The sequence below is a fragment of the Armatimonadia bacterium genome (genome assembly GCA_039679385.1).
Classification (GTDB): Bacteria; Armatimonadota; Zipacnadia; order Zipacnadales; family JABUFB01; genus JAJFTQ01.
Genome location: JBDKVB010000178.1, coordinates 1 through 57,671 on the forward strand (window position 1 = coordinate 1; position 57,671 = coordinate 57,671).

At 65.5% G+C, this 57,671-nt stretch carries 41 protein-coding genes (1 of these 41 running past the window's edge); 19 read left to right on the forward strand and 22 right to left on the reverse strand.

Going from position 1 to position 57,671, the window contains the following annotated elements; all coding sequences use genetic code 11:
* Window positions 1-393 precede the first annotated feature (393 nt).
* Window positions 394-2,865, forward strand: a complete 2,472-nt coding sequence (locus ABFE16_20175; GenBank protein ID MEN6347618.1) for a DNA translocase FtsK — start codon at window positions 394-396, stop codon at window positions 2,863-2,865.
* 380 nt (window positions 2,866-3,245) lie between these two features.
* Here ABFE16_20175 and ABFE16_20180 read toward each other — a convergent pair whose 3' ends face one another.
* Window positions 3,246-4,076: a sugar phosphate isomerase/epimerase family protein gene (locus ABFE16_20180; protein ID MEN6347619.1), complete on the reverse strand. Its 831-nt coding sequence runs from the start codon at window positions 4,074-4,076 to the stop codon at window positions 3,246-3,248.
* A gap of 121 nt (window positions 4,077-4,197) precedes the next feature.
* A complete protein-coding gene (locus ABFE16_20185; protein MEN6347620.1) occupies window positions 4,198-5,067 on the reverse strand; it encodes a thioredoxin family protein in 870 nt (289 codons plus the stop codon).
* Between the two features lie 342 nt (window positions 5,068-5,409).
* Here ABFE16_20185 and rpsF point away from each other — a divergent pair, with 342 nt between their 5' ends.
* From rpsF to ABFE16_20235, 10 genes are all read left to right on the forward strand, one after another.
* A complete protein-coding gene (rpsF, locus tag ABFE16_20190) occupies window positions 5,410-6,018 on the forward strand; it encodes a 30S ribosomal protein S6 (GenBank protein MEN6347621.1) in 609 nt (202 codons plus the stop codon).
* 163 nt (window positions 6,019-6,181) lie between these two features.
* The gene (locus ABFE16_20195) at window positions 6,182-6,673 is read left to right on the forward strand and encodes a single-stranded DNA-binding protein (GenBank protein MEN6347622.1); all 492 of its coding nucleotides are present in this window, start codon (window positions 6,182-6,184) and stop codon (window positions 6,671-6,673) included.
* A gap of 63 nt (window positions 6,674-6,736) precedes the next feature.
* A complete protein-coding gene (locus ABFE16_20200; protein MEN6347623.1) occupies window positions 6,737-7,711 on the forward strand; it encodes an ROK family protein in 975 nt (324 codons plus the stop codon).
* Between the two features lie 164 nt (window positions 7,712-7,875).
* Complete coding sequence (mfd, locus tag ABFE16_20205) at window positions 7,876-11,517, forward strand: transcription-repair coupling factor (GenBank protein ID MEN6347624.1); 3,642 nt, start codon at window positions 7,876-7,878, stop codon at window positions 11,515-11,517.
* A gap of 21 nt (window positions 11,518-11,538) precedes the next feature.
* On the forward strand, window positions 11,539-13,053 hold the full coding sequence (gene ricT / locus ABFE16_20210) for a regulatory iron-sulfur-containing complex subunit RicT (protein MEN6347625.1): 1,515 nt from the start codon (window positions 11,539-11,541) through the stop codon (window positions 13,051-13,053).
* A gap of 376 nt (window positions 13,054-13,429) precedes the next feature.
* Window positions 13,430-15,382, forward strand: a complete 1,953-nt coding sequence (metG, locus tag ABFE16_20215) for a methionine--tRNA ligase (GenBank protein MEN6347626.1) — start codon at window positions 13,430-13,432, stop codon at window positions 15,380-15,382.
* A 24-nt stretch (window positions 15,383-15,406) separates the two neighbouring features.
* Window positions 15,407-16,903, forward strand: a complete 1,497-nt coding sequence (locus tag ABFE16_20220; protein MEN6347627.1) for an HD domain-containing phosphohydrolase — start codon at window positions 15,407-15,409, stop codon at window positions 16,901-16,903.
* 20 nt (window positions 16,904-16,923) lie between these two features.
* Window positions 16,924-18,405, forward strand: coding sequence for a transglutaminase-like domain-containing protein (locus ABFE16_20225; GenBank protein ID MEN6347628.1), 1,482 nt, complete (start codon window positions 16,924-16,926; stop codon window positions 18,403-18,405).
* Window positions 18,406-18,499: 94 nt separating this feature from the next.
* Window positions 18,500-19,300, forward strand: a complete 801-nt coding sequence (locus ABFE16_20230) for a sugar phosphate isomerase/epimerase family protein (protein ID MEN6347629.1) — start codon at window positions 18,500-18,502, stop codon at window positions 19,298-19,300.
* A 55-nt stretch (window positions 19,301-19,355) separates the two neighbouring features.
* Window positions 19,356-20,597 carry a hypothetical protein gene (locus tag ABFE16_20235; protein MEN6347630.1) on the forward strand — a complete coding sequence of 414 codons (1,242 nt, stop codon included), beginning with the start codon at window positions 19,356-19,358 and terminating at the stop codon, window positions 20,595-20,597.
* A gap of 31 nt (window positions 20,598-20,628) precedes the next feature.
* On the opposite strand, the gene ABFE16_20240 is transcribed toward ABFE16_20235, so the two are convergent.
* The 9 genes from ABFE16_20240 to dtd form a co-directional block, all read right to left on the reverse strand.
* Complete coding sequence (locus ABFE16_20240) at window positions 20,629-21,954, reverse strand: amidohydrolase (protein ID MEN6347631.1); 1,326 nt, start codon at window positions 21,952-21,954, stop codon at window positions 20,629-20,631.
* A 96-nt stretch (window positions 21,955-22,050) separates the two neighbouring features.
* Entirely contained in the window at window positions 22,051-22,899 is an 849-nt protein-coding gene (locus ABFE16_20245) for a copper amine oxidase N-terminal domain-containing protein (GenBank protein ID MEN6347632.1), read from the reverse strand.
* Between the two features lie 95 nt (window positions 22,900-22,994).
* Window positions 22,995-24,098: a Gfo/Idh/MocA family oxidoreductase gene (locus ABFE16_20250; GenBank protein MEN6347633.1), complete on the reverse strand. Its 1,104-nt coding sequence runs from the start codon at window positions 24,096-24,098 to the stop codon at window positions 22,995-22,997.
* Window positions 24,099-24,223: 125 nt separating this feature from the next.
* Window positions 24,224-24,991, reverse strand: a complete 768-nt coding sequence (locus tag ABFE16_20255) for a CAAX prenyl protease-related protein (GenBank protein ID MEN6347634.1) — start codon at window positions 24,989-24,991, stop codon at window positions 24,224-24,226.
* Complete coding sequence (locus tag ABFE16_20260) at window positions 24,988-26,421, reverse strand: hypothetical protein (protein MEN6347635.1); 1,434 nt, start codon at window positions 26,419-26,421, stop codon at window positions 24,988-24,990. The genes ABFE16_20255 and ABFE16_20260 overlap by 4 nt, the downstream gene beginning before the upstream one ends.
* Before the next feature lie 150 nt (window positions 26,422-26,571).
* A complete protein-coding gene (locus ABFE16_20265; GenBank protein MEN6347636.1) occupies window positions 26,572-27,657 on the reverse strand; it encodes a uroporphyrinogen decarboxylase family protein in 1,086 nt (361 codons plus the stop codon).
* Window positions 27,658-27,693: 36 nt separating this feature from the next.
* Complete coding sequence (locus ABFE16_20270; protein ID MEN6347637.1) at window positions 27,694-28,308, reverse strand: MBL fold metallo-hydrolase; 615 nt, start codon at window positions 28,306-28,308, stop codon at window positions 27,694-27,696.
* A gap of 55 nt (window positions 28,309-28,363) precedes the next feature.
* Window positions 28,364-29,248, reverse strand: a complete 885-nt coding sequence (locus ABFE16_20275) for a tetratricopeptide repeat protein (protein ID MEN6347638.1) — start codon at window positions 29,246-29,248, stop codon at window positions 28,364-28,366.
* Window positions 29,249-29,268: 20 nt separating this feature from the next.
* Entirely contained in the window at window positions 29,269-29,715 is a 447-nt protein-coding gene (gene dtd / locus ABFE16_20280) for a D-aminoacyl-tRNA deacylase (protein ID MEN6347639.1), read from the reverse strand.
* 197 nt (window positions 29,716-29,912) lie between these two features.
* Here dtd and ABFE16_20285 point away from each other — a divergent pair, with 197 nt between their 5' ends.
* Complete coding sequence (locus tag ABFE16_20285; protein ID MEN6347640.1) at window positions 29,913-31,010, forward strand: PQQ-binding-like beta-propeller repeat protein; 1,098 nt, start codon at window positions 29,913-29,915, stop codon at window positions 31,008-31,010.
* Window positions 31,011-31,307: 297 nt separating this feature from the next.
* On the opposite strand, the gene ABFE16_20290 is transcribed toward ABFE16_20285, so the two are convergent.
* Entirely contained in the window at window positions 31,308-32,249 is a 942-nt protein-coding gene (locus tag ABFE16_20290; GenBank protein ID MEN6347641.1) for a sugar kinase, read from the reverse strand.
* A 453-nt stretch (window positions 32,250-32,702) separates the two neighbouring features.
* Between ABFE16_20290 and ABFE16_20295 the strand changes: the two genes are divergently transcribed.
* The gene (locus ABFE16_20295; GenBank protein ID MEN6347642.1) at window positions 32,703-35,117 is read left to right on the forward strand and encodes an HlyD family efflux transporter periplasmic adaptor subunit; all 2,415 of its coding nucleotides are present in this window, start codon (window positions 32,703-32,705) and stop codon (window positions 35,115-35,117) included.
* Between the two features lie 175 nt (window positions 35,118-35,292).
* Here the strand turns inward: ABFE16_20295 and ABFE16_20300 are convergent, their stop codons facing one another.
* From ABFE16_20300 to ABFE16_20310, 3 genes are all read right to left on the reverse strand, one after another.
* Window positions 35,293-37,281, reverse strand: a complete 1,989-nt coding sequence (locus ABFE16_20300) for an alpha-amylase family protein (GenBank protein MEN6347643.1) — start codon at window positions 37,279-37,281, stop codon at window positions 35,293-35,295.
* Window positions 37,282-37,411: 130 nt separating this feature from the next.
* The gene (locus ABFE16_20305; GenBank protein ID MEN6347644.1) at window positions 37,412-38,212 is read right to left on the reverse strand and encodes an amidohydrolase family protein; all 801 of its coding nucleotides are present in this window, start codon (window positions 38,210-38,212) and stop codon (window positions 37,412-37,414) included.
* A 44-nt stretch (window positions 38,213-38,256) separates the two neighbouring features.
* On the reverse strand, window positions 38,257-39,003 hold the full coding sequence (locus ABFE16_20310) for an amidohydrolase family protein (protein MEN6347645.1): 747 nt from the start codon (window positions 39,001-39,003) through the stop codon (window positions 38,257-38,259).
* Between the two features lie 172 nt (window positions 39,004-39,175).
* Between ABFE16_20310 and ABFE16_20315 the strand changes: the two genes are divergently transcribed.
* The 4 genes from ABFE16_20315 to ABFE16_20330 all read left to right on the forward strand — a co-directional run bounded on the left by ABFE16_20315 (window position 39,176) and on the right by ABFE16_20330 (window position 45,668).
* Window positions 39,176-39,754 (forward strand): NUDIX hydrolase, encoded by a 579-nt coding sequence (locus ABFE16_20315; GenBank protein MEN6347646.1) that lies wholly within the window; start codon window positions 39,176-39,178, stop codon window positions 39,752-39,754.
* A 95-nt stretch (window positions 39,755-39,849) separates the two neighbouring features.
* On the forward strand, window positions 39,850-41,820 hold the full coding sequence (locus tag ABFE16_20320; protein MEN6347647.1) for an amylo-alpha-1,6-glucosidase: 1,971 nt from the start codon (window positions 39,850-39,852) through the stop codon (window positions 41,818-41,820).
* A gap of 24 nt (window positions 41,821-41,844) precedes the next feature.
* A complete protein-coding gene (locus ABFE16_20325) occupies window positions 41,845-43,788 on the forward strand; it encodes a glycoside hydrolase family 15 protein (protein ID MEN6347648.1) in 1,944 nt (647 codons plus the stop codon).
* A 140-nt stretch (window positions 43,789-43,928) separates the two neighbouring features.
* Window positions 43,929-45,668 carry a 1,4-alpha-glucan branching protein domain-containing protein gene (locus ABFE16_20330; protein ID MEN6347649.1) on the forward strand — a complete coding sequence of 580 codons (1,740 nt, stop codon included), beginning with the start codon at window positions 43,929-43,931 and terminating at the stop codon, window positions 45,666-45,668.
* Window positions 45,669-45,743: 75 nt separating this feature from the next.
* Here the strand turns inward: ABFE16_20330 and ABFE16_20335 are convergent, their stop codons facing one another.
* The 6 genes from ABFE16_20335 to ABFE16_20360 form a co-directional block, all read right to left on the reverse strand.
* A complete protein-coding gene (locus tag ABFE16_20335; protein MEN6347650.1) occupies window positions 45,744-47,969 on the reverse strand; it encodes a M60 family metallopeptidase in 2,226 nt (741 codons plus the stop codon).
* A 57-nt stretch (window positions 47,970-48,026) separates the two neighbouring features.
* A complete protein-coding gene (locus ABFE16_20340) occupies window positions 48,027-48,299 on the reverse strand; it encodes a TMEM165/GDT1 family protein (GenBank protein ID MEN6347651.1) in 273 nt (90 codons plus the stop codon).
* A 137-nt stretch (window positions 48,300-48,436) separates the two neighbouring features.
* Window positions 48,437-49,438, reverse strand: coding sequence for a Gfo/Idh/MocA family oxidoreductase (locus ABFE16_20345; GenBank protein MEN6347652.1), 1,002 nt, complete (start codon window positions 49,436-49,438; stop codon window positions 48,437-48,439).
* The gene (locus ABFE16_20350) at window positions 49,435-50,964 is read right to left on the reverse strand and encodes a hypothetical protein (GenBank protein MEN6347653.1); all 1,530 of its coding nucleotides are present in this window, start codon (window positions 50,962-50,964) and stop codon (window positions 49,435-49,437) included. The genes ABFE16_20345 and ABFE16_20350 overlap by 4 nt, the downstream gene beginning before the upstream one ends.
* 122 nt (window positions 50,965-51,086) lie before the next feature.
* Window positions 51,087-52,511: a tetratricopeptide repeat protein gene (locus ABFE16_20355; protein MEN6347654.1), complete on the reverse strand. Its 1,425-nt coding sequence runs from the start codon at window positions 52,509-52,511 to the stop codon at window positions 51,087-51,089.
* Between the two features lie 58 nt (window positions 52,512-52,569).
* A complete protein-coding gene (locus tag ABFE16_20360; protein MEN6347655.1) occupies window positions 52,570-54,540 on the reverse strand; it encodes an FAD-dependent oxidoreductase in 1,971 nt (656 codons plus the stop codon).
* Window positions 54,541-54,723: 183 nt separating this feature from the next.
* On the opposite strand from ABFE16_20360, the gene ABFE16_20365 reads away from it, so the two are divergent.
* On the forward strand, window positions 54,724-55,593 hold the full coding sequence (locus ABFE16_20365; GenBank protein MEN6347656.1) for a hypothetical protein: 870 nt from the start codon (window positions 54,724-54,726) through the stop codon (window positions 55,591-55,593).
* A gap of 161 nt (window positions 55,594-55,754) precedes the next feature.
* On the forward strand, window positions 55,755-56,846 hold the full coding sequence (locus ABFE16_20370) for a Gfo/Idh/MocA family oxidoreductase (GenBank protein ID MEN6347657.1): 1,092 nt from the start codon (window positions 55,755-55,757) through the stop codon (window positions 56,844-56,846).
* A 92-nt stretch (window positions 56,847-56,938) separates the two neighbouring features.
* On the opposite strand, the gene ABFE16_20375 is transcribed toward ABFE16_20370, so the two are convergent.
* Window positions 56,939-57,671, reverse strand: partial view of a hypothetical protein gene (locus ABFE16_20375; GenBank protein MEN6347658.1) — the 3' portion only. It continues 410 nt past the right edge of the window; the window shows 733 of its 1,143 coding nt (coding positions 411-1,143); its start codon lies off the right edge, out of view — the gene reads right to left on this strand; the stop codon is at window positions 56,939-56,941.

A 57,671-nucleotide genomic window follows, 5' to 3' on the forward strand; every position in this document is an offset into this window, starting at 1 on the left:
AGGTTGAGCGTAGCGAGTTCCAACAGAAGCCAGTCAAACATGCTTGAGTCACCTCAAGCACCTATACTTCTTGCCGCCCGGCTGAGAACCTCCTCCCCCCAGAAAACAAGATGTGGGTAATGTATAGGCTGCGGTGTGAGGGGGACGACAACGGCCCAAGGCAACGGCCCAAGGCAACGGCGAAAGGCAAAGACGGCCTGTCATCCGGCTGCCTCTGGAGGCGTCGAAGGGGAGTCAGAGGACCAGCGGCAGAGGGGCTGGCAGCTTTTGCTGGCACCGCATTTGTGCTATAGTGGCGGGAAGAACATGGGCCTCCGGGGAACCCTCGAGGCCGGCCTGGTGTGTCACCCCCACTCTATGACGCTCTCATCACACGACCGGAGGGTGAATTCGTTGGCGAAGGCACGTGCGGCGGCTCCACCGAAGGACGATAGTCTCAAACGCGACCTCATGGCCATCGGGCTCGCAACGCTGGGCACGTTGATCCTGGTCAGTCTTCTGTACCAGGGCGACGGCATCGGCGTGGTCCCGAGCGGCCTTGCAGCGGGCTTACGCCTGGCCTTTGGGCTGGGAAGCTACGCGGTACCCCTGGTTCTCTTCCTCCTGGCTGCACTCTATGGTTTCGACCGCCGCCCATCACCATCGACGAAGGTGCTGGTGGGTGCGAGCCTGCTGGCTGTGGCTGCGCTGGTGCTGCTGCAACTCCGGCTGACCGATGACGCGGCGACGGTGTTCGCCAGTCAAGAGAACCTTCTGTCCGGCGGCGGTTACCTGGGCGCTGGTCTGGCCTGGGTGTGCCTGAGCCTGCTGGGGCAGGTCGGCACACTGATTTTGACGTGTTCCATGGCCTGCGTCGGGCTGATCCTGCTGACGCAATCGACGCTGCGGGACCTGTGCCGAGGAGTTGGCGGACGGCTTGCCCGAGGCGCCGACCTTGCCGGTGAAGGGGCTCGGACGCTGGCACAACACGCCACACTCGGGCCACGACCGTACCTGGAACGCGAAGAGGAAGAGCCACCCAAGCCGAAGCGGCGCAGGAAGGGCTCGAAGGTGGACATCGACGAGCCGCCTGGTCCGGTTCTGGCGCCTCGGGCGCCAGAGGCCGCCTCCGCGCCTGTCGTGCTTGCGGCTCGGCAACCGGAGCGCCAGCGCGAGGAGAAGCCCATCGAGGCCGAGGCTTCCGCGGCCTCGGGCGCGGTCGCCAGGGATGAGCCGAAAGGCCGGACTTGCTCCAAAGCTGCCAAGGGCATCGCCCATCAGCCGAAGCTGCTGCGCAACTCCGACCTGTTTGTGCTTCCCGCCACCACTCTACTGACGACCTTCGATGATGACGTCGAGAGCGCTGCCGCGAGGCAGGAGGCTGCCGAGCAGATCATCAAGCTGGAGGATACGCTGGCCAGCTTCGGCATCACCGCCAAGGTGGTGCACTTCGAGCCCGGTCCCGTGCTCACCCGCTATGAAGTGGAGCCGGAGCGCGGAATCCGGGTCAATCAGGTCGTGCGGCTCGCGGATGACCTGGCCATGGCGCTGGCAGCCGTGGATGTCCGCGTAGAAGCGCCGATCCCGGGCAAGTCGGCCATTGGTATCGAGGTGCCGAACGCGAATCGCGTGACCGTCGGGCTGCGAGCTCTGCTGGAGACCGAGAGCTTCCAGAGCCACTCGTCGAGGCTCGCCGTCGCGCTGGGTCGTGACATCGCCGGGCAGCCCGTGATTGCCGATATCAGCACCATGCCTCACTTGCTGATCGCCGGCGCAACAGGCTCGGGCAAGAGCGTGTGCCTGCACGGGATCATCATGAGCCTGCTGCTGCGGTCCACGCCCGACGAGGTGCGGTTCATCATGATCGACCCCAAGCGGGTCGAACTGGCCGTCTATGACGGCATCCCGCACCTGATGGCGCCGGTCGTCTACAGCGTCAAGCATGCCGCCGACGTGCTGCGCAAGGCCATCCGGGAGATGGAGAAGCGCTACGACAAGTTCGCGCTGAAGGGCGTCGTGAATCTGGCCGAGTACAACGCGCTCGCCGGGATGCCGAAGGAGCACGCGACCGACGAGTTCGAGCCTCTGCCTCATGTGGTCATCATCATCGACGAGTTGGCCGACCTGATGATGCAGGGGCGGGCGGAGTTCGAGTTCTCGATCTGTCGCATCGCCCAGCTCGCGCGCGCGACGGGGATTCACCTGATCCTGGCCACGCAGCGCCCGTCGGTCAAGGTCGTGACGGGCAACATCAAGGCCAACATCCCGACCCGTATTGCGCTGGCGGTGGCGTCGCAGGTGGACTCCCGCACGATCCTCGACGGCCAGGGCGCCGAGCGTCTCATCGGTCGCGGCGACATGCTCTACTCGCCGCTGGACGCCAGCAAGCCCCGGCGGATTCAGGGAGCCTTCGTGCCCCGGGGTGACATCGAGCGGGTGGTCGAGCACCTGCGCCACCAGGGCGAGCCGCAGTTCGAGATCATCCCCGAGGCGCAGGAGGAAGAAGGAGACTTCGCGGACGACATGGACACCAGCGACGAGCTCTATGCGGGCGCCGTGCAGTATGTAGTGCAAGAGGGCGAAGCTTCCGTGTCGATGATCCAGCGGCGGTTCAAGGTGGGCTACGCTCGCGCCGGACGACTGATCGATGTGATGGAGCAGCGGGGTGTCGTAGGACCTCACGAGGGCTCCAAGCCCCGGCAGGTACTCCTTGGTCCGCACGGTCTGGACGGGGTGCTGCAGGGACGTCGTCCCCTGGGGCCGACGGAGGACGACCTGGCGCAGGCTGAGGAGGAAGACAGCGAGGGCGAGATCACGGCAGAGGACGTCCTGATGTCGGCGCCTGCAGGGGAGGCCGACGAAGGGCTGGAGGAAGAGGAGAGTTAGGACCGCCGACCGGCGAACACGGATATGGTTATGCAGGGGCCGACCCTTACCCAGGGGTCGGCCCCGATTGCGTCTGGAGGAAGGCGGGGTGGTACCCACGCGACTTGGTGCACGTCCATGTGGGACCCAGCAGTGCTGCGAGGGCCAGGTTCGCGTACCTCACCCCCGTCTCGCTGCCGCTCGACTCCCCCTCTCCACGCGTGGAGTGGGGGCTCGGGGGGTGAGGTGTTTCTGCGAAACCGCAACACTCTGGGCCGCGCTCCCCAGCCCTCAATACGTCCAGCTGCGACCCGAACCCACGCGTGCGAAGACTGCACCAAGGGGACGGCCAAGAGGCCTTGGGCCAGCCACCCCTTCGCGTCACCTGAGATGCCGCAGGGTCAAGGCCGCGTCATCTCCCAGAGTTTGCCTGCCATGGCGGCTCCGCGGGCGATCTCGTCGCGAAGGTGTGGTGCTCGGGCGTCACCGGGGTGGTCGGTAAGCTCCAGCATGAGGCAGCCGTCATAGCCGGTCTCCCGCAGGGCGACGGCTACTTCATCCCAGTCGATCAGGCCGTCACCGGGAGGAAGGTGCTCGTCGCGGGTGCCAAGGTTGTCCTGCAGATGGGTGGTGATCAGGCGGTGTCCGGCCCGGCGCAGAGCCGTCGGCGCCCCGAGGTCGGCACCCAGGTTGGCATGGCCGGTGTCGACGCAGATCCCGGCGACCTCCGGGCCAAGGCGGTCGACCAAGGTGATCAGGTAGTCCACCTGGGCCAGGCTGGACATGTTCTCAAGGGCGAAGAGAAAGCCGGGCCGGTGAGCGGCGCGGATCAGATCGGCCTCGCAGGCCAGTCGCTGCATACCGTCACCCTCGAGGGAACCTCCGCTGGGATGGTGGACGACGCGACCGGCTCCTAGGGCGAGCGCGACCTCCGCAGCACGGTGCAGGATCTGGGAGGCTTTCTCGGCGTGCTCCTCCTGGAGGACATCACCGGCGGCCCAGGCATGGAGGGACCACACGCCGATGCCGATCTCCTCCGTCATCTTCCGAACGACCTGCAGCTCCTCGTCCGTCCAGTGCAGGGCGTGGGAGAACTCGACGGCGTCGAAGCCCAACTCGGCGAGGAACTCCAGGGAACGGCGGCCTACGGGTAGTGTGTAGTCGGTGCCGGGGCCGACCTCCAGCAGCGGATCGATGACGTTGCAGCCGATGCGGTACCGGGAAGCTGCCATGTTCAGCGGACCTTTCGGGAAGCAGCGGTGCGGATAGAACGAAGCGGCCAGCGAGGATTCCTCGCCGGCCGCCAAAGGACCTTCGGGACGCGGACCGACCGGTCCGCTCAGGTTAGCCGCCTCACCCACCGGTGATTGGGCGTTGTGCCTCGGGCCCGAGTATCTGGGCCTGGTACTTAGCGAGAATGCCCCAGTCGTTGGTCGGCGCGGCCTTCGCGAGCGTGTTGAAGGTGGAGTAGGCAGTGGCAGCCTGGCTGGTGGTCGCCTGGGCCATGCCAAGCTGGTACTGGGCCTCCCAGCGCTCGACATGCTTCGGGTTCGCGACGATCCAGCCTTCAAGCGATCCGAGGGCCGTCTGCGTGCCCTTAGTGGAGTCGAGGATGGCCTTGTCGAGCTGCGCCAGGACGGCCTCAGGGCTCTCGGGCTTGAGGGCTGTCAGAGCCTGGGTCAGGTACTTGGCCGCCTCGGCCGGCCGGTCGAACTTGCGGAGCAGTCGGCCCAGGCGCGCCAGTTGCTGCGGCGTGGCAGTTCCTGCGTCCGCTTTGGCCTGGAGGGTTGCCAGCTCTGTCCTGGCCGGAGCAAGACGCAGTGCCGTGCGCAGGTAGACGCAGAAGACCTCGGCCGGCGTGTAGCCGGAGAAGCGGTAGATGACCTCGCCCCTGGCGTCGGTGAAGAGGTAAGTCGGCAGGACGTAGGCCTTGTACTTGACGACGAGGTCGTCGCGCTTGTCGGCGTCGATGCGGGCGCACTCGAAGCTGCGACTGAGCTGGATGACCTTGGCGTCGGTGATGACGTCCCTGTCCATGCGGTCGCAGAACTCACAATAGGCACTGCCGACGGCGAGGAGGGTTGTCTTGCCGGAGCCGGTGGCGGCCTTCAGTGCGGCCTCGTAGCCGCCGGGCAGCCAGTTGATGTCGCCGGCGGCCTGGGCCAGAGTGGCGAGGCTCACGAGGAGGAGGCAGAGAACGAGAGGCGTGCATCTGCGGGTCATGGTTCGTCTCCCGGGGTTGCCTGATTGGGGGCATGAGGACGGCAACGGGCCCCTCAACCCTATAGTATGTTGACGCTGCGGGTGGTGAGGAAGTTTCCGTGATTATACGAGTGAAGGGGAGCGGATTCAAGGCAGCACAAGGGGCGGCGGGGCTTGCTGAGGAGGCTGCATTGCAAGGAATGCGGGGCTTGTGCTATACTGCGAAGGGATAGACAGGGCTTGGTAAAGAGGCGCAGGCGCTGAAGGTTTTGGGGTGCCGACGCAACACAGAAGGCCCTTCCTGCTCCGGCCGGTTGGCATGGCCGGAGCCAATTGTCCATAGGAAGAAGGTAATAGGGGAATATGGCGAAAGAAGCAGTGCTGTACGAGGCGATGTACATCCTGGATTCCAGCCTGACCGATGAAGAGGTCGCCGCGCTGGAGGAGCAGTTCCGCACCGCTATTGAGGGGCAGGGCGCGACGTTCGAGTCCGTCCACGAGTTCGCGCGGCGCCGCCTGGCCTACGCGATCAAGGGGCATACAGACGGCATCTACCGGGTTATGTACTTCCGGAGCTCGGGCGCGGCCGTCGAGGAGATCAAGCACGAGTTTGCGCTGAGCGAGGACGTCGTGCGCGGTATCGTGACCGTGGCGAACCCGAAGATGCTCGTGGGCCCGAAGCCGGCGCCCAAGGCTGAGGAAGCAGAGACTCCCGCGGAGGCTGCCGAAGAGGCTCCCGCAAAGGCTGCCGAAGAGGCTCCCGCAAAGGCTGCTGAAGAGGCTCCCGCAGAGACTGCTGAAGAGGCTCCCGTAGAGGCTGCTGCCGAGGCTCCCGTAGAGGCTGCTGCCGAGGCTCCCGCAGAGGCTGCTGCCGAAGCCCCCGTAGAGGCTGCTGCCGAAGCTCCCGCAGAGGCCGCTGCCGAAGCTCCCGCAGAGGCCGCCGAGGCCCCGGCCGAGACTCCGACTGAGTAGTCTGTGTGGAACAAGCCGGCTTTTGCGGGTCAGGATGCTCGGCCCGGGAAGCTGGTGGCCATGTCGGTAGACAGTGATCCGGAGACGCCCATGCCGGGCGTCTCCGTTGCGATTAGGGAACACGTTCAAGGGATCTGCGCGTGCCGTCAGGAGGCGACTCGTAGTGATCAATAACTGCGTGCTCGTGGGCCGTATCGCCCGAGACCCGGAGATGCGCTACACCACCAGCGGCATGGCCGTCGTGAACTTCCGGATTGCCGTCGCTCGGCAACGTCGAGGCCAGGACCAGGAGGAGCAGACGGACTGGCTGGATATTGTCGCCTTCGGCAAGACCGGCGAGTTCGTGGCTCAGTACCTGGACAAGGGCTCACTGATCGGGGTTGAGGGGCGCATTCAGTCTCGGAACTGGCAGGCCCAGGACGGTCAGCAGCGGTACTCGGTGGAGATCGTGGCCAACTCGGTGCAGGCGCTTGAGAGTCGCCAGGAAGCCGAACGACGACGGGCATCTCGGGCAGCGAACGGTGGCAGTGCCGCAGCCCCGGCAGGCCCGGCAGGCCCGCGAGGGCCCCGGCCTCAGGCTGCTCCGCCGACCACGGACTCGCAAGAGGATTACGGCCCCATCAGCGAGGACGAGGACCCCTTCGGCGACCAGTAGTCGTGAACCGGGCTGCCGGAGCCTGACGACCTGACGGACTTCCCCGCGCAGAGGCGATCCATAGTGAAGAGCAAGGGCTCATACGGCATCGGCATCGACCTGGGAGGCACCACCTTTGCCGTCGGTGTGTTCGACGCGGAAGGCGGCCTCGTAGATCGCTCCTCTCATGACACCCCGGTGACCTCCAGCGCGGAGGTGGTGGCCGATGCTCTGGCACAGGCGGCCCGCGAAGGAATGGCGCTGCCGCAGGTGGCAGAGGGGTCCGTGGTGGGCCTGGCCGTCGGCTTCCCGGGACCGGTCGACCCCGAGGCGGGCGTCGTCAAGAAGGCTCCCAACCTCCAGTGTCTGGCAGGCTACTCGCTGACGAAGGCTCTCTCCGATCGTCTCGGCGGGCTGAAGGTTTCGCTACAGAATGACGCTTACTGCGCGACGCTTGCCGAACTGCGCTGGGGCGCCGGCAAGGGCAGTCGCAACCTGCTGATGCTCACCCTGGGCACGGGGATCGGCGGCGGGATCGCTATCGACGGCAAGGTAGTTCGCGGGCCCCGGCAGATCATGGGCGAGATCGGCCACATGATCCTCGACCCGGCAGGGCGCAAGTGCGGCTGCGGCAACTACGGCTGCTTCGAGGCCATGGCCGCTCGGGATGCCATCGTGGAGTGGGCGGCTCGGGAGATTCAGACCGGACGGCCGACGCAACTGCTCGACCTGGTGGAGGGCGACCAGCGGCGCCTGACGCCGGAGATCGTCAGCAAGGCAGCGCAGGCAGGCGATGCGGCGGCCCAGGAAGTCTACCAGCGCGTCGGGTTCTACATCGGGATCGGCATCTGCAACTGCATCGTGATGTGCGATCCGGATGTGGTAGTGCTTGGTGGCGGGATTGCAGAGGCCGGCGACGTGCTCTTTGAGCCGGTTCGCCGGACGGTGAAGGCCCGGGGGCTGATCAGCGGCTTTGACGTGAGCAAGATCGTATCCGCACAGTACAAGAATCTGGCAGGCATCTACGGCGCCGGCGCCCTTGCCTGGGAGCAGGCCTGAGAAGTCGGCGAGGTTTCGTGCCGGTGGCAGTACCGTTTCTCCTGGCGGTGACGGGGTTTTGTTCGTCCAGGTAGTCGGTGTAGTCGTGTGGACCAGCCCGAGGTTTCCTCGGGCTACTTGCGTTGCCTCGCGACAGGGGTACGGAGTCGGGGATCACTAGAGCTATGGGCACGGGTGTTCGCGACAGTCTGGTGGAGTGCCTGAAGGAAGCGCGGGAGTTCGGCGACCTGGTCGGCCGTCTCGCGCACGGTGTCGGTTCCGTCTGCGTCGAGGGCGTGAGCGGAGCCGGGAAGGCCCTGCTGTGTGCCGGCGTGCTGGCCGACCCGCAGGCCACCGCACTGCTGGCTACCTACAATGACGAGCGTGCCCAGGCGCTGGTGGGCGACCTGAAGGCTTTCCTGGGCGATTCCGACAGCGCCGCGGGCCATGAGCGAGTGCTGCTGTACCCTTCCATCGCTTCGGCCCTGTATGATGGTGTCGAGCCCGAGCGGGAGGCTGTGCGCGACCGGTTGACGGTGCTGGAGCGGCTGTGTGCGGGGACACCGACGATTGTGGTCGCGAGCGTGAAGTCTTTGCTGCACCTGACCTTGCCCAGCGAGGTGATGGTGGAGGCACGTCGCGAGGTGGCTAAGGGGCAGTCCTATGACCGCGATGAGCTGGCAGCGGGGTTACTGAAGCTGGGCTATGAGCGCGTGAACCTGGTTGATGACAGCGGGCAGTTCTCGGTACGGGGCGACATCCTGGATGTCTCGCCGCCGACCTCGCCCAAGCCGGCACGGATCGAGTTCTTCGGCGATGAGGTGGAGCGGATTCGGCTCTTCGAGCCCATCACTCAGCGCTCGACGGAGGAGCTTGAACGGATCGGTCTCGGCCCGGCCGGGGAACTGCTGCTGACCGAGGTGACGCTGCGCCGGGCGCTGCCGACCATCAAGAGCGCGTACCGGCGGGAATTGGACCAGCTCAACGAGCAGGGCAAGCAGCGCGAGGCGACCCGACTCAAGGAGCGCATGGAGCAGGATCTGGAAGCCCTGGAGCGTCTCGCACCGGCGCCGGGACTCATTCATTACCTGCCCTACATCTACTCGGACCCGGACAGCCTGTGCGACTACCTGCCGCCGGATACCTATGTGCTCGTGGACGAGCCGGTGCGGTTCCAGTCCCACGCGGAGCAGTTTGAGAGCGATGTACATGAGGCCTACCGCAAGGGCGTGAAGCTCGGGAGTCACCTGCGGCTCCCCGACACGGCCTGCATGCCCTTTGCCAAGTTCGTGGCCCGGCATCTGGTCGGGGCTCGACGCCAGCACCCGGTGGTCTACATGACCACGCTGCAGCGCGACGTGCCCTGGGCGCCCAAGGCGGAGAAGATGCTGGTGCGCACGCCGCCGGTGGACAGCTTCGGCGGCAAGCTCGAGCTTCTGATCGGCGGCCTGGACGAGTGGCAGCATGAGGGCAAGCGCGTTCTTGTCTGCTGCAATGACATGGACCAGACCGCGGGAGTGCTGCGGCAGCGCGGGCTGTCCAAGGTCACTGAGGCCAGGGATGGGCTCCCGCTGGAGCGGGGCACGGTTGTTGTTGCGGAGCTGGACATCTCCGGCGGTTTCGCCTTCCCGGCGTCTGACCTGGTGGTCCTGACCGGGCGCGAGATCTACGGGTGGCGCAAGCTTCGGCGGCCCGAGGAGCCGACCTACCGACGGGGCTTCTCGCTGCTGTCGCTGCGAGACCTGCACGAGGGCGACTACGTGGTGCATATCACCCACGGCATCGCCATCTACAGGGGTCTCGCCAAGCAGACGGTCGGCGGCATGGAGCGCGACTACCTGCTCCTGGAGTACGCGGAGAACGACAAGCTGTACGTGCCGGTAACGCAGCTTGACCGGGTGCAGAAGTATATCGGTTCCGAGGGCGGCGCACCGGCCGTAACCGCTCTCAAGAGCGGTCGCTGGGAGCAGGCCAAGAAGAAGGCGCGACGGTCAACCCAGTTGCTGGCCCGCGAGCTCATGAAGCTGTACGCGGCCCGGGAAGCCGCCGGCGGATATGCCTTCGCGACGGACTCGCCGTGGCTGCGGGAGCTGGAGAGCTCCTTCCGCTTCGAGGAGACGCCCGACCAGTACCAGGCGATCCAGGACACCTACGCGGACATGGCCAAGCCCGAGCCCGCGGACCGGCTGATCTGTGGGGATGTGGGGTTCGGCAAGACCGAAGTGGCGATTCGCGCCGCCTTCCTGTCGGTGCTGAACGGCAAGCAGGTCGCCCTTCTGGTTCCGACGACGGTTCTGGCGCAGCAGCATTACAACACGCTGCGGGAACGACTGTCGCGGTATCCTGTCGAGATCGGCATGCTGAGCCGGTTCAAGGAGAAGTCGGAGCAGCACAAGATCGTGCAGGCCATCAAGGAGGGGCGTGTCGACATCGTCATCGGCACCCACCGGCTGCTGGTCTCCGACGTAAGCTTCAAGGACCTCGGGCTCATTGTCATTGACGAGGAACAGCGGTTCGGGGTGAAGCAGAAGGAGCGGCTCAAGAAGCTGCGCGAGAGCGTGGACGTGCTGACGCTCACGGCGACGCCGATTCCGCGGACCTTGAACATGTCGCTGTCGGGCATTCGCGACATCTCGGTCATCAACGACCCGCCACAGGGGCGGATGCCGATTCGGACCTTCGTGCGCGAGCGGGACGATGCGCTGATCGCTGAGGCCATCCGGCGCGAGTTGGAGCGAGGCGGTCAGGTATACTTCGTACACAACCGGGTGAAGTCGATCGCCCACATCGCGTCCAGTGTCCAGCGCGTAGTGCCGGAAGCTCGGGTCGCGGTGGCCCACGGCCAGCTTGCCGAAGAGGACCTCGAGCAGGTGATGCTGGCCTTCTATGCAGAGGAGTTCGACGTCCTCGTCTGCACGACGATCATCGAGAACGGCCTCGATGTTCCGAATGTTAATACTATTATCATCGACGACGCCGACCGCCTCGGGCTCAGCCAACTGTACCAGTTGCGAGGTCGCGTCGGGCGCTCGAACCGGCAGGCCTATGCATACCTGCTGTATCGCTACCCGGACCGAATGTCGGAAGAGGCGGAGCAGCGGCTGGAGACGATCGAGGAGTTCAGCGAACTGGGCAGCGGGTTCAAGATTGCGCTGCGCGACCTGGAGATTCGCGGCGCCGGGGAGATTCTGGGCGCCGAGCAGAGCGGGCACATGAGCGCCGTCGGACTGGACCTGTACTGCCAGATGCTCGGCGATGCGGTCAAGACGCTCAAGGGCGGGCAGGTGCATGACCTGGAGGAGGCTCCCTCCATCGATCTACCGGTGGAGGCGGTCATTCCGGCCGACTATGTACCGGGAGAGGGGCAACGCCTCGACCTGTACCGACGGCTGGCAGCAGTGCGTGCCTCGGAGGAACTGGAGGACCTGGTCGCGGAGCTTGGCGACCGGTATGGGGAACCGCCGGAGCCGGTGCAGGTTCTCATCAAGCTGGCACGGCTGAAGCTCGAGGCGCTTGAGGCCCGTGTGGCGGATATCAGCACGCAGGAAGGTCGCGTGAACGTGCGGCTTAGCGAGGACGCACGGTTGACGCCACGCGAGCAGCGGGTCATTGAGGGCATATTCAAGCCCACGGCGCAGATGGCTCGCAAGGGAGCCCGGTCGCCGCTGCCACGAGCCGTGTTCACCTCGCTGCAGATCAGTTTCGGGTATGACCGCAGGGACCGGGAAGCGATGTTCACGGCCCTGGGGCTAGTTTTGGATACGTTGCGCCGTCGTGTAGCCATGAGACCACAGACGGCGGGGCGTACAGACAGCGTCGCTGTCTGAGCTTACTGGGCGGAAGGGTACATGAGCGAAAACACAGAGAAGAAGCTCCCGCTCGCCGTAGGGGTCAGCTTCCGCACGGGGGGCAAGGTCTACCACTTTGCTCCGAACGGCGTGCGGGTGACTCCCGGTGACTATGTGCTTGCGAAGACGGAACGCGGCGTGGACATCGGCGAGGTGGTGTACCTCAAGGACGAGCTGTCGGCGGAGGACAACGAGAGACAGCTCAAGCCCCTGGTGCGCCGCGCGACGCGGGATGATGTGCTGCGTGAGGAACGGCTCCGCGAACGGGAAAAGGAAGCGACAAAGATCTGTGAGGCGCAGATCGCTGAGCATAAGCTGCCGATGAAGCTCATCGACGCCGACTATGCCTTTGATGCTCAGCGGATCACGTTCTTTTTCAGCGCAGAGGGTCGTGTGGACTTCCGGGCCCTGGTGCGCGACCTGGCTGAGGTACTGCACTGCCGGATCGAGCTGCGGCAGATCGGAGTCCGTGACGAGGCGAAGATGATCGGGGGGCTCGGGCCCTGTGGGCGGCCTCTGTGCTGCGCGCAGTGGCTGCGGAGCTTCGACCCGGTCGGGATCAAGGTGGCCAAGGACCAGGGGATGCCGCTGAATCCGGCCAAGATCAGCGGGATCTGCGACCGGTTGATGTGCTGCTTGCGCTACGAGCACGAGGTCTACAAGGAGCTTGCTGCGCGTCTGCCGCAAGCGGGCGACGAAGTGCGCGGACAGGGACGTGTGGGCAGGGTACGCAGCGTGGCCCTGCTGCGAGAGATGGTGACCGTCGACTTCCAGGACGCTGAGAGCAGGCAGACGGTGGAGGTTCCGGCGCAGGATCTGCGTCGGTCGCGAGGCTACTGGCTGCAGATCTCAGCGGGGAAGGCGACACCTTTCAGTCCGCCCGGAGGGCCTGCCGAGGAGCCCGAACCGGAACCGGCTCGCGAACCCGCACCGGTCCCCAGCGAAGAGCCGCGGGTGATCATGCGGGAGCCGCGACGCGGTCGCCCCACGACGGGAAGCCAGCCTGCCCAGGCGCCGGTCGAGACACCTGCACCGGCAGGCGAAGAGAAGGCAACCGAGGAGGCGAAGCCGCACAAGTCGCATCGCTCGCATCGCCGTCGCGGCAAGCCGCGTGGTGAGCAGCAGCAGGCGGCTCCGACTGCGCCTCGGCCCTCCGAGAGCAAGCCGGAGGAGAAGGCGGAGGCGAAGCCCGAAGGAACCCCGGCTGCCAAACCCGGCGGCGGCTCAAGCCGACGACGCTCGCGCAGACCGGGACATCGCTCGACACCGCGTCCTGAAGGCGCGGGCGAGGCAAAGCCCGAGGCCAAGGCGGCCCCGGCTCCGCAGAAACCGAGAGAAGGTTCGGCGGCCGCTCCGACCGGCGAAACACCTGCTTCCCAGACCGGGGAGAAGAAGGCCTCCGGTTCGGGTCGGCGGCAGTGGCGTCGACGACGTCCCCAACATGGGGGCAGCGGAACGTCGGGCGGGGATGGCGAGGGTTCCGGGGGCAGTAATCCGCCGGAAGGCGGGTCGTAGTCGTCCTGATTTCGAGGTGAAACTATGCCGCTTTACGAGTACAAATGCGGGAAGTGCAGCCAGGTCGCAGAGCTGCTGCGGGAGCGTTCTCAGCGAGATGCCCCGGCGGCGTGTCCGTCCTGTGGGAGCGAGAAGATGCGCCGCATGATGTCCACTTTCGCAGGCCATGTGAGCAGTGGCGGCGGCTCGACGAGTAGTGTGGCCGGAGGCGGCGGTTGCGGTGGTTGCAGCCGGTCCAGTTGTGCCGGTTGCCATCACTGAGCAGGCTTCGGGTGTTCCGGCCCGCAGTCATGAGTGCGGGCTTCCTGCGTAACTCCCATCTGTCCGTCCATGTGCGCGCAGAACTGTGACGTTCAACAAGGTAGAAGATGGAATAATGCCAACGGAACAAACCTCGCCCAAGAGTTTCTACATCACTACGCCGATCTACTATGTGACTGCGAGCCCGCACATCGGGACCTCCTACACGACAATCGCGGCCGATACCCTGGCGCGATACCACCGGATGCGGGGCGAGGATGTCCTGCTGGTGACCGGTGTCGATGAGCACGCACAGAAGGTCATGCGGGCTGCGCAGGAAGCCGGCGCTGACGTGATGGACTTCGTCGACGGCTTCGCGAAGGTCTATCGTGACGCCTGGCAGACGCTCCACATCAGCTACGATCGGTTCATCCGCACGACGGAGGATGTACACAAGGCCGCCGTGCAGGAGGTGTTCCGGAAGCTCCTGGCGAGCGGGGACATCTACAAGGGCGAGTACCAGGGCTGGTACTGCGTCCCCTGCGAGACCTATTTTCCCGAGTCTGAACTGGTGGAGGGTAAGTGTCCGGACTGCGGGAGGCCGGTGGAAGAACTCGCCCAGCCGGCGTACTTCTTCCGCACCTCGAAGTACTCGCAGGCGCTGCTTGAGTACATTGAGAGTCATCCGGGCTTCATCCTACCCGAATCCCGGCGCAACGAGGTCGTTGCCTTTGTGAAGGGCGGGCTGCGCGACACCTGCGTCAGCCGGATTGGCCAGGGCTTCGGCATCCCGGTGCCCGGCGATGAGAGCCATATCGTCTATGTGTGGTTCGACGCGCTGATCAACTACCTGACGGTGGCGGGGTATCCGGAGCTTGACAGCACCAAGTGGCCGCCGGACGTGCAGCTGATGGGCAAGGACATTCTGCCCCGGTTCCACGCAACGATCTGGCCGGCGATGCTCATGGCCCTGGGTCTGCCCCAGCCGCGCATGCTCTTCGGTCACGGCTGGTGGGTCTCGGACGACGGCGACAAGATGAGCAAGTCCAAGGGCAACATCGTTGTGCCGCAGGAGGCCGCCCGGTCCCTGGCAGAGCTGTCGGGGTGCGACTTCGAGGTGGCCGTCGATGCGGTGCGTTACTTCGTGCTGCGTGAGGTGCAGTTCGGCCTCGACGGGAGCTTCTCCCAGCGTGCGCTGGTGGGTCGGTTCAATGCGGACCTGGCCAACGATCTCGGCAACATCCTCAACCGTGCGCTGCCGTTGGTGGATCGGTTCCTGGAAGGCGTAGTTCCGGCGCCGAGCGAGAAGACCGGCGCGTTTGGAGAGCTCGTCGATTCGGTAAAGGGAAAGGTGGAGGCTGCGCTTGCGGTGGCGGATTTCCGGGGTAGCCTGGAGGCGGTCTGGGAGCTGCTCTCGGCCGGCAACAAGTTCATCGACGAGAAGGAGCCCTGGGCGCTGTACAAGCAGGGCAAGATGGACGAGGTCGGTGCGGTTCTGTACGACGTACTTGATCTGGTGCGGATTGTCGCTACACTGCTTGAGCCTACGATGCCGGTGGTCGCCGAGGAGATCTGGAAGCAGCTGGGGCTTGCAGGGCACGAGGAACTGCGGTGCTGGGACAAGTGCGTGGCGGGTCTGTTCCCCGCCGGTACCAGGGTGTGCAAGGGCGAGCCGATTTTCCCGCGCGTAGACCTGGCCGCGCTGGATAAGGCGAAGGCGCCCGCGAAGAAGCAGGATACGAAGAAGGGACACAAAGAGACGGCCATGATCTCCTACGAGCAGTTCGCACAGCTAGACCTGCGCGTGGGGAAGGTTCTCAACGTCGAGAACATCCCTGACGCGGACAAGCTGTACAAGCTCACCGTGGACCTGGGCGAGGAGGAGCCGCGTACAGTCGTCGCCGGGCTGGCACAGGCTTTCGGGGCGCGTGAGCTGCTGGACGCCATGGTAGTCGTAGTGGCGAACCTGGAACCTGCCAAGATCCGTGGCGTGCAGTCGCAGGGCATGATCCTGGCGGCCGGCGAGAAGCAGCCGCTGGCGCTCGTGACCCTTGACCGGGACTGTGAAGTCGGCAGCAAGATTCGCTAACCTCACACAGAGGGAGGTGACGGCATGAAAGCCAAGAGGCGAGCAACAACGCTGGCAGGCATCGGCACCGCGATCACGGTGCTGCTGGGCGCCGTTGCTATTCTGGTCTATGTAAGCGGGACGAACGGTGTCGCCGTGCACTTCTTCTACATCCCGATCATCTTCGCCGGCTTCGCCTTCGGAGATGTGGGTGCTGTGATCGTGGCCCTGGCGGCCGCAGCGCTGTGTGGTCCCTGGGCACCGAGTGAGGTGACCGCAGCCGGCCCCATCGAGCAGCCCCTGCAGGACGTCATTCTGCGCGCACTCATCTTCTTCGTCATCGGGGTCGCTTCGTCGCGCACCTTTGCCGAACTGAAGCGACGTCTGCGGGAGATCGACACTCTCTACGACGTGGCTCGGAGCATCACCTCGTCCTTGCGGATTCGCCAAGTGCTGAGCGCCATCACCGAGCATGCCGTCGGTGTGACCAACGCCAAGGCCTGCGCCATCCGCCTGCTGAATAGGGACTCCTCTGAGCTGGAGTTGGCTGCGCAGTACGGCCTCAGTGACGAGTACAAGGACAAAGGCCCCGTCTCTCTCGATGGCAGTGAACTGGACCGCCAGGTGCTGGCCGGTGAGGTCATCGAGATCGCCAACGTGGCGCGGGACCCGCGGTTCCAGTACCCGCAGCAGGCGGCCGAAGAGGGCATCGCCTCTGTCCTGAGCGTTCCCCTGATGAGCAAGGACGATGCCCGGGGTGTCATCCGCATCTACAGCGCCAGACCCCATCGGTTCCGCCTGCGTGAGATTGAGCTGGTCCAGGCCTTCGCCCGGCAGGCGGCCATTGCGATCGAGAACGCCGAGCTGTACGAGGACATCCGGCGGAACTACTTCGAGACCGTCCGGGCCCTCACGATCGCGATGGAGGCCAAGGACAGCGCGACCTACAGCCACTCGGAGCGCGTAACCGAGTTGGCTGTGCAGCTCGCGCAGAAACTGGGCATCACCGACGATGACCTGGAGCTCCTGCGCTTCGGCGCGATGCTCCACGACATCGGCAAGATCGGCGTCGCGGAGTCAGCGCTGGAGGATACCGACCGCATCAGCGAGGGGCAGATCTTCTACCGCATGCACCCGCTCATTGGCCGCAGTATCCTGCAGCCCATAACCTTCCTGGCGCCGGTGCTGCCCGTGGTGGTTTCGCATCACGAGTACTGGGACGGGACCGGCTTCCCGCAGGGCCTCAAGGGCGACGACATCCCGCGGCTTGCGCGTATCGTGGCCGTCGTCGACCGCTACGAGCGGCTGGTCAACCCCGGCTTCACTTCCGAGCATGACCCGATCACGCCTCGGGAAGCCCTCGACACGATCATGGGCGAGTCCGGCCATCGGTTCGACCCGCAGATCGTCTCGGTTTTCAGTTGGATGCAGACCCATGCCGATAAGCCGACCAAGAAACCTGCCGAGGAGGATGCTGCTGCAGCAGTCGCCCCGGGCAGTGCTAGCTCAGAGGATGGGAAGTCAACCGAACCGGCGTCATGACCCCGACCGGGAGGAACACCGTGAGCATCGTCTGCCGCCGGCGGTCGGCAGTGCTGATAGGGCTTGCTCTGATCGCCATAGTGCCCTGCCATGCTCGGCCCATCGACGACGCTCGCAAGCTCGTGGGTAGCACCTGGTATACGGTATCCTTGCTGGACCAGCGCGCAGGATATGCGCGATCCGACACCACCCTCGTGACCTCCGCGGCGGGTCAGCCGCAACTGCGGGTGGTGGAGCGGATGCGTGCCCGGATCCAGCTCGCCGGGATGCCGGAGGCACTAACTCTCGACAGCGAGGTCGCCACCTACTACGACGCCGACCTGCGTCCGGAGCGCATGGTTATGCGCAATGACGAGTTCGGACGTGTGCGCGAGGTGGAGGCCGTACTGCGCGATGGTAACCTCGAGGTGACGCTGCGAGCCGGCGGCGAGGAAGCCCACAAGGTCGTGGCGACGACGCCCGCCTATGGTTCCGAGATGCAGCTGACCCTGGCGATCCTCCGAGGCGAGGCAAAGCCCGGCGACCACTTCGATGTGGAGGTGTTCAACCCCGAGTTGGTTGCCATCGACCACCACAGGGTGGCGGTGACCGACCGCGTGCAGCTACCCGACGGGCGTGCGGGCTACCGGGTCACCTCGACCAGCAGTCTGGTGCCGGTGGAGACCGTCAACGTCATCGCCGCCGACGGCACGCTCGTGTCCTCCTCGACGGCCTCAATCCTCAAGATGCAACTGCAAGAGGCCACCGAGACCGAGGCCCTCGCAGCGGCAGCGCCCCTCGTCTTGTCCAGCAGCATCCCCACCAACAAGGACATCGCCGACTACCGTCACCTCGCGCTGCTCAAGGTGCGACTCCGAGCGGGCGCTATTGGCGTTGGCGACCTGATTCCCGCGACGGTGCGCCAGGAAGTAGTCGCTGAGGATGGGGCGGTTGTGGTCACTGCGCGGCGCCTGCCCCGCGGGACCCGGAGTATCCCCCGGCCGGTGACCGGACCTGAGTTTGCGCCGTTTCTGGCGCCCTCCGAGCTGGCCCAGGTGAACGACCCCGGCATCCAGGCGCAGGCACGGGAGATCGTCGGCGAGGAGAAGGACTGCCGACGGGCTGCCGAGCGAATCGTGCATTGGGTGTTCGAGAACCTGGAGAAGGTAAAGAGCGAGCCGCGGCTGGTCTCGGCGCGCGAGATCCTGAGCCAGAAGAGCGGCGATTGCACGGAGCACGCGATTCTGTGCGCGACGCTCTGCGCAGCAGTCGGGATCCCGGCCAAGATGGTGACCGGCATCGCCTACGCTCACGGCGCCTTCTACTACCACGCCTGGAATGAGATCTACGTGGGCGAGTGGGTGGAGATGGACGGTGCCTGGGATGAGGCCGCCGTCGGTGCCGGGCATATCCGGATGACCGCCGGAGGGCTGGCGCCGGAGTCTTTGGCGAAGCTGGCTCTCGGGGCCGGACGGACTCTCGGTGCGCTGTCCGCCGAGATCCTCGACTACAAGCAGGACTGATCGGAAGGTTGCCAACTCGCCTGCTGCGGAAGGTCACAGGTCGGCGGGCTCCTCGCAGTACCCTACCTCACCAATCACACGGACGGGTGATCACATGAAGGCTTGCTTTTCCACCCTTGGCTGCCCGGACTGGAAGGTTGACCAGATACTGGCGTGCGTGAAGGACCTCGGCTTTGAGGGGATCGAGATTCGCGGGCTTGAGGGCGAGATGTTCGCTCCGAAGAGCCCGCATCTGCAGCCGGATTCGCGCTTCCTGCAGGAGCTGGAGGGTCTCGGGTGCGCCGTCGCGGGTCTTGGGAGCTCAGCGTCCTTCGGCAAGCCCGCCGAGGCGCTGGCGGAGTGCCGGGCCTACGTCGATGCGGCTGCGGCGATTGACTGCAGGCTGGTGCGCGTGTTCGGAGGGCGCGTCCCCGAGGGGATGGATCATGCCGAGGGAGCGAAGGCCCTTGCCCCTGCTCTGCGTGAGGCCTGCCAGTATGCGCAGGAGAAGGACGTCATCGTCGGGCTCGAGACCCATGACGACTGGTGCCGGGGCGACGAACTCGCGCTGATTCTGCAAACTGTGGATCACCCGGCGCTGCAAGTGATCTGGGACATGCACCACTCGTACCGGCATGGCGAGGCGCCCGCGGAGACCCAGGCAGCCCTGGGCAATCGGGTCGTGCACGTGCACCTCAAAGACGGGTTCGAGCGCGAGGGAAAGGTCGACTACCGGCTCTTCGGCGAGGGCGACCTGCCCCTGGTAGAGATGCTGCAGACGCTCAAGGATGCCGGGTATGAGGGGTTCCTCTCGCTGGAGTGGGAGAAGAAGTGGCATCCGGAGATCGCGGAACCTGAAGTCGCCTTCCCGCAGTTCCGGGCTAAGCTAACGGAACTGCTGTCGCAACTGGCCTAAGCAAACCCGCCGCCCCTGGCCCGGGCTACCTTCATCTTTGTCACGTGGTGCCGCCATGCGCAGACTGTTGGTCCTGCTCACGCTATCCCTGGGGTTGGCCGGTCTCGCCCACTGCCAGCCGGCAAAGAACACGGAGGAGAAGCCGGAGGAGCGTCTGGTTCCGGTCCTGGGGAGGATCCTCTGGGCCAAGCATGACCTCTCGAAGGCCCAGATACGCCTCTATGCCGACCCGGAGCAGCGCAAGCTCATCGACGTGTATCCGACCGGCGGGCCCAACGGCGCCTTCGTGATGGCGCTCGGCGCCGGGACTTACTACCTCATGGCCTATGCCGATGATGACGGCGACGGAAAGGTGAGCCCCGGCGACGGCATCGGATTCCTGGGAGTGGTCGACGAGGAGACCGGCCCGCAGCCGCTGGTGGTTGATGCAGGGGCGAACGCCCTGAGCGTGAGCATCCCGATCAGCCTGCGCGTGAACGAGGACCTGAGGCTTGAGCCGGTGCCGGTGCAGCCGCCCGAGTTCGTTCCGAGCGCCATGCAGAGCGGAGTCAGCGGAAAGGTGGAGGGCCTGCTGGAGGCGTCCGGCGAGAGACTCGTGCTGCTGGTGCCGCTGACGCTGGGCAATCCTCCGCAGGTGGCCACGGTCGCCGCGGACGGGAGCTTCTCGATCGTGTGCCCGCCGGGCGCGTACCAACTGATGGCGATCGAGAACCTGGACCAGTCGGAGGCGATCGATACCGGCGACCTGTTCGCGCTGCTGGACTACTCGCCGCGACTGGGCGTGTCCCTGCCAATTCTGCGGCTGGATGGCGAGCGTCCCGTGAAGGATATCTCGCTGGGTCTGGACTGGGCACTGGCCTCCGACGGACGGCTGCGCACCGGTGACGGCGCCGAGCTTGGCCCGCGGATCATGCCCGCCAGCCTGCCTGCGGTGATCAGCGGGACCGTCCTGCGCCGTGGTCAGCCCGTGCCCGGCGCGATTCTGCACGCTTATGCCGATCCGTCCCTGCGGGAGTTGCGTCAAGGCGCCAAGGCCGATGCCCAGGGGCGCTTCACCATGGCTCTGGACTCGGCTACCTACTACCTGACGGCGTTCCGCGATGTCGACGGCAATGGGTCGTCGAACACCGGCGATGAGCTGGGGTGCTTCGGCGTAACCGAGGCTGATCCCTCGGCGCCGCCCAAGGCGCTGACCCTCAAGGCCGCCGAACTGCGGTCGAAGGTCAACCTCGATCTCGTCGCGAGCATTGATGCCGACGGCAAGCCGGCAGCCCTGCCCGCGGAAGCGGAACCGTAACGCAGGCAGGGCGTCTTCCGGTCTGTTGTGGCTAAGGGATCTGGTCCTGGATGGGTGCGCGCTGGCGGAGGGGCAGGACGGGATCGTAGACGAAGTCCTTCGTCCGGCGGGCGAACTCCTCGCGGGCCTCCTTGAGCAGCTTCGCGTCTGTCAGCAGGTCGTAAGCGGTGAGCCCGAGGACCTGGACGGCGACGGCCAGGCCCTTCATGGCTGCCGGCGCGACGGACTGCAGGTGGACGAGGTAGTTGTGCCCCGGCGTGCCCTGCGCCCAGCAGGCGGTGTGAAGCACTGCCAGCGGCGCGATCCAGCTCACGTTGGCCTCGTCGCTCGAGCCCGCTCCCCTCGACGTGCTGATCTCCCGCACCTTCGAGTCAAACTCCCCCGTGATCCCAAGACTCTCCGCGAAGGCCCGGTCCTGCTTCGTGAACTTCGGCCCACCCACCAACTTCAGGTTCGCATCGAGGGCGCCGGCGATGGCGTCGTTTGCCAGGCGGTCGTAGCAGACGCTGAGGAGCGTGCGCTTCATCCGCGTGCCGGTGGCCAGGGCTGCACCACGCGCACAGTCATGGACCCGACGACTGACCTCGGCGACCTGCGGCCGGTCGGTGCCGCGCACGTAGTACCAGCTTCGCGCATAGGAGGGCACCACGTTCGGGGCCTTTCCGCCATCCATGATCGCGTAGTGGAGGCGGACCTGCGGCGGGACGTGCTCGCGGAGGAAGTTGACCGCAACGTTCATGATCTCGATGGCATCGAGGGCGCTGCGACCATCGTGAGGGTTCCCGGCGGCATGGGCAGTGCGACCGAAGAACTCGTAGGCCAGGGAGTCCATGGCGGTGCCACTGCCGCTGCTGGCTTCGTTGTGGACCCCGGGATGCCAGGCCAGACAGGCATCGAGCCCCTCGAAAGCGCCATCCCGGGCCATGTAGGGCTTGCCGACGAGGGTCTCCTCCGCCGGGCAGCCGAAGAGCCTCACCGTTCCCGGAATCTGCTGGGCCTCCATCACCCGGGCGAGGGCAATCGCCGCAAAGGTGCTGGCGGCGCCAAGGAGATTGTGGCCGCAGCCGTGTCCGGGGCCCTTTCCACCGGGGCCACAGTCAGGAAGGGCGTCATACTCGGCCAGCAGACCGATCACCGGGCCACCGGAGCCGTAGTCGGCGACGAAGGCATTTGGAATCAGCGGGAACTGCTGCGTGATGCGGAAGCCGTGGGCGACCAGTCGCTCCTGCAGGAGCGCCGCCGATCGCTCCTCGCGCATCGGCAGCTCGGGGTTGTTCCCGATGGACAGGGCGACCTCTTCGGACTCTTTGCGCAGCCGTCGTGCCTCGGCGATCAGGTTCTGCTTGAGGGCATCCACGAAAGGCGTCTCCTCTCGGCACGATGGGGACCGCCCCTGCAGGGCCGTCCCCATCTCGTTGCGTATCCATTGATTGTCGGTGAGGCAGACGGCCGGTTAGCCGCCGATGGTCCAGGTGTATGCACGACGCGGCAGCAGCGTCAGCTGCCCGGTGGAAGCCTGCGCTTCCCCCATCACGATGCCGTACTCGTAGTCGCCTGAATCCAGGTCGCGGGTCTCCGAGGTGCGTCCGGCGGGGATCGCCCACATCTGCTGAGCGCCCTCTCGCTCCATGACGACCATGATGTTCTGACCCGTCTGGTTCACGACCCTGAGGGTCGGGCGGTCGCTCTCGGTAGCCACGCTGGTGAGGCCGGGCTGTGCGAGCGCCGGAGCCGCTCCGCCCGCAGTCGTGGTGACGTTCAGCCTGCCCTCGGAGGCTTTGTACTGGAACTTCCAGCCCATGAGGTAGCCGATGGCCTCGATGGGCATGTACACGCGGCCATCATACCAGCAGGGCGCAACCGGGAGCTTCACGGTCTCCTCGCCATAGTCGGCGAGGTTCGAGCCCAGCATGATCTTGAGGACCTTCGGGCCGCCGGCGAGGGTCATCAGGCGGCTGTTAAGGGCGCTGCGAGTTGCCCCGAGGCCGAAGTACTCGGCAGCGGTCACCGGGACCATGAGCTGGCCCTTCATGCGGACGGCCAGGGGGCCCAGGTCGGTGTCGCGGCCATTGACGGCGATCTTGTACCAGGGCATCTGCGGGTAGCGATCTTGCTGGCCCGGGACGAGAAGCCAGTAGCCGGTGCTGAGAGCGGGCTTTACGCCGGGGACGCAACGGTCGCAAGGCTCTGCCCGGTAGCCGGCATAGCCCTGCTCCTCGTTGATGGGGAACTGCGCGAAGGCGGCAACGGCAAGCAGCGAGAACCCGACGATCAGGCCAGTGGTGATGGCGCGGCGTGTCATGCTCCGATCCCTCCCAGTTGCGGGTCAACTCCAGCCAAGGACGATGGGGCAACCTGCAGGGAGAGCCCGAACAGGGGCCCTCCCCGCAAGGGTTTCTAGAGCTTGACGATGCCGCCGGTCTCCAGGCTCTTGTGCACACCGGCAGCGATCTTGGTGGCCTCGAGGCCGTCCTGACCGGTCGGATAGCCGCTCAGATCGGCGATCTTGGCGCCGTCCAGCAGGACACCAAGATTGTATGCGAAGTCGGCGATGGAGTCCATACCATAGCCTTCCCAGATTTCGCGTCCCTGTTTGTCGAACTTCTGTCGCAGGAAGCTCTTGTTGTGGGTCTCCATTCCGGCCTGTGCCGTCTTGCCGGAGAGGATGCCGGGAGCATCCTTGGAGATGCAGGTGATCGTGCCGCGATCCTGGGAGTCGCACTCGAGCATGCCGTGAGTGCCGACCAGCCGGATGCCCTGGTTCACAACGGCCTCGAACTCGTAGGGCAGGATCCAGGAGGTGTCGAAGGAGACGGTCGCGCCGTTCTTGAAGGTGACCTTGGCGCTGACGCTGTCCCAGGTGTCTACGCCGAGGCTCTGGAGCCGGGCCTTGCAGCCGGTGGCCCAGACTTCGGCGCCGTCGGAGCCGATGAGGTAGCGGGCCAGGTCGTAGAAGTGGATGCCCAGGAACCAGGCCGGGGACGACTTGACCGCCCAGCCGGGGAACCAGTCTTTCGGCACCTCGATGCGGTCCTCCATGTGCGCATAGCCGTACTGGATCGCGCCGAAGTCGCCGGCGTCGATCTTCTGCTTCATGGCGATGTGGTACTCGTCATAGCGCTTGTGGAAGTCGACCATGAGCAGGATCCCGGCCTTCTCGCAGGCATCGATCATCTGCTGGCAGCCATCGACGGTGACGTCCAGGGGCTTCTCGCAGAGCACGTTCACGCCAGCCTCAGCGGCGGCCAGGACGACGTCCTTGTGGAAGGGGTCGGGCGTGACGACGGTGATGCCGTCCAGCTTCTCCTTGGCCAGCATCTCATGGTAGTCGGCGTACGGAGTGAAGTTGAACTCCTTGGAGCGTTCGTCAAGCAGCTTCTCGTTCAGATCGGCGGCGGCGACGAGTTCAGCGGCACCGATGTAGCCGAGCTGCCGGAAGCAGCGCAGGTGATTGATGCCGAAGGTTCCGATGCCAACAACGCCGATGCGTGGAATTGCCATGACATGTGCCTCCCAACAGACTTAGGGCCGACCGAAAGGCGGTCCGGGAAATCAGATGACGAAAATCTCTTCTTCCCCACTGCAGGGCCACCGACCTTCCGCCTCACAGCAGGACTCGGCACAGGCTACCAGAATTGCCAGGCTCCCTGCAAGAGCACCCAGGCGGCGAGCGCGGCATTTGCAGCGGCATGGGCCACGATGCAGGTGAACAGGTCGCGCCGCCAGTACAAGAGCAGGTTGAAGGCGGCGCCACAGAAAAGTGCGGCCAGCCACTCATGATGGGTCAGCCCGAAGAAGGCGACGGTGGCCAGAAAGGACAGCCAGGTGAATCGGCCAATCGGGACCGCGGCGAAGTTGTCCTTCACCAGGAAGCGAATCAGCCAACTGCGCCAGAACAGCTCCTCGAAGACCGGCACCAACAGCACAGCTCCGATGAGGCGGAACAGCAGGGCCACAGGCGGCGGCACAAGGGAGCCCTCCGCAAAGGGATCGAAGGCACCCGTGAGCTTGTCGGCATGTTCGAAGTGCTGCAGGCCTGTCTGCTGGAGAGCCCTCCACTCGTCGCTTGATTGCGGGTAGAAGGGGTCGAGGCCGAGCCAGGCCACGATGACCAGCACACCCACCAGGGCAGCGACGACCAGTGCCGACGACCAGCGCACAGACACCTCGGTGTAGCTGCGGCGGTAGTGCCACAGCAGGTAGCCGACCACGAGCACCTTCACGAGGTAGACCGCCGAGCGGTAGGTCTCGGGAAGGTAGTCGGCCGCCATCGTCAGGACCCCAAAGGCGGCGTAGGGGACCACGTAAGGCAGCGCCTCGGCCAGAACATCGCGGTCCTGTCCGGGCTTCGCGCTGGTCTGCGGGGCCCCGGAGGGGTCCTGAAGCCCGCTCACGATTTGTCCGCCTTTGAGGAGCCCCAACCCCAGGCAGTCTGAGGTTGACTGAGGGTCGGCCGCGGTGGCTCCTGTCCGGGAGTGAGGGTGCTGAGCAGGTCTACGGAGGCGTCCTCGATCTGCCCGCCGGCCTCTGGCACGAGCTTGCTGCTCATGGCGAGGCGAGTCTCGTAGCCACCGCCTCGCGAGCTGAGTGCTTCGGCGGTCGGGACATAGCCCACGCAGCCGTTCGCCAGCTCGACCACCCAGGTGTAGGGGAAGCTCGACCGGGCCTTGATGTTGAGGCCGAACCGGCAGAAGTACTCGGCGGGATTGGCGGCATAGACGGCCGGGCCGATCTGGATCGCCTGGATCTCGGCCGGGACTTCAGGCTCCCACTTGTTGGCCTCGTGGAGCAGGACCTCATCGCGGGCGAAGACCCAGTCTCCGCCCTTGTCAGGCTCGGTGCGGACCATCTTCAAGGCGGCCTCGAAGCGCTCCTCGGAGACCTCACGGGGCCTGAGCTTGATCCGGCGAGTGACGGCCGCAAGGGGAGTGACCTCACCGGGCTCTGCGTCGGCAAGGACCTTGAGGGCCTCCGCACCAACCTTGTGGCCGACGCGACGGGCCCACTTCTCGCCGAACTCGCGCTCCTGCATCGAGAGGTTGTCGACCTGGGTGATGTCGCCGCAGGCGCCGTTGAGGAAGACCACGGTGGCCTTCGGATTCAGGGAGTCGGTGATCAGCGTCCGCATCCAGTAGGGCCAGTCGGCGGACAGGCCGCCACTGAAGACGGTACCGTGGCAGGTGAAGTTGACGACGGCGCCGAGGAACCGGCCCTCGGGTGTCCAGGCGCTGAGGACGCCGACCTCCGGATCCACGGGACCGGCAGGCTCGAGGATGTCAGGGTTGCCCTTGCCCGGGTGCGTCGTCTGAGTTCCGTCTTTCATCCTGAAGCGGCGGTTGAAGGCCACCGTCTTCTCCTCGCCGCGACCGAAGGCCAGCAGGGCCCGTTGCTTGCGCTGATCGGCGAGGAGGACGGCTGTGGCGATCTGGGCGCTGAGGTCGCGCAGGTACTCAGGGTCGGCCGCCATCGCGTGGTCCTGGGCCAGCTTCTCGCACAGTTCCGGGTCGAAGGCCTGGGAGAACTCACCTGGGACCGCACCCACCGAGGGACCGGCGTTGTGGCTATGCGAGCACCCGACCAGGACGTTGGTCGCCGGGATGCCGCTGCGCTCCTCGATCATCTCGCGGGCGGCCTGGACGGTAGAGTGGCGGATGGAGAGAGCATCGACGCCGACGAGGGCAACTCGCGTGTCGCCGTCGCCGATCACTACTGCGCTCGCCAGCAGCGGATCATGGACGCTGGTGCCGTAGCGCTTGCCGAGGCTGCCGGGGACCTCCTTGCCGAGTGGCGGGGTGATGTCCGCGACAGCAAAGCCTACGAGCATGGCAGCTGCCTCCTGTCAGAAGTGCTAAGGGCACCGGCCTGGTCATCACAGGTCGCCGGAGCTCCAGCCTAGGGCGGTGCAGTGTTCCGCTCTGAGGGTACGAGGGCCTCCCTGCAGGGGTCGTCTGGGAGGGACAGACGAGCGAGTGGGTCAGACGGCTTCCTCTGCCGGTAGCTGCAGCGGGTAGTCCGCGTGCCTGTAGAAGAAGCGGATGAACTCGTTGTAGACGGCCGGGGCGATGTCGGGGCCGATGCTGTGACTGCCGAGCACCAGACCGCCCTCCTTGCCGGCCGAGAGCACGTCGAGGACATGCCTGTGCAGGGCCGACTCGTCACCGGCAGGCAGGATGACGGAGTTGCAGATCCCGCCCACGAGGGCAAGGCGATTGCCGTACCGGGCTCGCAGCTCACTGGCCCGCAGTCCCGCTCGGGGTTCGACCGGGTTGATGCCGTCGAACCCAAGGTCCACGAGCAGGTCCAGCACGGGGCCAAGGTTGCCGTCGCTATGGAAGATGATCTTGCGGGCCCCGGCGGCGCGGAAGGCCTTGATCATGTAGGCCCAGGCCGGGGCGAGCACCTTCTCGGCGGTCCGGGGAGAGAACATGGGGCCCTGCAGGGAGGCCATGTCGTCGTAGACCCAGATCCCGGTGTCGTACAGGTCCCAGCGGCGGAGCTCCTCAAGACCGATGGAGGTCAGATGCCGGGCCATCCAGAGCGCAAGCTCGGCAGCGAGGTGCGGATCGGCCGCCAGGTCCATCAGGTAGTTGGCTTCACCGCGCAGGAAGCAGGTGCGTATGAAAGGCCCGCCGACCTTGGCGAAGACGCAGTAGCGCTGCTTCCACTGCTCCATGACAGGGTCGAGGTGAGCGTAGCGGGACTCGCTCTCCGGGGGATCGATCGGCAGGTCGGCGAAGCGAGAGGGATCGAGCAGGTCGTCTTCGAGCTGTCGGCTGAAGTAGGCGCCCTTCGTCTCGGAGATCACGCGTCCCCAGCCGTCGCGGCGGAGGGTAGTGTCGGGGGTCTGCGCAAGAACCTCGGCTCGTGAGGGTGCGAGGGTCTCGTCACCGGCGGCGATGCGGATATCGACTGCGTAGTACTCAGAGGGGTCGGTTGTCGGCTTCAAGCTTAGGTCTGTACGCCAGCGGGAGACCCATTCCGGCCAGTAGGTGTCGAATAGGGGCACGCGGTCGGGCTGGCCAAAGTCCAGGGCCGTCATCACGCGTTCTTTGCTTGTCATCGGTACGTCCTCCGCCCCGAGGGGGCCTTTGGCGCCTCATATCCAGAGGCAGTACTCCTGGGAGATAGTCGTTTTGGGGCCGTGGCCGGGATAGACCACGGTGTCACCGGGAAGGGTGGTCACAAGGCGCTTCAGGGAGGCCCGGATCTGCGCCTCGCTTCCACCGGGGAAGTCGGTGCGACCCATGCCACCGGCGAAGAGCGTGTCGCCGGTGAAGACCACCTTGTCGAGGAGGAAGGAGCAGCTACCGGGTGAGTGTCCCGGCGTGTGCCAGACCTTGACGCTCAGGTTACCGACTTGCAGTTCGTCACCTTCGGCGAAGGTCCCGTCGACCTTGCAGGGCTTCGGGCGCATGCCGATGAGCAGCCAGTGCATGGGCGGGTTCTCGACGGCGTCGCGATCTGCCTCGTGAACCAGGAGACGGCCGCCGACCAGCTGCTGCACCTCGCGGTTGGCCTCGATGTGGTCGGGGTGACCGTGGGTGTTGAGGATGCAGTCGATCTGCAGGTCGTAGCCGGTGACGGCATCGGCGATCTTCTTGGCATCCCCGCCCGGATCGATGATGAAGCCGTGCTTGGTGGCGTCACAACCGACGATATAGCAGTTGGCCATCAGTTGGCCGACTTCGAGGCACTGAATCGTGATGCTCATGGGTGGATTGACCTGCGCGGAGGGAGTGAGTGGCTACAGGTGCTCGGCCCCGAGCCTAGCCAAGGACGCCGTTTGACGGCCCACGAAGGTCCTCATCGCCGAGGTCGGCGACCGGGGCCCCCTGCTCGGCGCTCCAGCCACAGCGGAGGCGCACGCGACGCACATAGTCGAGGTCGTACTCATCCAGCAGTCCGGCGTAGTCGTACTGACGCTGGGCTTCCTGCTCCAGGCCCATCATGGATAGCTGCTCGGCGAGCAGGAACCTGTAGGCGGCGTTGCGCGGCTCGATGCGGACGGTGCGCCGGAAGGCTCGCAGGGCCTCGTCATTGCGCCCCTGGACGGCATACACAACGGCCAGTCGCACGTGATAGAAGTCGTCGGCCGGTGCGTGGCGGCAGGCGAGTTCGTAGCTTCGTGCGGCCTCGGCCCTGCGTCCCTGGCGCAAGCGGACCTCTCCGAGCTTGAAGTGGTAGAAGGGGTCCTCGGGAGACAAGTCGACGGCACGCAGGAACTGCTCCTCGGCATCCTCGTGTTGCCCCAGGAGGAGGAAGAGCTCACCGAGACGGTAGGCGTAGTACGGGCGCTCGGGGTCGCAGGAGACAGCAGACGACATGGCCTTGAGGGCCGCCCTCGCCCGTCCGAGGGAGAGGAAGAACTCGCCCAGGGAGAAGTGGCACTCGGCGTGACGCGGCTCCGTCTTGAGTACCTTGCGGTAGGCGCGGTAGGCCTTCGCCGGCATCTCGTTGGCGAAGTAGGTATCCGCCAGGGCGACCCGGGCTGCGACGTTGCGACCATCGAGCTCAGTGGCACGCTCGTACTGCTCGATGGCCTGATCGAGCAGCCCTTCCTGAATCAGTTGATCGCCGATGCGACGACGGATTTCCGCTTGTCGCTTCTTGGCGAGGCTCTTGCGCCGTTGGATTCGCTCGTTGGACGACATGGCTCGGATAGGGCAGCGCCCTAGAAGGCTCCTGTGGAATCCAGTAACAACGTGATTGGTCCGTCGTTGGTCAGAGCAAGGTGCATATGTGAGCCGAAGACGCCGCACTGCGAGGGCACCTGGGCTGAAAGCAACTCGCAGAAGTCGTCGAAGAGGCCGGTGGCGACCTCCGGCGGCGCAGCGTTCGAGAAGCCAGGCCTGCGACCTTTGCGACAGTCGCCGTGGAGGGTGAAGTTCGGGACCACCAGCACTTCTCCGCCGATGTCGAGCACTGACAGGTTCATCTTACCCTCCTCATCGGGGAAGATGCGCAGCCCGGCGATCTTGTCGGCAGTCCAGCGCAGGTCCTGGGGCGTGTCCGTCGGTCCGAAGCCGACCAAGAGGACGAGCCCCTGGCCGATCGAGGCATGCCGATTGTCATCGATGGTGAGCGTAGCCTCACTCACCCGTTGTACCACAGCGCGCAATCGCACGACCTCCCTTGCACATTAGGATGATACCTGCCGGGCAGACCTGAGTCAAACCACCCGCGTCGGCGCAGGAGTGTGACGACCTGGTCACCGAGGCTGGAAGGTGGGGTCCGTCGCATCGGTACCGAGGGCGAGGGTTTCGCTCCTTCGCCGGTCATGCTATAATCCGCCCAACTTCCCCTGAGATCTCCTCTATGGATTACCGTGAACGATGGCAGCAGCGACGTCGCAAGGAGGCCCGCCGGAACTACACGACGGGTGCTGCGATCCTGGCTGTTCTTGTGGCGGTCATCGGGTTGGTGCGAATGCACCGCGACGGGCGGCCGCTGTGGTGCTCGCAGTTTCAGCAGGCCTGCCCAATCTACTTCACGCCCTCCGGTAACCTGTTGTACTGCGCGCTCCCCTCTGGTGAGGCCGTGGCCTTGCGCCTCGACAACGGGAGACGGGCCTGGAAGAAGGTCCTGCTTCAGCCCGACAGTTTCGGCGCTCCTCCGGCGGTCAGTGCGCCGCTGGTGGTTCTGGGCGATGACGGCGGGCGAGTCACAGCCTACGACGCAGGGTCTGCGACTCCGGTGTGGCAGTTCTGCGCACAGGGACCGGTGCGGTCGCCACTCCTGATAAGCGACGGCGTGGTGTTCTTCGGCTCCGACGGCGGCCAGGTTCATGCCCTGGAACTGGCGAGTGGCCGCGAGCTGTGGCGCTATGAAGTGGGTGCCCCGGTGAACTGCGGCGCGGTCCTGTGCAACGGGGTGCTGGTCGTCGGCGCCATGGACGGCAGCATCCTGGGCATCGACGCCGGAACCGGGACACGTCGCTGGGACTTCCAGGTGGGAGCTTCGGTGATGGCGACCCCGGCGCTGATCAGCGGCCAGGTGATCGTGGGAGCCGACAATGGCACAGTCTACCAACTGGACCCGATGACGGGGCGGAGTGTCGCCAAGGCCGACGTGCCGGAGTCGGGGCTGATTCGGTCCGCGCCCGTGGTCGATGCTTCGCGGGTGTATGTGGCGACGACGGATGGCTGGCTGATGGCGATGGAGCGGACCGCCCTGGGTAGAGTGTGGTCGCGCAAGCTCGGACGCGAGATCTCCGCCGGCCCGGCGATCGACGACACGTATCTGTACTGCGCGACCGGCGAGGCGGAGGTGCTGGCCATCGACAAGAAGACCGGGCGGATCCGCAAGCGATGGGACTGCCCGGCCCGGGTGGAAGGGTCACTGGTGGCTCTGCAGGGGATGATCGTTGCTTCTACGGCCGACGGCCAACTGATCGCCTTCCGAACTTTGCCCTAAAGAAACGCCGTGCCCTCTCAGCGCCCCAGAAGTCGCCGGGTTATCTCCGCGGCGACTCCTTTCTTCCCCGGCAGCCAAACCTGCAGGCAAAAAAAGACCCGCCGTAATCATGAGGTGCTGTTCCCGACCACCTAATGAGTTCTGGCGGGTGCCTCCCCCAGGGTTGATGCCTATAAACCCCCCTGGCGAAAGCGCAGGTTCACCTTGATCGAGCCGTCGCTTAGGGTTGACGCACTGTCGCCAGGAAGGTTCAGTTTTTTTGCCTGAGGCAGGTTCTTTTGTAGGAGAGCCCTCAGGTCACTGCTGCGCCATGAAGCGGTCGACGTCTTGTCGGAAGGAGGCTCCTTCCATCGGCCCCTTGCGGGTAGCGCCGAGACCACCGCAGGCATTGGCAAGTCGGCCGACCTTCTCGAGCGGGAGCCCCTCCAGAAGACCCACGACGCAGCCGGCATCAAAGCAGTCCCCGGCACCGGTGGGATCCACTGCATCGACCTTGAAGGCCGCTACCTCGACCATTTCGCCCGATGCATAGAGGGTGCAGCCCGCTGAGCCCCGCTTGAGTGCAACCACCTCGGCACCTCGATCCAGGAGCGCCTTGCAGGCCGCGTCGGCGCCGTCGACGCCGGTGAGGATCTCGGCTTCGCTGGAACTGGGCAGCACGAGGTTCGCGCAGTCCATGACGGGCTTGCAGACCTTGCGCAGCGCTTCCTCGCCACCCAGAAGCTCGGGACGCAGGTTCGGATCGAAGGAGACCTTCCCGCCGGCGGCCTTGGTCAGCTCGCAGGCCAGGTAGCATTTCCGCCGCATCTCTTCGCCCGCCGACAGGGTGGAGCCGCAGACATGCAGCCACTTGACGCCCTGGAACTGGTCGGCAGTCGGGTCGGGCAGTTGGCCCGCGGCACTGTTGGCGATGTGGAAGATGAACATGCGCTCGCCGTCGGCGAAGTAGGTGACGAAGGCGCAGCCGGTCGCCAGACCCTCAACACGCACGACGGCAGAGGCGTCGACACCGTCGGCCTGAAAGCGGTTGACGAGGCAATCGCCGAAGCCGTCCTTGCCGCAGGCGCCGAGGAAGCCTACGGTGTGCCCGAGCCGGGCTGCCTGGTCGGCGAAGATGGCAGGAGCGCCGCTGGGGAAGGGGCCGACGAAGTCCCCGGCCTGATCCAGAGGTACGTCGACCTCCTTGCGCATGATCTCGACAATCAACTCACCAATCGACAGGATTTCGTTGGCTCGCATGGCTACCTCCAGATATGGGTAAATCGTCCACGGCCGGTCGCTGCCTGTATGGTGTGCCCGGTGGCAGGAACGGCACGGCCAAGCCCTTCAGACAAGACGTCAACGGTCGCATTATACCGCTTCGTGGCTCTCGTGGGGCAGGGGGATTGTCAGCGCCGTTGGGAGGGTTGCTTCGCCTGTCCACAGGGCTGTGGAGAACTGGCGCTTGCCGACCTTCACCGCTGGAAGCCGAAGCGGCCCCTCACTCCCCGGCCCTCTCTCCACTCGTGGAAAGCTCTGGTTCCGCTCCTCACCAGGAAGTGGGTGAGCGCCCAAGGTGGAGAACTCTTGCGCTCTCAGCGCAGGCCGGTTTACAATTCCACGATACTACTGACAGGGGAACCGCCGGTCTGACCACGCTGTTGAACCGATTCAGTGCAGCGCGTGTCTAATCAAGCGGTGATAGGAACAGTGATGGTCCAGCCCAGGCGCGCCTGGACGCTGATCGCGAGTGTGACCGCCTTTGCCCTCGCAGTCAGTGCCCTTGCCGCGCAGCCAAAACCAGCCAACAAACCTAACTCGTCGCAGAAGCCTGCCGCTCAGGTAGCTGCGGCGAGTAATGGTGTCTCCAAGCCGGCCGCACCGAAGGTGGCGACGCCCGCAATCAAGTCGCTGCCTGCGATCCCGGCCAGCAACCTACCGCGGATTGAGAGGCTCCTGGCCACTCCCCGTGCACGACTTACCCTCCACCCGTCGCTTTCCGATCCGAGCCAGCTCGTGGAGCTCTCCGGCCGGATGGGCTGCAGTTACAGCCTGCGGTCGATCGCTGCGGGCGTGTTCGAGTTCCTCTTCCCCGGCGCAGGGCTTTTCCACCGAGGCGACCCTCTGTTCCGGCTCTACGACCCGGCCATCCTGGCGGACCTGACGGCTGCTCAGCAGGCGATGCAGGAGGGCAGCACCACGCCGCTCTTGATTGCGGGAGCGCCGGTGCGACGAGGCCTGGTCTCGGCGGTGCCCCTGGGGATCGGTCGAGTTCAGGTCGTGGGCGTTCCGGGAGACTTCCCGTCGCCAACGCTGCGGGCTTCGTCACCGACCCTCAGCAGGCCGGCGGCTACGTCCAGCCGCCGTGCAAGCAGTGCAGCTCCCAGTCCTCAACCGGCGAGACCTGCGGCGCAGCCAAAGAGGCCTGCTCGTCTGAGGATCGCACCGGCGTCAAGAGCGACGGCCGGCGTCGACCTCAAACCTTACGAGTCGGCTGTAGACGGGGCGCAGGCGGACCTTGCGGAGGCCGAGAGCGCGTCGGCAACCAGGCAGCAGGACTACGACGCCAAGAAGCGGCTCGTCGACCTGGGTGCTCTGGCCCAGCGGTCGCTCGATGAGTCGGCCAGTCGGCTGCAGGTAGCCAAGAACCGTGAACAGGACGCACGCGACCGTCTCGGCGCCGCCAGGGACCGACTGGCGCAGGAGAAGGAGCGGGCTACCCGGGTTGCCGCTGAACAGCGCGAGAGTGACCGCGTGGCGGCAACAGCGTCCGGCGTTGAGGTGATTCGCGGGGCCCAGGGAGGGCAAGGCTCGAACCGGGGTGCGGAGAACGCGGTGCAGGTGATCCGCGGACTGTCCGGCAACCGGCCCACCCAGCTGGCTGCAGCGAGACCGACCGCGACGCCCCGAGCCTCGACGCGCACAGCCCAGACCGCCTCGCGGCGGTCAACTTCCTCGCCGGTGTACAGGTCTTTGCCCGGTCCGCCGCCTTCGAGCGGGCTGCAGTACCGCGGCACCGGCACGACGATGGTCTCGCAGACCTTCGGGAAGACCCCCGAGGAGCTGAACCGCCTTACCCAGGAGAGATGGACCGAGTACCATGCTCCGGCGGACGGGTTCGTTGCGCAGCGCCTCGTCAAAGACGGCACGCTCATCCAGCCCGGCCAGGAACTCCTGCGGGTGATCAATACCCAGTGGGCACGGGCCTACCTGACGGTCGCCCGGGAGGATGTAGAGCAGTTCCGCCCCGGCACAGTCGTCACGGTCACCTTTGATGACTATCCCGACGTGCTCTTCGAGGGCTGGATCAACTCGCTGGGCAGGGCGCCGGAAGCCGACGGCTACCGAGCGGAGATTCTGGTCTTCTGCCGCGAGGGCTACTTCGGGACCGACGCCTTCGCGACACTGCAATGGCTGGCGCTCGCGACTCCGCTCCAGGACAGCGGCGACCAGGTGGACCCGGTTGAGGCCGTGGTGGAGGACACGCCCGAGGCGCACTACACCCGTGACCTCAATGGGCCGCTGTCGCTCGTGCCGCGCGACATCTACGCGCTGAGTGTTGGGCTCGACCAGCTCAAGCGCTCGGAGACAGAGTACCAGGGCCAGTTGCAGCTCGTGGAGCTGTCCGGCCCCGAGGGTACCAGTCCGTCGGCCGACTCGCCCAGCGTCAGGCGCCTGGCAGCACTCAGGAAGTGGCGCGAGGGTTTCGTCGAGGGGATGACGCGCACGATCTTCGACCACAACGTGGTGCTCACCTATCCGAGGTCGGGCGAGATCCGTCGGGCGATTGAGAAGATGGCTACGGCGCAGGTCACGCATGACCCCAACTTCTGCGCACGAACCATGCGCGAGGCACTCGGCTGGGGTCTCGGCGACGCCCACGTGTGGGCCGAACTGCTACCCTCTCGCGGGTACATCGCTCGACGTGACGGCCTGGCGCGACCCGGCGATATCCTGGTGTGGCCCTACACCTTCCCGCCGCGGGGCAGTCAGCACATTGGAGTTGCAGTTCAGCAGAACGGGCGGCTGATGCTGCTGTCGAACCTGAACGGGCGTCTCGGAACCTCCGCGATCGAGGGCGGCTACCTCGCCTTCTACGATCCGCGACAGACGGGTTCCGGCCGGTAGCAAGCCGATCTACTGTCGACCCTCAGGGCCCTTCGACTACCTGGTCGGAGGGCTCTTTCGTTTGCAGAGGTGAGTTCGCGAGCCAGTGGCGGCCCTCCCAGGCAGGCAGCAAGAAGGGCAGAACCACACGGGGTCCTGCCCTTCGCTTGTCCTCAGGCTGGGAGATCGACAGACTCTACTCGGCCAGCGCGATCTCCACCATCTGGTGGCCGTCGACTCGCGGGATTACGAACTCCACGCGGTCGCCCACTTCTTCGAACTCCAGCGGCACTCCCTGCGGCACCAGCTTCACCGACTGCACCCTTCCCTCGACGCGTACCGAAGTCTTGAGGCTGTAGATCGGGAGCACCTCCTCGATCACGTCGAAGTCGCGCCCACGGCGCTCGGGGACATAGTGGAGCACATGCAGGACCAGCCGGTTCTGCTCGGGCTGAGCGTTGAGGGTCATCAGCGCGGTGCTCGGAGCGTTGGTGGTCACCAGGGGCTCCGGCAGCAGGAGCTTGAGAGCGTTGACGACGAGCTTCTTGCACCACAGCGGCGCGTTGCGGTCGTACTGTGTGAAGACCGGGTGCATGAGGTAGATGCAACTTCCCTGGCGCACGATGCCGGGGTAGTCGGCCGATCCCTGCGCGGGCGTGTGACGGTGTGAGCAGAAGTGCTCCCAGGTGCGGTTGAAGTAGGGTCGGATCACCGGCGAGAGCACCTCGGCGCCGGCAGCGGGCTCGACCGCAATCCCCTTCATGTACATGACATGGCCGGTGTCCGCCAGGCCCTCGTGCAGCTTGCCGGGGACGAGGAAGTCCGGTGAGAACTCCGCTTCGCCGCGATAGGTCACGCCAAGCTCAGGCACGTTGAAGCGGTCGCCCTGTGGAGCCAGGCCGGACTTGTAGGAGGCCAGGATCGCACCACCGGCGGCAACGTACCGGCTCAGCTTCGCGGAGAGCTCGTCACTTACCTGGATCTCATCGGGCAGGACCAGGACGCGGTATTTGCTGAAGTCGGACTGCGAGTCGATGATGTCGAACTGGAGCTTGGCTTCCTGCAGCATTCGAGTTGCACCGATGGCCGCTGCCGGAAGGCCGCCATGGCCACCCGTTCCGGCGAACTCCTCGGGAGTCAGCAGCCCGAGGTCGACGAGCGGCTGAGCACCCTTGCACCAGGGCTCCGCCGCCTCGACCTTCTCATAGACCGGACCGATCAGAGCATAGGTGTCGGCGTCGATCTTGCCGGTCGGGTGGAGCTGATCGCCCACGGAGCACTTGGCGCCCAGGGCCAGCATGTTGAGGCACTCGAACTCCAGCGCCGCCGGATTCTTGAAGGAGGAGAAGTCGCCCCAACTGGTGTGGAACTTGCCGGTCATGCCGAGGCAGTCCAGCCCCAGGCCACGCGCATAGCGCTGAGCCAGCGGGAAGTGCATGTAGCCCCAACCGCCACTGGGTAGCGACTCGAGCTCCAGGTGGGAGAAGGCGCCGATCATCTTGCGGTGCTTGGGGCCGCAGTGGCCGGAGTTGAAGAAGACGGAGGCCTCCGGGTGGTAGCTCGTGACCAGCCGGTAGAAGCGGTCCTGGAAGTCGAAGAGGACCTTGTCGGCGTAGTCACGACGGCTCTCAGGCTTGGAGGGGTCGAGGCCCTCCTCAATCATCCCCTCCAGGCACCAGGGGCAGCAGCACGGCATGGCGGCGACGATGTCGAAGAAGATGCCGTCGACGGGCATCGTCTCGCACACCTCGCGAGTCTGTGCCTCGAGGAAGTCCAGGTAGGGAGTGTTCAGACAGAAGCGGCGGTAGAAGCCGGCCTCGAAGGGCTTGGTGCCGGGGATACGGCCCTCTTCGTCGACGACCAGCCACTGGGGGTGACGTCGGCAGGTGTACATGTCCCACTGCACGGTGATGTAGATGGGCACGCGGATGTCCCGAGCGTGGCAGGCGTCGATCTGCTCTTTGAGGAGGTTGCAGGTGAGGTTCGGGTGGCGCCGCTCGGGGAACTTCGCCGTGTCGTGGTAGATCATCCCGTGGTGGCAGCGGGAGAAGCAGGTGATGGAGTCGACATGAGCCGCCTTGAGGGTGTCGGCGAACTCGTCGGCATCGAAGGCGCTACCGATGCCGGGGATCAGCTCACTGGTGTGGAAGTCGAGATGGACCTGACGGAACCTGAGGTCGAACATGGCCTCACTCCTAGGCGTAAAGTATTGGCGCCGCAGACAGCAGACACGGCTCCGTGCAGGCGGCTTCTGCAGGTAGTCGTCGTAGAGGGCCGGCGGTCACAACCTTTGCCGAGGCGGCCGCGAAGTGGGCTTAGAGCCCGAAGATACGCTTGGCGTTGAGGCCCAGGATCTGCCGCTTGTCGTCATCGCTGATCCGCGCCATGAGCAGTCGCCCGAGTCCGGGACGCGGGTCGATGAAGGGGTTGTCGGTGCCGAAGAGGATCTTGTCGACCCCGAGGCGCTCGACCATCTCCTCCAGGCAGCCGTAGAGAAGGATCGACCCGGCGACGTCGAAGTACAGGTTGTCGTGCGCCTTGGTCTCGGCCGCCGCCTCATCGACCATCTGCCAACTCGTTGCCGAGTGCGCAGTGATATACTTCGCCTCCGGGTACTTCTCGGCCAGCCCGGCGAGGACGCTCGGTCCGCCGAGACGGTCACCGGCCCAGGAGTGCACCAGGATGGGCAGACCGTGGGCCTGGGCGTACTCGTAGACGGGGAAGTAGTTCTCACCGGAGGCCTTGTACTGATGGGTACCGGGGTGGATCTTGAAGGCGCAGATCGGCCCCTGCGAGTCCCAGTAGTCGATCTCGGTCTGGATCTCGGCGGCGCCGGCGTTCGGGTTCACGGTAATGTAGGGCACGATGCGTCCCGGGAACTGCGCAGCGGCTGCCGCGACCTCCCGGTTGCCCCTGTGATAGTCCGGGCCGATGCAGACATGCGGGCTGACGATGGCAACGTCGATGCCCAGCAGGTCCATCGAGTGGACCATGGCTTCCGGCGAGCCGTCCTCCGGCACGTGGAAGTTGTACCACGGTCCCATGTGGCAGTGACTGTCGATCACGAGCTCACCGGCAAGCGGAGTGCCGGTCTGCAGGGCCTCTTGAAGGGTCATGATCTGGCTCCTGATGAAGGCGTTTGGGGTTACGTGCGGCCAGGCTACAGGCCCAGCAGGTTCTTGAGTGTGCCACCGGCGATGGCCTGCTTGGCCTCGTCGGGAAGCTCGGCATAGACGATCTGGGCGATGGGGCCGCCGGTCTCGAGCTTCGGGAGGTTGGTGCCGAAGAGGAGGCGCTCATGGCCGAAGCGGCGGCAGATGTCCTCGATGCCTCGGAAGACCTGGTGAGTGGTGGTCTCCAGATACAGGTTCGCGTGCTTGTCCATGAGCGGGTAGAAGTAGCGGTCCATGCGGTAGTAGCAGTTGAGGACGATGACCGGCAGTCCGGGATGGGTCTGCAGCACACCCGCGATGTCATCCCAGGTGGTCTGGCCCATCTCGATCAGGACGGGAACCCGGCGAGCTTCGAGAGCCCCAAGGGTATCGGCCATGCACCAGTTGGTGAAGCGGAACTGCTGGTCCTTGGGGAACAGCCGCACTGCCCCATGGGCCTCGTGGACCTGAGCGGCGAACTCAGCGGGCGAAGGCATCTCCTCGGTGGCACCGGGAAGCGCCGCAAAGCACGGAAAGAGGCGGTCCTGTGCCGCGATCTCCTCGACGAGGGTCTCGTTGCCGTCTCGTGGCGACCACTGCGCAGCGAGGCTGTGGTGAACGAGTGCTCGCGAGATGCCCGCGTAGTCCATCTCGGCGAGGATCCCGTCAGTTGTAGTCAATTCGCCCGGACGCCAGACCGTCGGACGCCCGATTCTGGCATTGCAGTCGAAGAACTCCAGCTTGGTGGCCAACATCGGTGCCTCCCTCATCTTATTGGGGCGTGCAGAGGGTTTCCCCGTCCGGTCCAGCAGTCCTTCCTGAGGGCTCGGAAAGTGATGTATACTACCCAGGATTTCGCGAAGTTGGCGCCGCCGGAAGCGGGCGGCACAGCCAAGGGAAACACCGTAGATTCAGATGGAGAAGACAATGAGCGTCAAGCACCAAAGACCCGCCGAATCCGCCGTCGTATGCGAGACCCTGGTGAGCTCCGAGCGCGCCTTCGAGGGGCGTCTGATCAACCTGCGCGTGGACCAGGTAGAGCTGGACGGCGGCAAGCTGGCACGACGCGAAGTGGTGGAGCACCGCGGAGCTGTGGCGATCGTGGCTCTCACAGCAGACGACCAGGTGGCGCTCGTGGAGCAGTGGCGGCATGCCGCCGGAGAAGCTCTGGTGGAGATTCCGGCAGGGACGCTGGACCCCGAGGAAGACCCGGCTGAGTGCGCCCTGCGCGAGCTGGGTGAGGAGACGGGATTCGCCGCCGGGCGGCTGGATCACGTGGTGTCCTTCTGGTCCGCGCCGGGCTTCACCACCGAAAAGATGCACCTGTTTCTTGCACGAGACCTTATACCGGTGCAGGCTGAGGCCGATGAAGACGAGAGGATCGACGCCTTTCTCGTCCCCTGGGAAGAGGCCCTGGCGATGTGCGCCGACGGACGTATTCAGGATGCCAAGAGCATTGCCGGGATACTCTCGGTGCAGCGCTTCCTGAGCCGAGACGGGCACTAGCCGACTCGCCCAGGGCCTGAAGACCGCCCTGGGCAGGCGTGGTTCGAGTACCTTCTGCCTGCCCCGAATCACAGTGGTGAGGGGGTTTCCGACCCATGATGAACCTTGCACCCGCCGAGTTAGGCGACCTGTCGCGGCTGCTGCGACTGGAATGGCTGGAGACCAATGGTCTGGGCAGCTATGCGATGGGGACCGTAGCCGGTGCGAACACGCGCCGGTATCACGGATTGCTGTGCGCTGCTGTGAGGCCGCCGGTGGACCGCCGGATGATGCTGCAGACCCTTGAGGTTGAGGTCCGCAGCAACGGTGAGCGCTTTCCCCTGTCCACCCACCTCTATGGAGAGACGGTACACCCCGACGGCTGGACCCGACTGATCGGCTTTCGTCTCGATCCCTGGCCCGTGTGGACCTACCGGGCAGGCAGTATGGTCATCGAGCAGGCTGTGTTCATGCCCCACGGCCGGAACGCGACGGTCGTCCACTACACCTGCCTCGAAGCCGAGCATCCTCTGTCGATGTGCAACCGCGTTCTCCTCGCACCCCGTGACCACCATCATCTGGGATGCGCCTGTGTGGACTTCGAGATGGACGTGGAGATGCATGACGGGGAGCCCACTCTCGTGACGGAGGGCTACCCGCCACTCACGCTGCAGATCGTCGGCGGCGACTTCTGGCCCTCCAGCGACTGGTATTACCGCTTCACCTACCCCGAGGAACAGGCGCGAGGCCTGGACTACACCGAGGACCTGTACACGCCGGGCGAGATTGGGTGGACTTTGCGAGCCGGGGAGACGGCCACCCTGATCGCCTCGACCGAAGGGCCTCTGTCCGAGTCGGTGGAGGAGCTCATACAGACCGAGCGCGCACGACGTGAAGCCTTGGTGGCCGGAGTCGCAGAAGAGGATGAGGTTGCCCGGAGGCTGTTCGTAGCGGCCGACCAGTTCGTTGTCGCCCGGCCCGATCAGGGACCGACCGCGAAGAGTACCATCGCCGGTTACCCGTGGTTTGGCGACTGGGGTCGAGACAGCATGATCGCCTTCCACGGGCTGCTGCTCTCCACAGGTCGCTTCGAGGAGGCCAGGGGAGTTCTGCGGGCCTATGCGGCCGCCATGGAGGATGGGCTGATCCCAAACCTGTTCTCCGAAGAAGGCGGCGGGGCTGCCTACAACACCGTCGACGCTACCCTGTGGATGTTCGTCGCCGCCAAGCGATACTACGAGCGCACCGGGGACCTGGACTTCATCCGCGACGAGCTCCTCGACCGCCTCGTGTGGGCCGTCACGCTGCACATGCAGGGCACCCGCTACGATATCAGGATGGATGAGGACGGCCTGCTCATCGCCGGTGACGAGAGCACGCAACTGACGTGGATGGATGCCAAGGTGGGCGACTGGGTAGTGACCCCGCGGCATGGTAAGGCCGTCGAGATCAACGCCCTGTGGTACTCGGCGGTGCGGACGCTGGAGTTTTTCGCCCGCAAGCTGGACCGGGACTACGCCAAGTACGCCCGGCTGGCGCGGCGGATCAAGGAGTCCTTTGTTCGCGAGTTCTGGAGCGAGGAACTGGGCTACTGCTACGACTGTGTGCGGGGCGAGGAGAAGGACGCTTCGCTGCGCCCGAACCAGATCCTTGCCCTGGCTCTCCCCTATTCGCTCCTGAGCGTTGACCAGGAGCGGTCGGTGCTGCGGGTTGTTACTGAGAAGCTGCTGACGCCTTACGGTCTGCGAACGCTGTCGCCTGAGGATCCGGCCTACCGGGGCCAATATGAAGGCGATCCGGTGTCGCGTGACGGCGCCTATCATCAGGGGACCGTGTGGCCGTGGCTGCTGGGTCCGTATCTATCGGCGTACTTCGTCTTGTCGAACCGGTCGCCGGAGTCGAAGAAGTGGGTTCGCGAGCTGGTGCAGCCGCTGCTGGACCACCTCGGCGGACCTGGGCTCGGACAGCTCCCGGAGGTCTTCGACGGTGACCCGCCCCACAGGCCGGGAGGATGCCCGGCACAGGCCTGGAGCGTAGCAGCCCTGCTGCGCATCTGGGTCGATACTCAGCTCGGCGACGTCTCCTAGACTGCGACAGGCAGGCAATGCGATATGGCCGTCTACCTACCCACTGCTGCCGTCGGGAACGGTCGGGTGCTCTGCACCCTCGGCCGAGCCGGCGAGATCATGTCGTTCTTCTACCCGCATATCGACTTTGCCCAGAACGTGCGCCAGCTTCTCCCGGCGCTATACGTGGGTGACCCCGGGCATGGTCGTTTCCTGTGGGCCTTCGACGGGGAGTTTGCGACCCACCAGGAGTATGTGGCCGGGACCAACGTCCTGCGCACGGTCCTGGAGCTTCCCCTGGCAGACCTGACGGTGACCTTTACCGACCTGTGCCCTCCGGGCTCGACGGCGCTGGTGCGACGGGTCCGTGTACAGGCTGGCGAGCACTCCGGCTTCCGGGGCACGCTGATGCTCTACGGCGAGCTTCGGCTGTGCGAGGTCACCGGCAAGCAGTCGGTGCAGCACCGGATGCAGGACGGAATCACGGTGCAGTACTTCCGCGACGTCGCGCTGGCAGTCGGCGGCGAGCGACCGGCGACCTGGCGCTGCGGCAAGTCCATCGATGAGGGTCCGCGGAGCGCCAAGAGTGACATGTACGACGGTCACCTCAATGGCCAGCCCGAGGACATCGGGCAGGTGGACTTCGCCCTGGGCTGGCACGTCGCCCTCGGTCCGCGGGAGTTCCGCGAGTTCGACATCATCCTGGCTGCCGGACGTGTCCGGCGCGAAGCCGTCCAGCATGCTACGGAGCTCGCGCAGGTCGGCGGCGCGGAGCTGGAGCGCCAGACTGCCGAGGACGACCGTGAGTGGCTGTCGCAGCTTGTCCAGCCGACGGTGGAGGCGACCTTCCTGCGTGCCTACGAGCGGGCGTTGCTGTCGCTGCGGATGCTGCAGGATTCGCAGGCCCACTCGGTGGTCGCTGCGCCGGAGTTCGACCCCTCCTATGAACTGTGCGGTGGCTACGGCTACTGCTGGCCACGGGACGCTACGGAGGCCATGGTGGCTCTCGCCCGGGCCGGGGAACCCTCCGGGCTGACCCGGATTGCGCACTGGTACCTCAAGGCGCAGCTCCCCTCCGGGCAGTGGGGCCAGCGGTACTGGAGTGATGGCCGGATGGCCTCCTCCTGGGCCCTGCGCGAGGACTTCCTGCAGGTCGACCAGACGGCGGCTGCGCTGCTGGCGCTGTGTGAGGCTGCCCGACCGGAGGCTCCGACTGGCGGTGAGACGCCGGTCATGTCCGTGGAGCTTGCCTGGCCTGCGGTGCAGCGTGGCGCTTCGGCCCTGGCGGCGATGGTGGATGACAGCGGCTGGCACGCCTTCGCCTGCGACCTGTGGGAGACGTTCTGCGGCAGCTTCGTCTACACCAATGCGGCGATCTGGGCGGCCCTGCATAGCTCGGCACAGGTAGCAAGGGCACGAGGCGAGGTCGACCTGGCTGCAAGCTGGGAGGCGACCTGCACTCGGATGAAGCGGGCGACCATGGCCCTGCATAACGGCCGGCACTTCCCGCGCGGTGTCTTTGCCGACGGCCGTCCGGACATGATTGTGGACTCCTCGACCCTGGGCGTCTCGGAGCCCTTCGCGATGCTCTCGGCGCAAGTCCCGCAGGAGCGAAGGCTCATCGAGTCGAACCTGCAGGTGATCGAGGAGCGTCTCAACTACCGGCTGCCGGATGGCGGAGTGGGAATCCGGCGCTATGAGGGTGACGGGTACCTCGGCGGCGTCATCGGCTGCGTGAACACCCTGTGGTTTGCGCTGGTGTGCCTGCAGCTTGCGGTGTCCTATCGCGACGAGAAGCCCGACCGCGCGGAGCAGTTGCGGAACAAGGCAGAGGGCTACCTGCGTTTCTGCCTCCAGCACACAACGCCGACCGGACTGCTGCCGGAGCTCATCGGAACGCACCCAGAGTACCCCTACTGGGCGGTTCCGCATAGCTGGGCGTCGGGACTGATGGTCAAGGCCGTCCTGGAACTGGCAAAGCTCGACTAACAGCAGAATCCGGACCAGTGCAGCCGCTGTGGAGAGAGCCCCTCCCGGGGCTCTCTCCGTTGTCGCGCGTTGCACAAACTCGCGACCGTGCCCTGTGCCAGCCCTGCGGGGTCACTGGTCGCCAAATCGGGGATCGCTGGATGAAATCACCCTTCGGCGCCTTCGTGATGATCCTGCACGGCCATATCCCCTATGTTCTCGGACACGGGACCTGGCCCCATGGCAGCAACATGATCTATGAGGCCGCGGCGGAGACCTACATCCCCTTGCTCTGGGCGCTGGAGGAGTTGGTGCATGAGGGCATCTCGCCCAACATCACCATCAGCCTGAGCCCGATCACGGTGGAGCAGCTTGCCGATGAGCGGTTCAAGATGTGGTTCGAGGCCTACCTGACGGACAAGCAGAAGACCGCCCAGAGGGACGCGGCGGAGTTTCAGGCTCGTGGCGACGGACACCTGGCCTTCCTCGCCGGGCAGTGGGAAGGGCGCTATCGGTCCGTGTGCGAGGCCTTCATCGACGGCTACGACAGGGACCTGGTGGCAGCCTTCCGGCGACTGCAGGATGGCGGGCACATCGAGGTCATGACCTGTGCCGCCACTCACGGCTATCTGCCCTTGCTCCACGAGGACGCCAGCATCCAGGCGCAGATCCTGCAGTCGGTGCAGACCTACGAGCAGCACTTCGGCCGACGACCGCGTGGCATCTGGCTACCGGAGTGCGCCTATCGACCGCGCTGCCGCTGGGCGCCGCCGCCGGAGATCGGCTACCCGGAGACGCCCTATCCGCGTAAGGGCATCGAGGAGTTCCTGGGCGAGAACGGCTTCGACTACTTCGTCGTCGACACTCACATGCTCGGCGGCGGGAATCCGCTGCCTGTGAGTGTGAGCCGCGAGGACACACTCGGGAAGGCTTGGGGCCACATCCGGCACGTCCGTGAGGCCTCGCCCTACTACGGCGCGAAGACCCCTTACCGTCCGTACTTCGTGGGCGACCGCTTTGAAGACCATCCGCCGGTCGCAATCCTGGTGCGCGACCCGGACACGAGTCAGCAGGTGTGGAGTGGCTGGCGGGGCTATCCGGGCGACTACTGCTACCTGGAGTTCCACAAGAAGCACATGCCCGGCGACTTGCGCTACTGGCGAGTGACGGACGACCTCAACGACCTCTCCAGCAAGGCGCCCTACGAGCCCCAGCTTGCCAACGACCGCCTCCAGGAGCATGCCGGGCACTTCCTGTCGCTGGTGAAGGAGAAGCTGCGAAACGCGCCCTGGGAAGGCGGCATGCCGCTGGTCTGCGCGCCCTTCGATGCGGAGCTGTTCGGGCACTGGTGGTTCGAGGGTCCACGCTGGATGAGCAAGATGCTGCGGTGGATGAACCAGGACCCGGAGATCAGTGTGATGACCGCGTCGGCCTACCTGGCGGCTCACTCACCGGACCGGGCGACCGCACTTCCCGAGGGTTCCTGGGGTGCCGGTGGTGGGCATTACGTGTGGATGAACAACGAGACCGCCTGGACCTGGCACCGCGTGTACGATGCAGAGAAGGACTTCCGCGCCCTGGTGCGGGAGCATGGTCGGGGACACGACGAAGTGATGCAGCGGCTAGTCCGTCAGGCGGCCAGGGAGCTGCTGCTCCTCCAGGCCTCAGACTGGCAGTTCCTGATCACCACCTGGTCGGCTCGCGACTACGCCGAGGCGCGGCTGAACTCCCACTACAACGACTTCAAGAGCCTGATGCGGGTGGCCCGGGACTATGCCGCCGGTCGGGTCGTCTCTGACGCTTCCTGGGCAGCCGTCGGTCGAATCAGCGACCGCGACCGTCCCTTTGCCAAGATCGATCCTACCTGGTGGGGTCGCGTCAAGCGCCCCGCTATCGGCTAACCCACCAGGTCTTCAGCACGCAGCGAGCATCGCAAGAAAAAACGGCCACCACTGCTGAAGTGGTGGCCGTGTTCGTTACTGGGTCTTGGCGGGCGGGAAGTTTGGCGGCATCCACGCCGGCAGATCGGCTATCGATTGCCGTGCCTTCTCCGACGTCGGCACGCCCCAGGTCTGGAAGAAGGGCCCCAGGTTCTTGCCGACCTGTCGCGAGAACCGCACCATCCACTGGTCGCGCTTCTCGTCATCGTTCTTGGGCAACTCCGCCGCCGGAGCCTTGCGGTACTGGTTGATGACCACGCGGAAGGGGTCCCAGCCGAAGCCCTCCTGAAGCTGTGCGTACATGCGCAGCGCGAGGAAGGGGTCGCTCTTCCACTTGTCAAAGGGTGCGCCCGCCGCAAGATAGTCGGCGACCTTCTTGTCCATCTTGTCCGCCGACACACGGCCGGTGACGACCGGCTGCCCGCAGACCTTGTCGAAGACGTACATCGTGAAGAGGTTGACGGTCACCTCACCGGTACCGCCGAAGGTGTAGTTCCCCGACTGGTGATTGTGGCCCAACTCGTGGAACAGGCCCCAGTCACCGGCCTTGATCTTGTCATAGCTGACCATGCGCGCAGGCGCGTCGAGCCAGGTCATGATGGGGTAGCCGGAGTGCATGTAACCGGCGCTGATCTGCTCGTCGGAGCAGATACGCTCGGGACGCTTGCGCTCGTGAGGGATGCCCGCGAAGTCGGCCTCGGTGTCCAGCACCTGATCCCACAGGCGCATGAGCTGCTCCGGGTCGTCAAGGGTGCGCACATGCTCCGCGGGGACGGTGAGGATGACCTTGCTCGAGGCCAGTTCGGCCCAGGGCCCCGGGGCCTGACGGATCGTGCTGCGCCACTGGTCGAGACTGGTCTTGCCCAGCTCATAGAGGGGAGCTTCGACCGCACCGGACACGCCAACCGAGAGGGAGCCCAGCTTGCAGTTCTCGGGGACCTCGACATAGACCAGTCCGCCGAAGGGGCTGGCCACGGTCGTCTCTGCGCTGGACAGTTTCCAGGAGCGGCTGATTTCGGGGAAGCGCTTCCAACTGTCCAGTCCCCAGAGCTTGTCGGTGTGAGAGCCGATCCTCACGCTCAGCCCCTTCCCCACCGCAGCGGCAGGAAGAGTGACGGTCACGGACTCACCGGGAGCTGCGTAGAGGCCGAGACTGTGCCAGGCAGGAACGGCGGTATCGAGGCTGACCTGTCGGCTGACCCGCGGGGCATCGGCAGGAACCGAACCAGGGAAGCTCGCCGCCGAGGGATAGGCTTTCACCTGCGGTACCGGCACGTTGCGCATCTGAGAGAAGTCGCGGATGATGGAGAGGCGGGCGAAGGGCTGCTTGACGGTCACCGGCGCCTTGTCCGTTGGGAGGGCCTGCTCGCCGCGCTCCGCGATGAGTGAGTTCAGTCGCGGGTTGATGAACTGGTCGTCGGGCGGCAGAGCACGCAGCGCCAGGGACAGAGTCGACCCGATCTGGGCGTTCTCGGCCTCGGGGATCTCGGTGCCCTGCGCCAGTCGGCTAAGGGCCACGGAGGACTGGGTGAGTTCCAGCTCGGCGGGTGCGGTGAGGTAGCCCTTGGGGTCGGTCTCATCGACCATGGCATCGGCCCAGGTGATCCCCATCGGTGCGCAGATGCGGTTGCCGCCCATCTCGGTTCGCACGTCGCGACCCGGGTTGAGCTGCTGCCAACCCCAGGAGCAGGCATGAAGGAACAGGCCGCCGCCCTGGCGGACGAAGTCGGTCAGCGCCGCCGCTGCCGGTGAAGTTGTGGTGCCGCCGAAGGACTGCGCCGGACCAAAGAGCACCTGCACCTGGTTGAGCTTGGCGGGGACGTCGGCCTCCGTGAGGACGAGCACCTTGTAGCCCGATTCACGCAGGACGCTGGCGACCTCCGGCAGGCCAATCACACCGACGACCGGGTCGGTCTTCCCGGCGGCCAGCCACTTCGCGATGTTCCCGGTGAGTTGGCGGTTGTCGACGCTCTTGAGGGACGCCCCACCGAAGAAGCCGCCGTGACCTGCGGCGAACAACCGACCCTTGCCGTAGTGAGCAGCGGCAAGGAAGGGTGCCCGGTACTTGCCCGTGCGTGCTGTGGCGACGACGAAGGCCTGATCGCCCGACACGACGATGGCCGCAGGGATGCAGCCGGGCGCGATCAGTAGCCGCGTGCCCTTCAGGAGCGCGTCAACATCCTCGGGCGCCGCGAGACTGACGACTTGTGAGGAGATGAGCAGAAGCAGCGCGAGAGCAGCGGTGGCCAGGCGGGCACGCATCACAGATCAGCTCCTTGTGTGTTGCGAACTGGGGCCCTTGGTCCGCGCCGACGTGCGTCAGATCACCTTGAGCAGCATCAGGAGGCCCATCACGATGAAGGCTGCACCGGCCAGGTAGCGGATGATCTGCTCCGGGAAGCACGTTGCGCAGAGCTGGCCAAGAACCACGCCGAGTGCGCTGACGATCGTCAGGGCAAGCGCGGCGCCGGCGAGCACGAGATAGGGGCTGTTGAACTTCGCTGACTGGGTGATGACGGCGAGCTGTGTCTTGTCGCCGAGCTCGGCAAGAAGCAGGAGCGTAAAGGTAGATACGAAGGGCTTCCAATCCACGGTAGGGACCTCCAATATGCACTGACGCGCCGCAGCCGGTAGCTGCGGCGCGTCAGTATTGTACCATAGGGCAAGGGCTGCGAGGTAGCCGTGACGTCAGCACGTCCAACCGACGGCGACCAGAAGCCCTCCTGGCGCTAGAGCGATGGGATCGCGAGGTTCGTCGCACCCGTGTCGGCCGCCTGCTGAGCGGTGAGCGCAACCATCGTCGAGCGGAAGCACTCTTCTCGGCACAGGAAGGGCTCGGCCCCGAACTCGACCTGCCGGGCGAAGTCCTCGAAGGGATCCACGCCGGGACCTTCGGCCTGCTCTATCACGGCTTCAGGCTCCCCGGCACGCTGGAGGATCAGCCGCTTGTCGCTCTCGTAGGCCAGATGGCCCTCGCTTCCCCAGAGGAAGAAACGCCAGTGAGCGGCATGACCCGCAGGTGCCAGGTAGGAGCAGTCGCCCATCATGCGGGCACCGTCCTCCATTTGCAGGAAGCTCTGGGCCGACTGCTGGAAGTGCTCCGGTGCCGGTGAGCCCTGAACAGGTCCGGCGGCCGCGCTCAGCACGTGGCTGAACTCCTTGCCGGTGATCCAGCGCAGCATGTCGAAGCCGTGGATCATGATGTCATTGATCGTGCCGCCCTGCTTGCCGGGCTCGAAGTACCACCCTGGACGCGAGCCCCAGTTCAGCGGGTGCAGCCCGAAGACGGTGGCCGTCGCGAGGTTGCCGATCGCGCCCGAGCGGACCAGGTCGCGCATCTTCATCGCAAGTCCGCTGTAGCGCATGGTGAAGTCGGCGTGGACGACCAGGTTCTTCTCACGGGCCAGAGCGGCGATCTGCCGCAACTGGTCGACCTCGGTGCACAGGGGCTTGTCCGTCACGACATGCTTACCCGCTTCGAGGGCTTTGATCAGGATCGGCCCGCGACGGGCGAAGTAGTCGATGCAGGCCAGGGCGTCGAAGTCGACCTCCTGCAAGACCTGGTCGAAGGTGTCGTGGGTCAGTGTGACCCCCAACTGCACCGGGATCTGGTCGCGCGCAGCGGGATCCTCCTCGACACAGGCCACCACATCGACGTGTTCGAGCCGCTGCGCCGTCTGGTAGAGGGCGGCAGCGTGAGCGTGACGGAACCCCACGATCGCTAGTCTCATGAAGCAGGCTCCTCAGCCGGAACGGTCTCGCCGTAGGCCCTGGCGAGTCGCTTCTCAGAGACAGGCACGGTGACAAGGCTCACGAGCGGTACCAGAACGAGGGAGACGATCATGCCCAGGGACGCCGCCACCGGAGCGTTCGCAGGCCCGAGGACGAAGAAGCCGCCGACGGAAGTGATCAGACCGCACAGAAGGCCACAGACTGCGCCGGCCGGAGTAGTCTTGCGCCACAGAATACCCCAGACGAAGGGGCCGATGAAGGCGCCGGAGAGGGCACCCCAGGACATGGACATCAAGGTGACGATGGCACCGACCTTGCCGGCAGCCATGATCACCGAGAGCGCCACGAAGACGCCGCAGAGGACCCGCATGAGCAGAAGACCGTGCCTGGATTCCTGGCCCTTGCGGTTCCGGGCTCCGAGCAGGTCGACGGTGATCGCGGCGCTGGAGACCAGCACCAGCGAGGACAGCGTGGACATCGAGGCAGCCAGGACGACCAACAGGACGACTACCGAGAACCAGGTCGGAGTGTACTTGGTGAGCAGCTCCGGCGTGATCTTGTCGAAGTCGGGACCGTGTCCGTTGGCCAGTTGCGGGAGGTCTGCAGCGCTGGCATAGAAGTGATGGGAGAGACCGCCGCAGTAGTAGGCGCTGAAGGAGATAATCGCCGAGAAGATGGTGGCGATGATGATCCCGCGCTTGATGGCATCGCGGCTCTTGATCGAATAGAACTTCTGGACCATCTGCGGCAAGCCCATCGGCCCGACGCTGGTCATGAACACGAGCCCCAGCAGCGAGATGAAGCCCGGGAACAGCGGTGCGGGCGCACCGGGAGGCGGCGGATTGAGCGCCGGAGCGCTGGCTGGCAAGAGCCCTTGCTCGAAGGAGCCGAATACTCCCAGACCGGTCGCCTGGGCCAGGAGCAGCACCATGATGATGACGCCGAAAATCTGCATCACACCCTGCACCATGTCGGTGAGGGTCACTGCGAAGTACCCGCCCATGACCAGATACACGCCGGTCAGCACGGCCATGAAGATGATCGCCTGGAGGTAGCCGATCCCCAGGTTCACCTCGAACAGGTGCGAGAGGCCCTGGTAGACGCCAGCGGAATAGGGAACAAGAAAGACAAAGATGATGATCGCCGAGAGCGGCTTGAGCCAACTGACGCCATAGCGGGCTGCGAGGAACTCCGGCATGGTGATGGCGTCGAGACGCTCGGTCATCTCTCGTGTCTTGGTGGCAAGTAGCGCCCAGGCCAGAGCTGTGCCGATCACGGCGTTACCCAGAGCGACCCACAGGGCGTGCATCCCGAAGCCCCAACCGATCTTGCCGGCAAAACCAACGAAGAGAACAGCGGAGAAGTACGTGGTGCCGTAGGCCATGGCGGAAACCCAGGGCCCGATGGTGCGGCCGCCGATGAAGAAGTCACCGACGTTCTTGGTGCGACGCATCGACCACCAGCCAATGCCGAGCATGACGCAGATGTACAGCAGAACCGCAAGACCTTTGCCAAACGTTTCCAAGTGAGAACCCTCCCAGGGCTACGACGAATCTGAACACCCTTCCGTCTCACCGGTTACGCGGCTGTGCCTCTCTCCCGAAGCACAGGCCCCGCGCCTCCCACCGCGACGGGCGGCGATGTTGTCTACTGGGCGTCAAGGCCCAGCTCTTTAGCGACACGCTGCAGCCCCTCACTGGGGGGCCACATCGATATCGCCTGTTTCACCATCCTTCGGCCTTCGTCAACCTCTCCCAACAGGGCGAGACAGGTGCCCCAGGCCAGCAGGACCTCGGGTTCGTTCTGGCTCTTCTCCCATGCGGCCTGAAGGGGAAGCAACGCCTCCACGGGGCTTGCCCCTTGCTTGAGCAGGACTACACCGAGTCCCAGATTGGCCGCAGAAGAGGAGTCATCGTAGTTGGTGGCCATGCGGAAGGACTCCTCGGCCGCCTTCCACTGGCGTTGCTCGGCGTATATGCGCCCTAGCCAGGTGTAAGACCTCCCACTGGGTTTGCGCGTTTTGATCTCCTCTGAGGCGAGGAGCGCCTGCGCCCAGTTGCCCTCCTGGGCCAGGAATCCGACCATAACCTCCAGCGCCGTCGTGCTCTTGGGGTCAGCATCGGCGGCGGCCCGCAGGTGCTCGTACATGGACTTCTTGTCGGCCATGGAGAAACACGCAACGGCTGCGAAGGTGAGCGCTTCCGCCTTGAGCGAGGGGATCTGCTCGGACAGCTTGAGGTAGTCGTCGCGACAGGAGGTCAGCACCCGCCGCTGGGCGTCATCCAGGCTGTCCCAGAGGGGCTTGTCAAGGCCGCCGGACATCTGCGAGGTGAAGAAGGGCATCATCTTGGCTGAGACGGCATACTCGGCCAGACGTGGGAAACCCGGGGCCAGCGCAGACGCCTTCTTGAGGATCTCGCTCATTTCCTCGAAGGCCCCAAGACGTTTGAGCCCTGACTTGGGGTCCGCGCGCAACTCCAGCACCTCGGGCAGCCACTTGGCGATGAACAGCATCACCTGTGGACGGGGATCATCGGGTGCGAGCCGCAGGGCTTCTTTGGCCTCGGACTCGGCGGCCTCCAGGTGCCCGCGCATGAGCTGGGGCATGTTCAGGCTGTGGGCCATCACCGCGTGCTTGGCGTGCAGGTCGGCTGCCAGCTCATGGGGCTTCCACAGCGTCTCGTCCGCCACCATCGCCAGCTCGATCTGGGTGGCTGCATCCTCATCGCGCGACAGGGCGACCAGTACCTCTGCATAGCCGGTGTGGGCACGAGCATTCTGCGGCTCCGCCTGGAGGAGCTTGTCGTAGCCTTCTGCTGCCTTCTGATAGCTGGTGGCCGCATCGTCATAGCGCCCGAGTTGCTGCTGCAGGCGAGCCAGTCGCAGCCACAGATCGGGCCGCTCCCCGGCCTTGAGCTCCTCCTGCACCTTTGCGACGTCGCCCTCCGGGTCAAGCGAATCGGGGATCCGCAGGTCGCTCGTAGCGAAGGTGACGTTGAGGTTCAGCGCGATCTTGGGGAGCTGCAACTCCTGGATCAGCACGCCGGGATCAAGAGCGAAGGCAGGCGACACGACGGCGGCAAGACATGCCGTCGCCAGGGCCCTCCAGGTAACGCATCGTAGGGAACGGCTACACCGTGCGCCCAATTTGTGCTCCTTCCCAGATCGCATGATGCAGCGTGCGTGCCTCCACGCAATCGCCGATCGAGTAGACCTGCAGCCCCGGCGGTGCAGCCTCGGGAGCCGGGCCCTGCTGTGAGCGATGGCCCAGGGCGAGCACCACGGAACCCGCGGGCAAGCTCCTCAGGACGCCCTCGCTTCCCCGGACTGTCACCGTGCCCTCGGCAACGCTCAGCACCTCGCAGGCTGTATACACCTTTACGCCGAGGTCCGCAAGTTGCCGGGCGACGAAGTGCTGAACTCCAGCAGCCATCCGCGGCCCAACAAGGGGCTCCCTTTCGAGCAGCGTCACCTCGTGCCCACGTCGCGCCAGATGCAGGGCGGCAAGGCAGCCGGACTCCCCGGCACCAAGGATCGTCACCACGTGCGAGAGGGGCCTCTGCGGGTTCTGAAGGCAGTCGAGGACATCGACGACCGTGCCTGAGACGCCGCCGACCACGGACTCCCGCGCCGTCGCAGGTCGTGAGCCCGTTGCGATCACTACCACGTCGGGAGCTGCCGCGGCAATCGTCTCCCAATCAGCCTTCTGCTGCCAGAGCACCTGCACACCCGAGGCGTCCAGAGCGCCGACCATGCTGCCCAGGAGATCGGCGAAGGCGCCGCTCCGGTCTGCACAGACCAGGTCGGCGAGACGGCCTCCCAAGGTCGGCCGTTGCTCCCAGAGAGTCACCTCGTGTCCGCGCCGGGCGGCCACGGCTGCAGCCGTCATCCCGGCCGGTCCGCCGCCGATCACCAGCACCTTGCGCCTCGGCTCGGCAGGTGGCAGGGCATCGTCTTCCCACTCCGCCTCGTGACCGGTGGTGGGGTTCGTGACGCACTCGCAGCCGGCTTCAGGATCACGGGCCTTCCCCAGGCATCCCAGGTTGCACTGCACGCAGGTGATGATATCGCGCTCTCGGCCCTGGCGCGCTTTGTTGGCCCATTCCGGATCGGCCAGCAGAGCTCGTCCCAGGGCGACGAGGTGGCACTGGCCTGCGCTCAGGGCTTCCTCGGCCCGCGCAGGAGTGCGCAGGTTGCCGACACCAATCACCGGCACACTGACCACCCGCGCTACGGCGGCGGCGAGAGGCAGCAGATGGCCCTGTGGCATCAGGAAGGGCGCTGAGGCGTAGGAGGAGGTCTCGCCGATCCCCGCCGAGACGTGGATCGCACAGTAGCCGTAGCCCTGGAGCAGGACGGCCACCTGCTGCATCATCTCCGGCGTCATCCCGCCGGGAACGTACTCCTCGGCGGACACCCGACACCACACGGGGAAGTCCTGTCCACAACGCTTGCGGATGGCGGCGATCACCTCAGCGGCAAAGCGCGTGCGTTTCCGCAGATCGCCACCGTAGGCGTCGGTGCGCCGGTTGAGGTGCGGCGAAAGGAAGGAGCAGCCCAGGTAGCCGTGGGCCATGTGGACTTCGACCCCATCGAGGCCTGCCTGCCTGGCTCGTCGTGCACCCTCGCCAAAGGCCTCTACTGCCTCGCGGATCTCCCTGACCGTCATCTCGCGAGGCAGTCGTCCGTCGCGGCCGGTCGGGACGGCCGAGGGCGAAAGCGTCTCCTGGCCGATGACCTGCACACTCGCCTGGCGTCCACCGTGCTGAAGCTGCAGCGCGATTCGGCCACCGGCCTCATGTACGGCATCGGCGAGGCGGCGGAAGCCGTCGATGTAGGTGTCATCGAGGATTGCCAGCATTCGCGGAGCCGTCAGCCCCAGCGGGTGGACCGCCGTGTGCTCGACGATGTTCAGCCCTGTGCCGCCGCGCGCACGCGCCACATGATAGGCGATCAGCCGATCCGTCACGCGGTGCTGAAGGTCCGCGTAATGGGTCCCCATCGGCGCCATGACGATGCGGTTCGGCAACTCCAGGCCGCCCAGGGAAAGGGGAGAGAAGAGTCTGGGATAGCGCATAGGCTCCGGGACCTTCGTGATCATGCAAATCCACTACTGGACTGTTCGCCGCTACCGTGCCTTTGCCCTCCGTCTCGGCGCTTGTGGCAGGAGTCGCCTCCTACACCCCGAATCCTTCCAAGGGTCCTGCCTGGCCTAGTGACGAGCCGGGAGGCCGTCACAGGGGATGCAGCCGGGTAGGTTTTGACCTGGAAAGGATGATGGTGGATGCGTGTCTCGGTAGGTGTGTTGGTCTGTCTTCTGCTCCTGGTCGTGTCCTGCTGGTCCTTTTGCGCGGAGGAAACAGCCACTCTATCGTCTTCGAACGAGACCGCACTGGAGAAGCTGCCGACCGTCTCGCCCAAACTGCCGAGCGAAACGAAACTGGTTCTGCCGGAGCTCAGCAACCTGGTTCTGGCGGCCGACCGGGCGGCAATCCCGGGCACGATTCGACGTCTCCCCGATGCCGCCGGGGCGATTGCCCCCTGGTTCGTACGACCTCGCGCCGCTAGTCTGCATAGCTTCTGCATCGGGCGCTGGCTGTGGGATCCGCCGGCCGCCCGACGAAGGATCCTCTACTACTGCGACTCGAACGACCGGCGCATCTTCTTCTCCGTGGGCCCCGGTCACGAGGCGGTTCTCGGCGTCCACAGAACCCTGGTGCGTGAGGTCTGCTTCGGCCCGGGGAACCAGTTGTACTTCTCCGAGGCCAGTGGCGCCCAGGCCGACGGCAAGGTCTTCCGCATCGTCCCCGGGGCCGGAGTGGTCCTGTATGCCACGGTCAGCATCGGGCGCATCGGCGGGTTCTGGTCGGGCAACTTCGGCTTCGATCGATCCGGCATGATGTACGTGTCAAACGGCAACCTCGCTGCTTCGGCTCTGTGGCGGTACCCAATCGGAGCCATGCCGGTTCCGCTGTTCCGGCACCCCAACCTGAGTGGGTTCTTCGTCCGCCAGGGCGCTGAGGCGATGCGAGGGGTGTTCTTCAGCGACCTGACCAACGTGGTGAACTACCGGGTGATTGGTGGGGCGGGTGCGCCGGCTCACTACCCCGGCCCTGCGCGTTGCGAGTTCTGTGACGTCTGGGTGCCGTCCTAGATTGAGGAGGAAGGCGAGGCACAGCGGCCTTGTTCCGCACGAGGCCGGCAGGCTGTGGCCCGCGAGGAAGGACTTGGCGTCTGGAGAGCGAAATAGCTTCGCTCATCAGTGCGAAGACCTGCCGGCGCGGGCCGGCATCGACACCTCAGGGAGGTTTGGGCATGGCCAAGAAGATCAAGGCCGCTGTGATCGGCGCCGGCGTCGGCAAGTACCACATCGAGGGCTACCAGTCGCATCCGGGCTGCGAGCTCGTGGCGCTGTCTGATATCAACAAAGCCGCTCTCGACGACACCTGCTGCAAGTTCGGCATCTCCAAGGGCTACACAGATTACAAGGAGATGCTGGCCGACCCGGAGATCGACTGTGTGAGCGTCTGCCTGCCGAATGCGCTGCACAAGTCCGTGGTCATCGACTGTCTCGAGGCCGGCAAGAATGTGCTGTGCGAGAAGCCACTGGCACGCGACGCCAAAGAGGGCGCCAAGATGGTTGCGGCGGCCGAGAAGGCCGGCAAGAAGTTCATGATCCAGTTCAACAACCGCTACCGGCCGGAGGCCCAGTTGCTCAAGAAGTACGTGCAGCAAGACGAGCTGGGCAAGCTGTACTTCGCGCGCTGCGGCTGGATTCGGCGCAATGGCATTCCCGGATGGGGCGGCTGGTTCACGAACCGCGACCTCGCCGGCGGCGGCCCGCTCATCGACCTGGCTGTGCACATGCTCGACCTGACCATGTGGCTGATGGGCAACCCCGAGCCGGTCACCGTCCTTGCCTCGACCTACTCGGCCTTCGGCCCGAAGATGGAAGCGCTGGGTCCCTGGGGCACTCCCAACCTCAAGGGCAAGTTCAACGTCGAGGACATGGCTGTGGCCATGATCAAGTTCGCCGGCGGCCAGACCATCTCGCTGGAGGCCTCCTGGGCCTCGCGCTGCAAGCGTGAGTGGGTCTACTCGACCCTCATGGGCGACAAGGCCGGTGCGAGCCTGGAGCGCGTCTTCGGCTTCGACGGCGTGGACGACACCTCGATCGACACGCTGGAGCTGTACACGCAGGAGAACGGCGTCCCGGTCAACCGTGAGCTGATCGTGCAGCCTGATCCGGCCATGGGTCGCCACTCCGCAGTGAGCCACTTCGTGGACTGCCTGCTCGACGATTCCGTCGAGATGATCTCCCCGGCGACCGACGGCCTGCGCATCATGAAGATCCTGGATGCCGCCTACAAGTCGGCGGAGACCGGCAAGGCCGTCAACATCAAGTAGGTTGCAGGACCGACTGAACCGGAGCGAACAGAAGGGCCGAGGCAGATGCCTCGGCCCTTTGACTCACCTTTAGGTTCGGCGGAACGAGCCGTCTACTTCCCCTTCGCGGCCTTCAGTACTGTGGCCGCGTCCGCATACCCCTTCAGGAACTCATACAGGGTCTTGCCGTCTTCGCCCATCGCGGCGGAGTCCGCTTCCGCCGTTTCTTCCTTCGTATCGAGGCGCTTCAGGAGGGCGGCGGAGGGTACCAGCCACGCGCTCTTGGACTTCTCGGCAAGCAGAACCACGTACTGCGCGCTCTTCACTCGAGTCACCGGGAGGTTCCACACCAGGGCCTCGCTGGCTTTGTCCTCTTCGGCCCGGTAGACCTGGACCGAGTACAACTGTCTGGCGCCTGTGCCCGTCGCGAGCAGATCGAAGGGAGCCTCCTTCGCCTCAGGCAGGTACACCGCAAGACCCGCTCCCTTGAGGAACGCAACAGCCGAGTCGACCGCTCCCTCTGCGGGTCTCGGGGTCGCGGCAGACGGAGTCGGTTCGGCGGGAGTGCTGAACTGTGGCTTCGCGGCGGGTTCCGGAACGGGCCCCTGCTCAGGTGACGCCGGAGCCGGGACCTCTACTGTCGGCCTGGCAGCCGGAGCAGTGCCCTTCGGCGCTGTGTACTGGCCGGAGAAGGCGCTGCTGTGAACCAGAGTCTTGAAGGCTGCGTCGATCGCGACCTTGGCGGGCTCGGGGCAGGCCATGACGTAGTAGACCAGATCGGTGCCGGTGGAGTCGGCCCAGTAGTTGCGTGTGACGGCCAGCTCCATGTAGGTCAGGGTGCCGGCC

Coding starts and splice junctions, on each gene's coding strand:
- ricT (MEN6347625.1), top strand. CDS start 11,539: ATGAGCGAAAACACAGAGAAGAAGCTCCCGCTCGCCGTAGGGGTCAGC.
- ABFE16_20220 (MEN6347627.1), top strand. CDS start 15,407: ATGAAAGCCAAGAGGCGAGCAACAACGCTGGCAGGCATCGGCACCGCG.
- ABFE16_20305 (MEN6347644.1), bottom strand. CDS start 38,212: ATGACCCTTCAAGAGGCCCTGCAGACCGGCACTCCGCTTGCCGGTGAG.
- ABFE16_20365 (MEN6347656.1), top strand. CDS start 54,724: ATGCGTGTCTCGGTAGGTGTGTTGGTCTGTCTTCTGCTCCTGGTCGTG.
- ABFE16_20270 (MEN6347637.1), bottom strand. CDS start 28,308: ATGAGCATCACGATTCAGTGCCTCGAAGTCGGCCAACTGATGGCCAAC.
- ABFE16_20335 (MEN6347650.1), bottom strand. CDS start 47,969: ATGCGTGCCCGCCTGGCCACCGCTGCTCTCGCGCTGCTTCTGCTCATC.
- ABFE16_20275 (MEN6347638.1), bottom strand. CDS start 29,248: ATGTCGTCCAACGAGCGAATCCAACGGCGCAAGAGCCTCGCCAAGAAG.
- ABFE16_20235 (MEN6347630.1), top strand. CDS start 19,356: ATGCGCAGACTGTTGGTCCTGCTCACGCTATCCCTGGGGTTGGCCGGT.
- ABFE16_20315 (MEN6347646.1), top strand. CDS start 39,176: ATGAGCGTCAAGCACCAAAGACCCGCCGAATCCGCCGTCGTATGCGAG.
- ABFE16_20330 (MEN6347649.1), top strand. CDS start 43,929: ATGAAATCACCCTTCGGCGCCTTCGTGATGATCCTGCACGGCCATATC.
- ABFE16_20260 (MEN6347635.1), bottom strand. CDS start 26,421: ATGCTCGTAGGCTTTGCTGTCGCGGACATCACCCCGCCACTCGGCAAG.
- ABFE16_20360 (MEN6347655.1), bottom strand. CDS start 54,540: ATGATCACGAAGGTCCCGGAGCCTATGCGCTATCCCAGACTCTTCTCT.
- ABFE16_20180 (MEN6347619.1), bottom strand. CDS start 4,076: ATGGCAGCTTCCCGGTACCGCATCGGCTGCAACGTCATCGATCCGCTG.
- ABFE16_20345 (MEN6347652.1), bottom strand. CDS start 49,438: ATGAGACTAGCGATCGTGGGGTTCCGTCACGCTCACGCTGCCGCCCTC.
- ABFE16_20185 (MEN6347620.1), bottom strand. CDS start 5,067: ATGACCCGCAGATGCACGCCTCTCGTTCTCTGCCTCCTCCTCGTGAGC.
- ABFE16_20290 (MEN6347641.1), bottom strand. CDS start 32,249: ATGCGAGCCAACGAAATCCTGTCGATTGGTGAGTTGATTGTCGAGATC.
- mfd (MEN6347624.1), top strand. CDS start 7,876: ATGGGCACGGGTGTTCGCGACAGTCTGGTGGAGTGCCTGAAGGAAGCG.
- ABFE16_20230 (MEN6347629.1), top strand. CDS start 18,500: ATGAAGGCTTGCTTTTCCACCCTTGGCTGCCCGGACTGGAAGGTTGAC.
- ABFE16_20300 (MEN6347643.1), bottom strand. CDS start 37,281: ATGTTCGACCTCAGGTTCCGTCAGGTCCATCTCGACTTCCACACCAGT.
- ABFE16_20245 (MEN6347632.1), bottom strand. CDS start 22,899: ATGACACGCCGCGCCATCACCACTGGCCTGATCGTCGGGTTCTCGCTG.
- ABFE16_20320 (MEN6347647.1), top strand. CDS start 39,850: ATGATGAACCTTGCACCCGCCGAGTTAGGCGACCTGTCGCGGCTGCTG.
- ABFE16_20265 (MEN6347636.1), bottom strand. CDS start 27,657: ATGACAAGCAAAGAACGCGTGATGACGGCCCTGGACTTTGGCCAGCCC.
- ABFE16_20250 (MEN6347633.1), bottom strand. CDS start 24,098: ATGGCAATTCCACGCATCGGCGTTGTTGGCATCGGAACCTTCGGCATC.
- metG (MEN6347626.1), top strand. CDS start 13,430: ATGCCAACGGAACAAACCTCGCCCAAGAGTTTCTACATCACTACGCCG.
- ABFE16_20285 (MEN6347640.1), top strand. CDS start 29,913: ATGGATTACCGTGAACGATGGCAGCAGCGACGTCGCAAGGAGGCCCGC.
- ABFE16_20325 (MEN6347648.1), top strand. CDS start 41,845: ATGGCCGTCTACCTACCCACTGCTGCCGTCGGGAACGGTCGGGTGCTC.
- ABFE16_20295 (MEN6347642.1), top strand. CDS start 32,703: ATGGTCCAGCCCAGGCGCGCCTGGACGCTGATCGCGAGTGTGACCGCC.
- ABFE16_20370 (MEN6347657.1), top strand. CDS start 55,755: ATGGCCAAGAAGATCAAGGCCGCTGTGATCGGCGCCGGCGTCGGCAAG.
- ABFE16_20310 (MEN6347645.1), bottom strand. CDS start 39,003: ATGTTGGCCACCAAGCTGGAGTTCTTCGACTGCAATGCCAGAATCGGG.
- rpsF (MEN6347621.1), top strand. CDS start 5,410: ATGGCGAAAGAAGCAGTGCTGTACGAGGCGATGTACATCCTGGATTCC.